Consider the following 55,422-nt stretch of genomic DNA (forward strand, 5'->3'; position numbering starts at 1 on the left):
CGATCACCGACGAGCGCGCGCCCGGTTGCGCCGCGACCGTCGGGACGCTGGCTCCCGGCGCCAAGCACACGGTCACCTGCACGATCACCGCGCCCCGCGACGGCTTCACCAACACCGCCACCGTGACCGGCGACGACCCGACCGGGCGGCCGGTCACCGCGACCGACGACGCGGCGTTCCGGGTGGTCCACCCGGCGGTCACGATCGCCAAGGACGTCATCGGCGGGCCGTTCCGCGAGGGCGACCAGGTGACGTTCCAGATCACCGTCACCAACACCGGCGACGTGCCGCTGACCGGCGTCGCTGTCGCCGACGAGCTGACCGCGAGCTGCGCGCAGACCTACGACGAGCCGCTGCAGCCGGGCGGTACCTGGGGCTTCGGCTGCTTCGGCACGGCACCGGCCGACGACTTCACCAACGTCGCGTCGGTCACCGGGACGCCACCGGTCGGCCCAGCCGTGTCCGCGACCGACGACGCGCCGGTCGACGTCATCCACCCCGGCATCGAGATCACCAAGACGGCCACGCCGACCGTCGTCCGGCCGGGCGGGGAGGTCACCTTCCGGATCACGGTGACCAACACCGGCGACAGCCCGCTGCGCGACGTGTTCGTCGCCGACCCGTCGGCGCCGTCCTGCGCGAAGCGGTTCCCCGGCCAGCTGGCCGCCGGTGCTACGCAGACCTACGAGTGCACGCACGTCGCGGGCGACGCGGACTTCACCAACACCGCCCGCGCGAACGGCACCGACGGCACCAACCGCGCGGTGACCGACAGCGCGGACGCCGCCGTCGACGTGATCCACCCGGCGATCGCGGTCACCAAGACCGCCGAACCGGCCGAGGTGCTGGAGGGCGACACCGTCCGCTTCACCATCCTGGTGACCAACACCGGCGACGTCCCGCTGACCGGCGTCACGGTCGCCGACGACCGGACCCCGGAGTGCACACGGCAGATCGGCACGCTGGAACCGCAGGCCGAGCAGAGCTACACCTGCACGACGACGGCAGGCCCGTCCGGGTTCACCAACACCGCCACCGCCAGCGGGGACGCGCCGGGCGGACCGCCGGTGACGGCGAGCGACAAGGCCACGTTCACCGTCCACCACCCGGACCTGGCGCTGGTCAAGAAGATCACCGGCGGGCCGTTCCGCGAGGGTGACCCGGTGCCGGTGGTGCTGACCGTCACCAACACCGGCGACGTCGTGCTGCGGCAGGTCACCGTCGCCGACGAGCTGGCCCCCGGGTGCGCGCGGGTCATCCCCGAGCTGGCGCCGGGTGCCTCGCAGACCGTCGAGTGCACGATGCCCGCGCCGAAGGACGACGTGATCAACAAGGCCACCGTGACCGGCACCCCGCCGGTCGGCCCGCCGATCACGACCGGGTCCGAGGCGCCCGTCGACGTCATCCACCCCGGCGTCCAGATCACCAAGACCGCCGTGCCCGACCGCGTGCGGGCGGGCGAGGAGATCACGTTCACGATCGTCGTCCGCAACACCGGTGACGTGCTGCTGCGGCAGGTCGCGGTGGCCGACCCGATCGCGCCGGACTGCGCTCGCACGGTCGAGGAACTCGCCGTGGGAGGCGTGCTGAGCTACACCTGCGTGCTGGTGGCCGGACCGGAGGACGTCACCAACACCGCGACGGTCACCGGCAACGACCCGACCGACCGGCCCGTCACCGCGACCGACGACGCGAAGGTCGACGTGATCGCGCCGCAGATCACGGTCACCAAGACCGGCCCGGCCGCCGCCGTGCGGCCCGGCCAGAAGGCGACGTTCACCGTGCGGGTGCAGAACGTCGGCGACGTGCCGCTGACCGGCGTGACGCTGAAGGACGACGTCGCGCCGGGCTGCTCGGTCACCATCGGCGACCTGGGTGTCGGCGCGGTGTCCGAGCCGGTCACCTGCGAGGTGACGATGGGCGACAAGGACATCACCAACACGGTGACCGCCACCGGGTACGACCCGAACGGCAAGCCGGTGACGGCGACCGCGGAGGCCGTGGCCAAGGTCCTGAAGGAGACCACGCCGCCGACCACCACGCCGCCGACGACGGGCCCGGGTCAGCCGGGAGGCGGGCACCGGACGACACCGCCGCTGGCGAAGACCGGTGTGGCGATCCTGCCCGGCGTCGCGCTCGGCGCGGGTCTGCTGATCGCCGGGGCCGGGCTGCTGCTGGGCTCTCGACGGGGGCGTGACTCACGGTAGTGCCGACGCGCGGCGGCTTCACGGCGTCACCCGTTGGTGGTAACTTGCCGCCTCGTGACCAAAACGAGACATCGCCGTAAGTCACTGCTTGTCGCGTTGAGTGTCCTCGTCGGCGTAACGCTGGCGGCAGGCGGAACCCTGTGGTTCCGCGAGCCGCAGGGCAGCGCGCCCGCCGAGCTGGCGGCGGCCCGCACCCCCGTCGAACCCGGCGGCGCCGAAGCCGGCGCGGGCATCCCACGCAGGCACACCCCCGCTCCACCGCCGGTGACCACGACGACGCAGCCTCCGGCCACGACGACCAGCGCCCCGCCGACCACCTCCAGCTCTGCCAAGCCACCCACGTCCAGCACACCCCCGAAGCACGGCAGCGCCGGTGAGCGTGGCGACCGCGTGCTTGAACTGGTCAACATCGAGCGCGGCAAGGCAGGCTGCGACCCGGTGCGGGCCGACGACCGGCTCGACACCTCGGCCCAGAAGCACAGCGAGGACATGTCCGCCAAGGACTACTTCTCGCACACCAGCCAGGACGGCACCACGTTCGACCAGCGCATCAAGGCGGCCGGCTATCCGAAACCGGGTGCGGAGAACATCGCCAAGGGCACCCCGGACGCCGACCAGGTCATGGAGCTGTGGATGAAGTCCGACGGCCACCGGCGCAACATCCTCAACTGCAAGCTGACCGCGCTCGGCGTCGGCGTGGCGACCGACGGCTGGTACTGGACCCAGAACTTCGGCTACTGAAAGGTCCCGTGCCGCCCCTCGCCGGACGCGAAGCGGGCGGCGCCGGCCGCGGCGTCGGCGCCCAGCGACACCTCGCCGTGCCGGGTCTCCACCGCCATCGCCTCGTCCTCGGGCAGGCCGTGCTGATCCAGCACCGACAGCCGGTCCCGGCGCAGGCAGGTCTGCGGGAACCGGGCCAGCTCGGCCGCCAGCCGCTCGGCCCCGGCCCGCGCCTGGCCGGGCTCGGTGATCCGGTTGACCAGGCCCATCGCGTGGGCCTCGGCGGCGTCGACCGGCCTGCCGGTCAGGATCATGTCCATCGCGCGGCTCGTCCCGATCAACCGCGGCAGCCGCACGGTGCCGCCGTCGATCAGCGGCACGCCCCACCGCCGGCAGAACACGCCGAACACCGCGTCCGGCTCGGCCACCCGCAGGTCACACCACAGCGCCAGTTCCAGCCCGCCCGCGACGGCGTGCCCGGACACGGCGGCGATCACCGGCTTGCCCAGCCGCAGCCTCGTCGGGCCCATCGGGCCGTCGCCGTCCCGGCCGAACCGGTTGCCCTCCGGGGTACCGACCGACTTCAGGTCGGCACCCGCGCAGAACGTGCCGCCCTCGCCCCACAGCACCGCGACGCTGGCCGCGTCGTCGGCGTCGAACTCCCGGAACGCCTCGGCCAGCGCGGCCGCGGTCGGCCCGTCGACGGCGTTGCGCCGCTCCGGCCGGGACAGCACCACGGTGGTGACCGGCCCGTCCCGCTCCACCCGCACGCTCATCGCGGCCTCGATCCGTAGTCGCCGAACGGGTCGTCGCGTTCGCGGACCGCCTGCCGGACGCCCGCGGTCCGCATCCGCTCGACGAAGTCCCTGCCTTCCTGGGTGTGCCGGGCGACGCCGTCGAACAACGTCCCGAGCGTGCGGGTGGACGCCATGCCCATGTTCTCCGCCTGCTGGTTGCACAGCAGCTTCAGCATCTCGAGCTGGTTGCCGGGCAGCCGTGCCATCCGCCTGGCCAGTGCCGTCGCGTGGTCGTGCAGATCGGCGGCCGGGACGCACTCCAGCGCCAGCCCGATCTCCGCGGCCTTCGGGCCGGGGATCTCGTCGCCGGTCAGCAGATACCGCTTGGCCTGCTGGAAGCCCAGCCGGTACACCCACATGGCCGTCGTCGGCGTGCCCCACACCCGCGCCGGTGGGTAGCCGAACACGGCGTCGTCGGCCGCCACCACCAGGTCGGCACACAACACCAGGTCCGTGCCGCCCGCGACGCACCAGCCGTGCACGGCCGCGATCGTGGGTTTCGCCGCGTACCACAGCTTCTGGTACACCCGCACGAACTGCGACATCAGCCGGTAGTCGGCGGCGGAGTCCCACACGCGGCCGCTCGCGTCCTCGGCCGCCTGGTACTCCGACGACCAGTCCAGTCCGTAGCCTGCGCAGAACGCGGGCCCCTCGGCACGCAGCAGCATCACCCGGACGTCCGGGTCGGCGTCCGCCTCGTCGATGGCGTCGGACAACGCGTCCCGCAGGGCCGGGGTGATCGTGTTGTACTCCTTCGCCCGGCACAGCACGATCGACCGGACCCCGTCCTCGGTCTCCGTGCGCAGTGGCGCGGTCATGCCACGCGGTCCAGGATCGCCCGGGTGTCCACACCGGACGGAAGCGTGCCGAACGCACCGCCGTGGTCACCGGCCAGCCGCGACGCGCAGAAGGCGTCGGCGACGGCCGCGGTGCCGTGCCGCACCAGCAGGCTGCCCTGCAGCACCAGCGCCAGCGTCTCGACGATCCGGCGGGCCCGGAACTCGATGCCGTCCACGTCGGCGAACTCCTTGCGCAGCCCGGCGACGGCGTCGTCCAGCCGGGCGTCGGCTCCGGCGGCCAGGTCCACCTCGGCGAAGTACGCCTCCACCGAGTCGGGCTGCTTCACCATCGCCCGCAGGGTGTCCAGCGCGGCGACGTTGCCCGAGCCCTCCCAGATCGACGACAGCGGCGCCTCCCGGTACAGCCGGGGCATGCCGGAGTCCTCGATGTAACCGTTGCCGCCCAGGCATTCCAGTGCCTCACCGGCGTGCACGGGTGCCCGCTTGCAGACCCAGTACTTGGTCGCGGCCAGTGCCAGCCTGCGCAGCGTCGCCTCGCGCTCGTCGCCGGCGGCGGCGCGGTCGGTGGCTCCCGCCAGCCGCATCGCCACGGTCGTCGCGGCCTCGGACTCGATCGCCAGATCGGCCAGCACGTTGGTCATCAATGGCTGGTCGATCAGCGCGGCGCCGAACGCGTGCCGGTGCCTGGCGTGGTGGACGGCCCTGACCAGGCCGTACCGCATGGCTGCCGCGCTACCGGTGACGCAGTCGAGCCGGGTCATGTTGACCATGTCGATGATCGTGCGGACCCCGCGGCCTTCCTCGCCGACCAGCCAGCCGACCGCGCCGTCGTACTCCAGTTCGGCCGAGGCGTTGGACTTGTTGCCCAGCTTGTCCTTCAGCCGCTGGATGTGCATGCGGTTGCGGCTGCCGTCGGGCAGGACCCTGGGCAGCAGGAAGCAGGACAGCCCGCCGGGTGCCTGCGCCAGCGTCAGGAACATGTCGCACATCGGCGCCGATGTGAACCACTTGTGCCCGGTGAGCAGGTACTCCGACCCGTGCGGGACGGCCGTGGTGGTGTTGGCCCGCACGTCGGAGCCGCCCTGTTTCTCGGTCATCGACATCCCGGCGAGCAGCCCGCGCTTGCCGCTCGGCTCGCGCAGGCCGGGGTCGTAGTCCGGCGAGGCCAGCAGCGGTTCGAACCGGGCGGCCAGCTCGGGACTGTGCCGCAGCGCGGGCACGGCGGCGTAGGTCATCGACACCGGGCAGCCGTGCCCGGCCTCGACCTGGCTCCACACCAGGAACTTCGCCGCCCGTGCGACGTGTGTGCCCGGCCGGTCGTCGGCCCACGGCGCGGCGTGCAGGCCGTTCGCGAGTGCCGTGCGCATCAGCTCGTGCCAGTGCGGGTGGAACTCGACCTCGTCGATCCGGTTGCCGACGGTGTCGTGGGTGCGCAGCACCGGCGGGTTCTCGTTGGCCAGCCGTCCCCACTCCTGGGCCTGCTCGCTTCCGGCGAGCCTGCCCAGCTCGCGCAGCTCCGGCTCGGCCCAACCCGCGCCCTCCCGGCGCAGGCCCTCCAGCAGTGCCGGGTCGTCGGACACGTCATGCCCGGTCAGTACCGGGACCTGGTTGGTGACCTCATGAGTCGCTGGCATCGGAGCCTCCCAGTGCACGCACGGTGAACGTGAACAGTTCGCTGATGGAGTCGGTGTCGCCCGCGGTCAGCGGGCCGATCAGGACCTCGGCCGCGGCGCCGACCAGCGCCGCGGCGGTGATCTCGGCGTCCTGCGGTGGCAGCAGGCCGGCCGCGACGCCGTCGGTGATCCGGCGGGCGATGACGTCGCGGAACGCCCTGCGGAATACCAGCCGCTGCTCCTCGACCGGTGCGTCGACCGGTTCGGCGAGCAACGCGTAGGCCAGCCGCGGGGCCTTCAGTGCCCGGCCGGCGAACGTCTCGAAGACGGCGACGACCTGCTCGGTGACGGTGCCCGTGCCGGTCGCCGCCTGCTCGACGGCGGCCACCTCACGGCTGACGACCTGCCGGAACACCTCGGCGACCAGATCGGCCTTGCCGGGGAAGTGCCGGTAGACGCTGCCGGTCGCCACCCCGGCCTTGGCGGCGACGGCTGCCATCGAGCAGCCGGCGTAGCCCTGCTCGGCGAGTTGCTCGATCGCGGCGTCGACGATCGCCACCCGCTGGTCGTCGAGCCGCGCCTGGACCCGGGGGGTGCGGCGGTACGGCATGAAAGAAGTGAAGCACTGATTCAGGGCTTCAGCAAGCGTCCGTACCGGCGCAGGACCTCCTCACGCAGTGCGGGATCGGTACGCGGGACGGGTTCCAGGAAGACCTCGCTGATGTCGGTGTCCCGTTCCCGCAACTCGTTCGCCAGCCGGACGCAGACGCGTTCCAGGTCACCGGCGGTCAGCTTGTCGTCGAAGTCGATGCGGGCGCAGACCAGCACCTGGTCGGTGCCCAGCAGCATGGTCTGCAGGTCGACCAGCGCGTCGACCTCGGGCGCGGCCAGCAGGTGCGACCGGACGCCGCCGATCAGGTCGGGATCGGCCTGCCGCCCGATCAGCAGATCGCGGTTGGTCCTGCCGAGCAGGTAGGCGACGCCTGCCAGCAGTACGCCGATGGCGACCGAGGCGAGGCCGTCCCACAGCGACGAGCCGGTGAGCTGGTGCAGGCCGAGGCCGGCGAACGCGAGCAGGATGCCGACCAGCGCGGCGGAATCCTCGAACAACACGGTCTTCGGCGCCGGATCGTCCAGCAGCCGCAGGTGCTCGCGGACCGTGCGGCCTTCCTCGCGGGCCTCACCGACGACCTGCCGGACGGCCTGCGCCCACGACACCGACTCCAGTGCGAACGCCACCACCAGCACGAGGTAGCCGACGAGCGGGTCGGTCTGCTCGGTCTCCTCACCGAAGATCGTGGTGAACCCCTGGTAGAACGCGAACATCGCGCCGGAGGCGAAGATGGAGACCGCGGCGAGCAGTGCCCAGAAGTACCGCTCCTTGCCGTAGCCGAACGGGTGAATCCGGTCGGCGGGCCGTCCCGACCTGCGTAGTGCGGTCAGCAGAAGGATCTCGGTGATGGTGTCGGCCACCGAGTGCGCGGCCTCGGACAACATGGCCGATGAGCCGGTCACCAGCCCGGCCACGGCCTTGCCGACGGCGATGACCAGGTTCACCCCGCCGGCCAGCAGAACGGTCAGCGTGCTCTCGCCGGATTCGCTCACCGGCCGATGGTAGGACCGAGGTCAGAGGCGGTGCAGCCCGGCGAGCACGCGCTCCATCAGCGCGACGTCCGGCCGTAGCTTGTCGGTGAGCGTGGTGACGTGGACGTCGACGAGGCCCTGTTCGGCCATGTCGCCGAGCAGCACCCTGGCCACGCCGAGGGGGACCCGCAGCCGCGCGGCGATCTCGGCGACCGAGCGCGGCTGGCTGCAGACGGCGCGGACCGAGTGGTACTCGGCGCCGAACCGGTGGGTGTGCCACTTCGGGCAGATGCGGGTGGAGATCAGTGTCTCGATCGCCAGGTGCCTGGCCGACTTCGTCCGACCTTTGGTCAGGACGTACGGTCTGACGAGCGAGCGGGAACCGGAAGGTTCCTCGGACATGGAGATCACCTCGGGCAAGCGCGGCGGCGGTAGCGACGGGTGCTGCTGTGCGTAGCGGGGACGCTGCCGGCCTGCATCCAGCGCTGCGGACCTGTTGTGGCGACGTGCTGGAAGAGCGCGTTCCCCCGGCAGGCCCGCGGCCGGGTCCGGCCGCGTGGCAGTACTGCCGTGTTCGTTCGGATCGTCCACGCTCATCGCCCTGTCTGTTCAGCACGCAACGGGATACCCCACAGGCAACGTCGACGGCGAGGAGTCTTCATGTTACTGCGCTTGTCTATCCGCCAAACGGTACCGAAATTAGTTCAGTGAATATGCTTAGCGCGGGCGAAACAATTCGCCGCGAGAAGTTGTCATCGCAGGTCAGTGTGGATCGCCGACGATCTTCCGACCGGTATCGTCACTCTTTCGACGCGTTAGTGCACATTCTGTAGAACTTCCGCGTCAGGGTGAATTTCGCGCGAATTCTGCCGGTTTCCTGCCTGTTTCGACCCTTGTTGGCATAGATCCAACCTCTGACCGGCAGTACCCGTTTGGCGCCTGGTGAGAGCCGTCACCTTTCGGTTATACATCGGATGACTGGAGGAGGTAGGTGCCATGCGCAGAGTCGCGCTGGTGTTCCTGGCGGCAGCCGCGTCGGCAACTCTGTACGTACCGGCGGCAGAAGCCGCCACCATCTGGGACGGCGACGCGTCCCGTGGCACGGGCATCTTCGGGCCCATCGGTTCGAACTGTTCCTCGCCGGGAAGCGTCACGGCAGTGACGGACGCCACACATGGCAGAGTCTGGCGCTACCACAAACCGAGCGGTTCGAACCGGTGTGAGACCCGGGGCGTGCGGGTCGGGTCGAATGTCTACCAGTTCCGGAACGGCTCGACCTACTACCTGGGCTGGCGCAGCAAGCTGTCCAGCACCGTGAACAACAACGCGACGTTCCAGTGGAAGTCGTTCGGCAACCACACCCAGAACTACCCGGTGGTGCTGAAGGTCATCGACGGGCACCTGTCGATGTTGCAGCGGCAGCCCGACGACTCCGGGAAGATCATCTGGCGCACACCGGTGTCCGCGGGCTCGTGGAACAGCATCGTCATCGGGCTGCACCTGTCCAGCGCGACCAGGGGCGGGTGGGTCGAACTCTGGTACAACGGTGTGCGGCAGACGTTCACCGACGGGTCGCAGCGCTACGCCTGCCGCACCTTCGACAGCGAGAACCATCCGAAGTGGGGCATCTACGGCGCGTCCGGCAGCACCGTCACCAACACCGTCGACGCGCTGAAGATCGGGACCGCCTACTCCGACGTGGCGCCCTGACGGCCCATCAGCGCCAGCGGCAGCAGGACGGCGACGCCGGCCACCACGGCGACCAGCACGATCCCGCCGAGCCCGAACAGCGGACCCGCGGTGAGCCCGGCGAGCGCTGACGTCGCCCACACCGCGGCGTCGACACCGCCCTGCACCCGCTGGTCGGCGCCGCTGAGCAGGCGGCTGCTGCCGACGAACACCAGGTTCCAGCCGTAGCCGAGCAGGAACAGCGCCGCCGGAACGCCGCTGGTGTGCGCGTCCGGCGTCGAGACGAGGACGACCGACGAGCACACCAGCGTGCCGATGCCGGCGAGGATCGTCGCCCGGCCGCCCCAGCGGTCGGCGATCCGGCCGGTGACCGGGGACAGGGCGAACATGCCCGCGATGTGCAGGCTGATCGTCCAGCCGACGACGTCGAGGCCGTGGCCGGCGAGGTGCAGGTGGGGCCCGGTCATCGTCATGACGGCGACCATCGCCACCTGCGCCGCGGTCATGGCCGCCAGCGGCACGCGGAGTTCCGGCGCCCGCAGCGCTGTCCACAGTGGAATCTCGGTGCGTGGCTCGGCGGACGGCAGCATGACCGGCAGGGTGAACGCCGTCGCCAGCGCGGCGGCGACGCCGAGCGCGGTCAGGCCGAGCGGGCCGGCCAGGCTGGGCACGTCGAGCCGGGTGGCGAGTTCGGACGCGGGTGCCATCAGCGTCGGCCCGACCAGGCCGCCGACCGTCCCGGCCCACACCACGACCGACAGCGCGAACCCGCGCCGCCCCTCCGGGTACAGCACCGACGCGGTGTAGCGGGACAGCGTCGCCCCGCCGTTGCCGACGCCGAGCAGCAGGATGCCCGCGATCAGCAGCGGCAGTGACTCCAGTGCGGCACCGGCGAACGCGACCGCGCCACCGGCCGCGCCGACGCCGTAGGTCGCCCGCAGTGAGAGGTGCCTGCCGAGCCGGGCGACCAGGCGTCCCGACCACAGGGCACCCAGCGCCGTCCCGAGCACCCCGGCCGTCGACGGCACGCCGCTCCAGCCCGAGCCGTAGCCGGCCGCGATCAGGCCGCCCGCGGTCGTCGCGGTGGCCATCGCGAGGTTCGTCGACGCGACACCGGCGAACAGGGCCGTCATGGTCCGCCGCCGGACGGCGGGCTGCAGCGTGATCGTCATGCGGATGAGGCTAGGCAGGTCAGAGTCGAATTCGAATGGCCTTCAAACGGTCCTGACCGGTTGCTACCGTCGATACGAACGGAATATCCGGGAGGTGACCTTTCGAATGGAAAGACCCCTGGACGAGGTCGACTGGCGCATCCTGGACGAGCTGCAGTCCGACGGCAGGCAGTCGCTCAAGGAGCTGGGCAGGCGGGTCAACCTGTCCGCGCCCGCGGTGGCCGAGCGGGTGCGGCGGCTGGAGGAGTCCGGCGTCATCACCGGCTACCGGGCCCAGGTCGACCCACGCCGGACCGGCTACCCGGTCACGGCGTTCGTCGAGATGCGGTGCCTGCCGCACAAGTGCCTGCTCAAGACCAGCCGCGCGGAGGACTACCCGGAGGTCGTCGAGGTGCACAAGGTCAGCGGCGCGCACTGCGCACTGGTGCGCGTGCGGGCGGCGTCCCTGGAGCACTTCGAGGGCATCCAGGAACGCCTCGGCCAGCACGGCGAGGTGCGCTCGACGGTGGTGCTGTCGACCCAGTACGAGGGCCGCCCCGTCTCGCCTCCCGACGACGACTTCCTCAGGGCCACCAACTCCGCGGGCTGGAGCGCCTGAACCTCACTTGTCCTGGTCGGGCAGTGCGGTTCCGGTGGGGACCTCGTCGGTGGGCAGGTCGGCCTTCTCGTCGGCCGCGCCGTTCTCCAGCGGGTCGGCGTCGGGAGCGGGCAGCGACGTCGACACCGCCGCCGGAGCGGGGGCAGGCTTGCGCTTCACCGCCGTCAGCAGCAGCTGCGCGACGTCGACGACCTCCACCTTCTCGCTCGCCACACCGTCGTTCTGCCGCGACGTCACGCCGTCGGTCAGCATCACGCGGCAGAACGGGCAGCCGGTGGCGATCTTCGACGGCGCAGTGCCCAGCGCCTCGTCGACCCGCTCGACGTTGATCCGCTTGCCGATCCGCTCCTCCATCCACATGCGGGCACCGCCGGCGCCGCAGCACATGGACCGGTCGCCGTGCCGCGGCATCTCCCGCAGCGCCGCACCGGACGCGCCGACCAGCTCACGCGGCGCGTCGTAGACCTTGTTGTGCCGCCCGAGGTAACACGGGTCGTGGTAGGTGACGTCCTCGGCGACCGGCGCGACCGGCACCAGCCGCTTCTCCCGCACCAGCCGGTTCAGCAGCTGCGTGTGGTGCACGACCTCGTACTGCCCGCCCAGCTCCGGGTACTCGTTGGCCAGCGTGTTGAAGCAGTGCGCACAGGTCACGACGACCTTGCGCTTGAGCGGCTCCACGTCCTCGAACACCGAGTTCAGCACCTCGACGTTCTGCTGGGCCAGCATCTGGAACACGAACTCGTTGCCTGCCCGCCGCGCGGGGTCACCGGTGCAGGTCTCCTCCGGGCCGAGCACGGTGTACTTGACGTCGGCCATGTGCAGCAGCTCGGCGACGGCCCGGGTGGTCTTCTTCGCGCGGTCCTCGAACGCACCGGCGCAGCCGACCCAGAACAGGTACTCGGCGTCGCCGAACTCCCCGTCGAACACCGGAACCTCGAAGTCCAGGCCCTCGGTCCAGGCCAGCCGGTCCTTGGCGTTCTGGCCCCACGGGTTGCCCTTGTTCTCCAGGTTCTTGAACATCGCGTTCAGCTCGGTCGGGAAGTTCGACTCGATCATCACCTGGTAGCGGCGCATGTCGACGATGTGGTCGACGTGCTCGATGTCGACCGGGCACTGCTCGACGCAGGCACCGCAGCTGGTGCACGACCACAGCATGTCCGGGTCGATCACGCCGCCGTCGTCACCGGTGCCGACCAGCGGCCGTTCCGACTCGGCGATGGCCAGCACGTCGATCCCGGCGTACATGTTGTCGCCGGAAAGGCCCACTTCCTCGCCGGTGACGTCGCGCTTGCCGCCTGCCAGCAGGTACGGCGCCTTGGCGTAGGCGTGGTCACGCAGCTGGGTGATCAGCAGCTTCGGCGACAGCGGCTTGCCGGTGTTCCACGCCGGGCACTGCGACTGGCAGCGGCCGCACTCGGTGCAGGTGGTGAAGTCCAGCCAGCCCTTCCAGCTGAAGTCCTCGACCTTCCCGGCGCCGAAGACGTCCTTCTCCGGGTCGGCTTCCTCGAAGTCGAGCGGCTTGCCGTCGCTCATCATCGGCTTGAGCTTGCCCAGCGCGACGCCACCGTCGGCCTCGCGCTTGAAGTAGATGTTGAAGAACGCGCTGAACCGGTGCCAGGCCACGCCCATCGTCATGTACTTGGCGACGACGACCACCCAGACCATCGCGCCCATGAGCTTGACGAAGGCGAACACCGAGACCAGGTCGGGGCTGGCAGGCAGCAGGTTGCCCAGCGGCTCGGACACGAACGCCGCCCACAGCGGCAGGTCGTGCGTGCCCATGGCGGACTTGGCCGCGCGCACGCCGAGGATGCCGATGCCCTCGAAGATCACCACGGCCTCGACGAAGTACGCCTGCCAGAAGTTCGACCCGGCGAACCGCGACTGCCGGTCGGCCCGGCGCGGGTGGTTGGCCTGGCGGACGATCACCAGCGCGACGCCACCGACGACGGTGCCGACGCCGAGCACCTCCATCAGCAGGTGCCACAGCGTCCAGTGGTCCAGGATCGGCCAGCCCCAGCTCGGCACGAACACCTCGCCGTAGGCCTCGAACAGGGCCGCGGACCCGATCAGGAAGCCCCACATCACCAGCCAGTGCCACGGGCCGACGTGACGGAGCTTGTTCATCCGCGTGTGTGCGGCGAACTCCTTGATCAGCGTGGTCAGTCGCGGCACGAACGGCCCGTTGCGGGTCCCGTCCGGCTGGCCGAGCCGGATGGTGCGCACCATCCGGGCGATCGTGAGCACGAACATGCTCCAGGCGACGACGCTGACCGCGACGGAGATTCCGCCGAGCGTGAGCTGCAGAGCACCCATGGATCGGGGCCTTTCGTCCGGCTTCGTGTGGTGGGGCAGGGGGAGCGTAGCGCTGCTTACTGATGAGTAACCGATAAGCGCGCCCTAAGTCCCACCGATGTGGTGCAGGACTCGCTGGCTATTGGGACGATCGTGCAGGTAGTTTCGTTCGTATGGGTGCCTATTTGCTCCTCGCCGTCGCCATCATGGGCGAGGTGACCGCGACCGTCTCGCTGAAGCTGTCCGAGGGGTTCAGCAAGCCGATCCCGTCGGTCCTGGTCGTGGTGGGCTACGGCGTCGCGTTCGCCGTGCTGGCTCAGGTGCTCAAGCTGGGCGTGCCGCTCGGTGTCGCGTACGCGATCTGGGCGGCGGCGGGCGTGGCGCTGGTCGCGATCATCGGCGTGGTGTTCCTGAAGGAGCAGTTCACCTGGACCATGGGCGCCGGCCTGCTGCTGGTCATCGGTGGCGTGGTGCTGCTGGAACTGGGGCGGGCGCACTGAGGCGGCAACCGGACGGCAGGAAGGCGCGCGGCGAGAAGCGGCGGGCCGAGCTCATCGACGCCACGCTGCGGGTGATCGAGCGCGACGGCGTCGCCGGGGTCACCCACCGCACGGTCGCCGCCGAGGCCGGGGTGCCGACGACGTCGACCACGTACCACTTCTCCAGCCTCGACGACCTGCTCATCGCCACCCTCATCTCCTGCGCGCGGGACATGGCCACCGAGGTCTACTGGATGATCGACCGCGCCCGGTCCCGGGGCAGCCGGGGTGCCGAGGAGGTGGCGGCGCTGCTGGCCGAGGCGCTCGGCCCGCGTCGTGGCCGGACGATGGCGGAATACGAGCTGTACCTGCTGGCCGCTCGCCGTCCCGAGCTGCGGCCAGCCGCCCGGCGCTGGCTGGATGTGCTGACGTCGATGGTGCGTCACGATGATGAGGTGGCGTTCCGGGTGTTCCTCGCCGGTATCGACGGGCTGCTGGTGCAGGGGCTGATCGACGACGAGCCGCCGACGGCCGAGGAACTCCGCCCCGTCGTCGACTACCTGCTGAAACCGAGGTGACATGACCGACGTCGACCGGCTCGCGGCCGAGACCGGGTTCTCCGGCGTGGTGCGTATCGACACCAACGGCACGGTCGCGCACGCCCGGGCGTACGGACTGGCCGATCGCGCCAACGGTGTGCCCAACACGCTCGACACCCGGTTCGGCATCGCCAGCGGGACCAAGGGACTCACCGCGCTGACCGTGGCCAGCCTGGTCGAGGACGGCACGCTGAGCCTGGACACCACGGCCCGCGCGCTGCTGGGCGACGACCTGCCGCTCATCGCGCCCGACGTGACCGTGTGGCACCTGCTCGCGCACCGGTCGGGCATCGGCGACTACGCCGACGAGGAGACCGAGCCGCCGCTGACGGTTCCGGTCGACCGGCTGGACGGCACCGAGGACTACCTGGCAGCCCTGGCCGGGCACGCGACGAAGTTCGCCGCGGGCGAGCGGTTCTCCTACTGCAACGGCGGGTACGTCGTGCTGGCGCTGCTGGCCGAACGGGCCGCTCGCACGCCGTTCCGGGACCTGGTGGCCCAACGGGTCTGTGAGCCCGCCGGGCTGACGGCCACCGGCTTCCCCCGGGCGGACGAACTGCCGGGCGGCTCCGCGTTCGGTTACCTCGAGGGGCACCCCGCCCGCACCAACGTCTACGAGCTGCCCGTTCGCGGCAGCGGCGACGGCGGCGCGTACTCCACCGCCGCCGACGTCCACCGGCTGTGGGCCGCGTTGTTCGCGGGCAGGATCGCCCGGCCCGAGCTGGTGACCACGCCGGTCAGCGACGTGCCGGCGGAGTCGATGCGGTACGGCCTCGGGTTCTGGCTGCACGAGTCCCGTGATCAGGTGATCCTGATCGGGTACGACAAGGGCGTGTCGTTCTACAGCAGGCACGACCCGGCCGCAGGCGACACGATCACCGTCATCGGCAACACCGCCGCCGGCGCCTGGCCGCTGGTGAAGGCGTTGAGCTGACGGCTTTGGACGCGCCCCGGGAACCTAGCCGCGGTTCTCGTGCGTGCCGATCAGCGTCGCGCGGGCGAGCGTGTTGCCGAACATGTTGAAGCCGAGGAACGCCGGGGTCGCGGTGGCCGGGACGTCCAGCGACTCCACCCCGAGGGCGTGCACCACGAAGAAGTAGCGGTGCGGGCCGTGTCCCGGCGGGGGCGCGGCGCCGAGGAACCGGGCGAGGCCACCATCGTTCTTCAGGGTCACCGAACCCGCCACCGGCGACTCGCTGCTGCCGGCGTCGCGCGGCAGCTCGGTCACCGAGGCGGGGATGTTGAACACGGCCCAGTGCCAGAACCCGCTCGCGGTCGGCGCGTCGGGGTCGTAGCAGGTCACCGCGAAGCTCTTGGTCCCGGCGGGGAAGCCCGACCAGGACAGCTGCGGTGACACGTCCTCGCCGCCCGCGCCGAAGATCCCGCTGAGCTGCGGCGTGCCGAGCGCGGCGCCGTCGGCCAGGTCGGTGCTGGTCACGGTGAACGCGGGAACGGACGGCAGGAAGTCGTACGGGTCGGGGGCCTGCGGCATGCTTCCTCCTCCAACTGGCGGACGGGATCGGGCCCAGGTTATCCACGATCCCCTCCGGCCAACCTCAGGGGTGAATGGGGGGCCAGCCCTGATGCCGTCGGGGGTCCGCAGGCCTTAGCGTCTGCCCACAGAGAAACCTGCGTGGGGAGGACTCATGGCAAGGCCCGCACTCGCAGTCGGGGGCGTCGTGCTGATCGCGGCGGGGGTCGCGCTCGGCCTGGGCTGGTGGTGGCCCTCGGATGAGGAACGCACCGGCGAGGTCGACGCGGTGAAGACCGTGCGCATCGACAACGACTCCGGCACGGTGTCCGTCCGGGCCGCCGACGTGCAGCGGACAACGGTCGTCCAGAAGATCGACTACCGCTGGGGCTCGCCGTCGGACAGCTACCGGGTCAACGGCGGCGAGCTGGTGCTCGCCGACTGCGGCTGGTGGTGCTCGGTGGACTACGAGGTGGTCGTCCCCCGCGGCACGACGGTGACCGGCGAGAATGACTCCGGCGACGTGTCGCTGGACGGTGTGGCCAGTGTCGACGTGAGCGTCGACTCGGGGAACCTCGACGTCCGCAACATCGCGGGGCCGGTGAAGGCGGACGCCAGCTCCGGCGACGTCACCCTCTCCGGCATCGGCGGCGACCTGGAGGCCAAGGCCAACTCGGGCGCGATCTCCGGCGACGGACTGCGCGGCAGGGTGAACGCCGAGGCGGACTCCGGCGACATCTCGCTCACCCTGGCCAACCCGCAGAACGTCCGGGCCCACGCCGACAGCGGCAACGTCGAGGTCGCCGTGCCCGCCGGCAGCTACCGGGTGATCGGCGACTCGGACAGCGGCGAACGCCAGATCGGCATCGCCACCGCCCCCAACGCGCAGTTCGAACTCGACCTGGGAACCGACAGCGGCGACGTGCTCGTCCGCACCGCCTGACGAACCGGAAGGAACGCAAGACATGAAGGCCACTTACCGGCGCCTACTGGGTGGGGTGCTGCTGGCGGTGACCGGGGCGCTCGCCCTGGCCGGGTGCCAGAGCATCAGCGTCGGCGGCGAGACGCTCAACGACGGCGAGCCGATCAACGAGCAGGTCAGCAAGGTCCAGCTGGACGTCCCGGCGGGCACGGTCAAGATCCGCGTGGAGGACAACGCGCCGCTGTCGCTGCGCAGGGAGGTCCGGTTCCACGACCAGCGACCAGGCAAGACACACCGGGTGGAGGGCAGCACGCTCGTCCTGGCCGGATGCGGGGACGAGTGCAGTGTCAACTACGACGTGGTGCTGCCGAAACCGCTGGAGGTCACCGGCAAGGCGTCGGCAGGAGACGTCGAGCTGACCCGGGTCGGAGCGGTGGACGTGCGGGCGTCCGCGGGCAGGGTGGCCGCGCTGGACGTGACCGGGCCGGTCAAGGTCGACGCCGCCGCCGGCGATGTCAACGTGCGCCTGGCGCGGCCGGACAACGTCACCGTGCGGGCGTCGGCTGGCAACGTCGAGGTCACCGTGCCGAAGGCCCGCTACAACACCAAGCTGGACGCGAGCGCGGGCAAGACCTACAACGACACCGTCCTCGACCCCGCCGCGCCGACCACGATCGACCTCAAGTCGTCCGCCGGTGACCTGAGCGTGCGGACCGCGGCATGAGGGCCGGCGCGGTTCTCGCCGCCGTCGCCGTCGCGTTACCGCTCGCCGCAGTTCCGGCAGCCGCCTCCCCAGCCATCGACTGGCGGCCGTGCCCGATCACCCAGGTGCCGGACAAGCAGTGCGGCAGCCTCGCGGTCGCCGACCCCGCCGGGACGGTCACCATCGAGCTGACCCGGCTGCCCGCCCGTGACAGGGCGAACCGGGTCGGGGTGCTGCTGACGAACCCCGGCGGCCCCGGTGGTTCCGGCGTGGACACCGTCGGGTTCGGCGGGCTCGGGATCGCCACCCCGGAGTTCGGCGTGGTGCGCGACCGCTTCGACATCATCGGCTGGGATCCCCGCGGGGTCGGGCACAGCAAGCCGGCGGTCACCTGCGACCCGGCGACGCTGTACCGGCCCGGCCGGAACTTCTTCCCCCGGACGAAGGCCGAGTACGACCGGCTCGCCATGCAGAACCGCGCGGCGGGAGAGGACTGTCTGGCCCGGACCGGGCCGCTGCTGGACCGGGTGGACACCGGCAACGCGGCCGACGACATCGAGGACATCCGGGTCGCGCTGGGCGAGGAGAAGATCAACTGGCTCGGCCTTTCCTACGGCACCGAGCTGGGCGCGGTCTACGCGTCGAAGTACCCGCAGCGGGTGCGGGCCATGGTGCTGGACGGGGCCGCCGACCACGGCCGACCGACGCGTCAGGTCATCCTGGAGGAGGCAGCAGCGGGCGAGCAGGCACTGAACCGGTTCGCCGCCTGGTGCGCGGGTGCCGCCGACTGCGCCCTGCGCGGGCGCGACGTGCTGGCCGACCACGACCGGCTGATGGCCCAGGCCGAAGCGGGCCGGTTGCCGTCGTCGGCACTCGACCGCCCGGTGACGGCGGAGGAGGCCAGTGCCGGCGTCTACGGGTTGCTCGGAATCAAGGGCGCGTGGCCGGTCCTGTCGCAGGCGCTGGCCAAGGCGACCGACGCCCAGCCGGATGCGAAGGACCTGACCGCGGCCACCGTCTTCGGGCATCCCAGCTACGCGGCCTACCGGGCGGTGGGCTGTCACGACTTCCCCGCGCCGTTCATCGGGGCCGCGGACATGCGGATCACCGGCGACCTGATGAAGGCCGTGGCACCGCGAACCTGGCGGTACGTCGAGTTCTGGGATTTCACCGCCGGGTGTGTGGGCTGGCCGGTGCGCCCGGGTAACCCTCCCCAGGATCACCCGATCAAGGGAACCGGTCCGATCCTCGTGGCGAGCACCACCCACGACCCCGCCACACCGCTGGCGTGGGCCCGTGGCCTGGCCGGGACGATCGAGAACTCCGCGTTGCTGATCGCCGAGGCCGACGGCCACACCGCCACCTACAACTCGGCATGCGCCCGGTCGAGGGAAGCAGAGTACCTGGTCAGCGGAAATGTCCCGGCTGATCTGCGCTGCCGGGAACAAGCCGGGCAGGTGGCTCGTTAGACTGGCAGGAAGGTTGAGTCGGGCTCGCTCAAGTCTGGTTGACTCGGGCGGCGGCTCCGACTAGAAACCCTGAGCGGCGTGCGCTCAACTGTGGCAGCACGCACCACGGCATCACACAGGAGGGAACACACCATGGCGCGAGCGGTCGGCATCGACCTCGGCACGACCAACTCGGTCGTCGCCGTCCTTGAGGGCGGCGAGCCGACGGTCATCGCCAACTCGGAGGGTTCTCGCACGACCCCGTCCGTCGTCGCCTTCGCCAAGAACGGCGAGGTGCTGACCGGGCAGCCGGCGAAGAACCAGGCGGTCACCAACGTGGACCGCACCATCCGGTCGGTCAAGCGGCACATCGGCACCGACTGGAAGCAGGAGATCGACGGCAAGGCCTACACCGCGCAGGAGATCAGCGCCCGCGTGCTGATGAAGCTCAAGCGCGACGCGGAGGCCTACCTCGGCGAGGAGATCACCGACGCGGTGATCACCGTCCCGGCGTACTTCGAGGACGCCCAGCGGCAGGCCACCAAGGAGGCAGGCCAGATCGCCGGCCTCAACGTCCTGCGCATCGTCAACGAGCCCACCGCCGCGGCGCTGGCCTACGGGCTGGACAAGGGCGAGAAGGAGCAGACCATCCTGGTCTTCGACCTCGGTGGCGGTACCTTCGACGTCTCGCTGCTGGAGATCGGTGAGGGTGTCGTCGAGGTGCGGGCCACCTCGGGTGACAACCACCTCGGTGGTGACGACTGGGACGAGCGCATCGTCACCTGGCTGGTCGACAAGTTCAAGGCCGCCAACGGCATCGACCTGACCAAGGACAAGATGGCGCTGCAGCGCATCCGCGAGGCAGCCGAGAAGGCGAAGATCGAGCTGTCCAGCTCGAACAGCGCCAGCATCAACCTGCCCTACATCACCGTCGACGCGGACAAGAACCCGCTGTTCCTTGACGAGACGCTGTCCAGGGCCGAGTTCCAGCGGATCACCTCCGACCTGCTCGACCGCACGAAGGCGCCGTTCAACAACGTCATCCGCGACGCGGGCATCTCGGTCAGCGACATCGACCACGTGGTCCTCGTCGGTGGCTCCACCCGCATGCCGGCCGTGGCCGAGCTGGTCAAGGAGCTGACCGGCGGCCGTGAGCCGAACAAGGGCGTGAACCCGGACGAGGTCGTCGCCGTCGGCGCGGCCCTGCAGGCCGGTGTGCTCAAGGGTGAGGTCAAGGACGTCCTGCTTCTGGACGTGACCCCGCTGTCGCTGGGCATCGAGACCAAGGGTGGCGTGTTCACCAAGCTCATCGAGCGCAACACGACGATCCCGACCAAGCGTTCGGAGATCTTTTCCACCGCGGACGACAACCAGCCGTCGGTGCAGATCCAGGTGTTCCAGGGTGAGCGGGAGATCGCCGCGCACAACAAGAAGCTCGGCATGTTCGAGCTGACCGGGCTGCCGCCCGCGCCGCGTGGCGTGCCGCAGATCGAGGTCACCTTCGACATCGACGCCAACGGCATCGTGCACGTGACCGCGAAGGACCTCGGCACCAACAAGGAACAGTCGATGACCATCACCGGTGGCTCCGCGCTGCCGAAGGAGGACATCGAGCGCATGGTCAAGGACGCCGAGGCGCACGCGGAGGAGGACAAGGCCCGCCGCGAGGAGGCCGAGACCCGCAACCAGGCCGAGACGCTGGTCTACCAGACCGAGAAGTTCGTCAAGGACAACGAGGACAAGCTGCCCGACGAGCTCAAGGGCAAGGTCAAGACCGCGATCGACGAGGCGAACGAGGCACTCAAGGGCACCGACTCCACCCGGATCCGGGAGTCCATCGAGAAGCTGAACAGCGCCTCGCAGGAGCTGGCCACCTCGCTGTACGCCAACGCGCAGGCCCAGGGCGGTGCCGAGGGTGCTGCCGCGGGTGGTGCGGGCGACGCCGGTGCGAACGCCGGTGGCGCGAAGGCCGACGACGTGGTCGACGCCGAGATCGTGGACGAGGACTCGAAGCCGGGTGAGGGCGGTAAGAAGTGACCGGTAACGCGGACCGCGAGAACGGCCCGAAGCACAGGGCCGAGGACCCGGAGGAGCCGCGAGTCGTGGTCAACGACCGTCGCAAGATCGACCCGGTGACGGGCGAACTGCGCGCGCCGGTCGAGGAGGAGGCCCAGGAGGTGCCCGCCGCGGAGGGCACCTCCGGCCCGTCCCTCGGCGAGTCCATTGTGGACGAGTCGGTGGCTCCGGTTTCCGATCTGGAGAAGCAGCTCGAGGAGCGCACGGCAGACCTGCAGCGGCTGCAGGCGGAGTACACCAACTACCGCCGCAGGGTCGACAGGGACCGCGAGGCCGTGGCGGCTTCCGCCAAGGCGTCCGTGGTCGGCGACCTGCTGCCGCTGCTGGACGACCTGGAGCGGGCCGAGCAGCACGGCGACCTCACCGGTGCGTTCAAGGCGGTGGCCGACAAGCTGGTCGCCAGCCTGGAGCGTGCCGGGCTCGAGCCGTTCGGCTCGGAGGGTGATCCCTTCGACCCGAGCGTGCACGAGGCCGTGCAGCACGACACCTCACCGAAGGTGGACGGGCCGACGGTCACACTCGTCATGCGCCGGGGCTACAAGTTCGGCGAGCGGGTGCTTCGGGCGGCGCTGGTGGGCGTCACCGACCACGAGCCGGAGCCCGAACAGCCGGATCCGCCGCTCGAGGCTTCGCAGTCCGGCGAGCTGCCGCTCGATGAGAACGCGCAGAAGTAGTAGGAGAGGTTCGGGAGGGAGGAGACATCCGGCATGAGTGCACGGGAGTGGATCGGTAAGGACTTCTACCGCGAGTTGGGTGTCTCCTCCGACGCCACGTCGGACGAGATCAAGCGCGCCTACCGCAAGCTGGCCAAGGAGAATCACCCGGACGCCAACGCGGGCAACGACAAGGCCGAACAGAAGTTCAAGGCCGTGTCCGAGGCGTACGGCGTGCTGTCCGACCCCGGCAAGCGCAAGGAGTACGACGAGGCCCGCAGGCTGTTCGGTTCGGGCGGAGCGGGTGGCTTCGGGTTCCCCGGTGCCGGTGGCGCCGGTGGTCCGGACCTGAGCGACCTGTTCGGTCAGGCGTCGGCCGGCTCCGGCGGGTTCGGCGGCCTCGGCGACATCCTGGGCGGCCTGTTCGGCCGCCGGGGTGGTGCCGCGGGTGCGACGGCGAACCGTCCGCAGCGCGGTGCTGACGTCGAGACCGACGTGCGGATCGACTTCGTCGAAGCCGTCAAGGGCGCGACGCTGCCGCTGCGGCTGTCCAGCCCGGCGACGTGTGCCACCTGTGGTGGCAGCGGGGCCAAGCCCGGCACCAGCCCGCGGACCTGTGCCACCTGCGGTGGCAACGGTCTGGTCAGCCGCAGCCAGGGGGCGTTCGCGTTCTCCGAGCCGTGCCGCGACTGCCGTGGCCGGGGCAAGATCATCGACGACCCGTGCCCGGAGTGCGCGGGTGAGGGCATCAGCACCCGGACCAGGACGCTGACCGTCCGGATCCCGCCGGGTGTCGACGACGACCAGCGAATCCGGCTGGCCGGTCAGGGTGAGCCCGGTCGCGCGGGTGCGCCGGCCGGTGACCTCTACGTGCGGGTGCACGTCAGCCCGCACCCGGTGTTCGGCAGGTCCGGCAACGACCTGACCATCGCGGTTCCGGTGACGTTCACCGAGCTGGCACTCGGCGGCACCATCGCCGTGCCGACACTGGACGGCAAGGTGTCGGTGAAGGTGCCGCAGGGCACGTCCAGCGGACGGACGCTGCGGGTGCGGGGCAAGGGCATCACCAAACGCGACGGCACGCAGGGCGACCTGCTGGTCACCCTCCAGGTCGCGGTGCCCGCGAAGCTCGACGACGAGGCGCGGGCGGCGCTCGAGGCGTATGCCGAGGCGTCGAAGCAGCACGACCCGCGTCCTGAGATCACCAAAATGCTGGCTGAGCGGAGCTGAAGGGGCTGAGCGATGTTCGGGTCCGGTGTGCCGGGAGGAATGCCGCAGGGGGCCGACGAGGACACCCCGGTTTTCGTCATTTCCGTTGCGGCGCAACTGTCCGGGCTACACGCGCAGACGCTGCGTTCCTACGACCGGCTCGGGCTGGTCTCCCCCGGCCGCACGGCCGGGGGCGGCCGGCGGTACTCGCTGCGCGACATCGCGCTGCTGCGCGAGGTGCAGAAGCTGTCCCAGGAGGAGGGCGTCAACCTCGCCGGGATCAAGCGGATCATCGACCTGGAAAACCAGGTCGACGCGTTGCGCTCCCGGGTGGCCGAGCTGACCGAGGAACTGGCAGGCGCCTACGCCGCCGCCGAGCAGGCGGCCGCGGCCGTGCACGCCTCCTACCGCAAGGACCTGGTCCCCATGCGCCAGCAGACGGCGCTCGTCGTCTGGAAGCCCCGCCCCCGCCGCTGACCCCGCGTGCGAGTCCGCCCCTCGCCCCGCGCGAGTTGCACGTTCCACACCCGCGAGTCCCACCGTCGTGCACGCGAGTTCCACGCTCCGGCACGCGAACTTCACGCTCCCGCACCACGACTCCCGACTTTGCCGGGGCTCGCGTCTCACGTAATGAAGGTGGCCTTCACGAGCTTTCGCCCGGTGGTCAGTCGATCGTGAACGGGTCGTACTTGATCTGGTCCAGCGCGGTGCCCGCGACGAGCATGCGCGACACGGTCGCCCGGATCATCGCCGGCGAGCCGGACACCAGCACGTCGTGCTTGGGCCAGGCGCCGTGCCGGGTGACCGCCTCGGCGAGGGTGCCTTCCTCGCCGCCGGAGAGGGCGGGGCCCTTCTCCACCACCGGAACCACGCTCAACCACGGGTTGACCGCCGCCAGCGAGCGCAGCTCCTCCAGGTCGTACAGGTCCTCGCGGGTCTGGCCGCCGTAGAACAGGTGGACCTTCGGGTTCTCGCCCCACTGCGCGAGGTCGTCGATCAACGCACGCAACGGGGCGACGCCGGTGCCGCCCGCGACCATCAGCACGTCCCTGCCCGCTTCCCGGTCGACCGAGAGCCTGCCCAGTGGCGGGCCCAGCCGCCACACGTCGCCGGGCTGGGTGTGGCTGACGACGGCCCGCGAGACCCAGCCGCCCTCGACGGCCCGCACGTGGAACTCGATGGACCCGTCGGGCCGGGGCGCGTTGGCCGGGGACAGGTAGCGCCACAGCCGCGGCCGCTGCGGCACCTCGACGCTCAGGTACTGCCCGGCCTGGTACGGCACCTGGCCTTCCGGCTCGACCCGGACCAGCGCGAGGTCCCAGGTGAGCCTGCGGTGGTCGGTGACGGTGGCGGTCCACGACGCCGGGTACTCGTCCTTGGCTGCGGCGTCCTGCATGAACCGGGCGATGATGGTGAAGGCCTCGGCCCACGCCCGCTCGACGGCGGGCGTCCAGTCCGGGCCGAGCTGGGTCTTCAGCGAGGCCAGCAACGCCGTGCCGACAGCCTCGTAGTGGTCGGGGATGACGCCGAACTTGCGGTGGTCACGGCCGAGCTGCCGCAGGAACGGCAGCAGGTCGTCGGGCCGGTCGACCATCTGGACGATGTGCACCAGCGCCCGCACCAGGCGGCCGCGCTGGACCTCCATGTTGATCGGGAAGAAGTCGCGGGTGGCCGGGGCGAGCGTGAACAGCATCCCGTAGAAGAACTGCGAGATCTCCGGGGTGTACGGCTCGGCCTTCGCCCAGCTGTCACGGATCAGCCGCACCATCGCCGTGACGGCGGGCGGCGCCTCCCTGCGCGGGGTGGTCCTCGGGACGGGGCTGACCGGTTCTGCTGTCATCGCTGTCGGGTCACAAACTCCATGTGGTTGCTCGGCGTGTTCACCAGGCCGCGCGGGTCGGGGGCGGCATGATTGTGGCCTGGATTATTCAGTAGTGCCCGGCCGTACGGCTTCCGCCGACTGGGGCAGGCCAGCGGTCTGCCAGCTCTGTCGCGACCTGGCGAATAATCTTCGGCCTGCGTTAGTTCATTTGGCCCAGGCGGGGTCGGCGCCCCTCTCGGAGGGTAACCGCGCTCGGGGCTAATGCACCCAGAGTTGCTCCGGACGGGTGGTCATGACCCGCCGGTAGTGCGATGTATCACCTGGTCAGAGCCCTTTTCACCAATGGTGATCATGTGGGTGCCCACCGTCAAAGTCAGGGTTGAGCGGAACAGGCTCAACTTTCCTGACGTTGTGCATGGTGGAACCACTTACGGGACTCTGGAACCCACAGGCACACACCTAGACGAGGTAGGGGATGGACGCTTTCAACCCGACAACCAAGACCCAGCAGGCGATCTCGTCCGCCGCGCAGGCGGCGACGGTCGCCGGCAACCCGGACATCGCGCCGCCGCACCTGCTCGGCGCGCTGCTGGCGCAGGGCGACGGCCTGGCCGGCCCCCTGCTGACGGCGGTCGGAGCCGACCCCGAGCAGGTACGCAAGGAGCTGGAGCCGCTCACCCAGGCGCTCCCCTCGGCCACCGGCGCGACCGTGTCCACGCCCCAGTTCGACCGGCACGCGCTGAAGTCGCTGACGCACGCCCAGAAGCTGGCCACCGAGCTCGGTGACGAGTACGTCTCCACCGAGCACCTGCTGGTCGGGCTCGCCGCCGAGGGCGGCAACGTGCGCGACCTGCTGCAGCGCCACGGCGCCACCCCGGAGGCCCTGCGCGAGGCGTTCACGAAGGTCCGCGGTTCGGCCCGGATCACCAGCCCGGACCCGGAGGGCACGTTCAAAGCGCTGGAGAAGTACGGCGTCGACCTGACCGCGCGCGCCCGCGCGGGCGAGCTGGACCCGGTCATCGGCAGGGACGCCGAGATCCGCCGCGTCGTCCAGGTGCTGTCGCGGCGCACGAAGAACAACCCGGTGCTGATCGGCGAGCCCGGCGTCGGCAAGACGGCCATCGTCGAGGGCCTGGCCCAGCGCATCGTCGCGGGTGACGTGCCGGAGTCGCTGCGCGGCAAGCGGGTCGTCGCACTGGACCTGGGGTCGATGGTGGCCGGCGCGAAGTACCGCGGTGAGTTCGAGGAGCGGCTGAAGGCCGTGCTGAAGGAGATCACCGACTCGGCGGGCCAGGTCATCACGTTCATCGACGAGCTGCACACGATCGTCGGCGCCGGCGCGACCGGCGAGGGCGCCATGGACGCGGGCAACATGATCAAGCCGATGCTGGCCCGCGGCGAGCTGCGCATGGTCGGCGCCACCACGCTGGACGAATACCGCCAGCACATCGAGAAGGACGCCGCACTGGAGCGCCGCTTCCAGCAGGTCCTGGTCGGCGAACCGTCGACGGAGGACACCATCGGCATCCTGCGTGGGCTGAAGGAGCGCTACGAGGTCCACCACGGTGTGCGCATCACCGACGCCGCGCTGGTCGCGGCGGCCACGCTGTCCGACCGCTACATCACCGCGCGCTTCCTGCCGGACAAGGCCATCGACCTGGTCGACGAGGCCGCGTCCCGGCTGCGCATGGAGATCGACTCCCGGCCGGTCGAGATCGACGAGGTCGAGCGGGCCGTGCGCCGCATGGAGATCGAGGAGATGGCCCTCGACAAGGAGGACGACGCCGCGTCGCGGGAACGGCTGGTGGCCCTGCGGGCCGAGCTGGCCGAGAAGCGGGAGGAGCTGTCCGCGCTGACCGCGCGCTGGCAGAACGAGAAGGGCTCGATCGAGAAGGTCCGCGAGCTGAAGGAGCAGCTGGAGCAGCTGCGGGGCGAGGCCGACCGCGCCGAGCGCGACGCCGACCTCGGCAGGGCAGCCGAGCTGCGCTACGGCCGGATCCCGGCGCTGGAGAAGGAACTGGAGGCCGCGACGGCCGCCAGCGAGGACGCCGTCAAGGCCGACGTCATGCTCAAGGAGGAGGTCGGCGCGGACGACGTCGCCGACGTGGTCAGCGCGTGGACCGGCATCCCGGCAGGCCGCCTGCTGGAGGGCGAGACCGGCAAGCTGCTGCGCATGGAGGAGGAGATCGGCAGGCGGGTGATCGGCCAGGCCGACGCCGTCAAGGTCGTCTCCGACGCGGTGCGCCGCACCAGGGCGGGCGTCGCCGACCCGGACCGGCCGACCGGCTCGTTCCTGTTCCTCGGCCCCACCGGTGTCGGCAAGACCGAGCTGGCCAAGGCGCTCGCGGCGTTCCTGTTCGACGACGAGCGCGCGATGACCCGCATCGACATGAGCGAGTACAGCGAGAAGCACAGCGTGGCCCGGCTGGTCGGCGCGCCGCCCGGGTACGTCGGCTACGACCAGGGCGGCCAGCTCACCGAGTCGGTGCGCAGGCGGCCGTACAGCGTCGTGCTGCTCGACGAGGTGGAGAAGGCGCACCCCGACGTGTTCGACGTGCTGCTGCAGGTGCTCGACGACGGCAGGCTCACCGACGGTCAGGGCCGCACGGTGGACTTCCGCAACACCATCCTGGTGCTGACGTCCAACCTCGGCTCGCAGGCCATCGCCGACGCCGCGCTCGACGAGCGGCAGCGCAGCGACGCCGTCATGGCGGTGGTCCAGCGGCACTTCAAGCCGGAGTTCCTGAACCGCCTCGACGACATCGTCGTGTTCCACTCGCTCGACACCGAGCAGCTGACCTCGATCGTCGACATCCAGATCGAGCGGCTCGCGCAGCGGCTGGCCCAGCGCAGGCTGACGCTGGACGTCACCGACAGCGCGAAGGAGTGGCTGGCGCTGAACGGATTCGACCCGATCTACGGCGCCCGTCCGCTGCGGCGGCTGGTGCAGTCGGCGATCGGCGACCAGCTGGCCAAGCTGCTGCTCTCCGGCGAGATCCGGGACGGTGACACGGTCCGGGTCGACATGCTGGACAGCGCCGGCAACGCCCTCGAAGTAAGCCGTTCCACTAACGGATGACGCGACACGGCGCGGGCGATCTTGGTCGCCCGCGCCGGGGGGATACGCTGGTTGCGTGGGTATTCCGGCGTGGATCTGGTTCGTCGTCGCCGCCGTCGCCTTGGTGGCGGGGCTAGGCCTGCTCGCTGCCGACCGGGCCAGAGAGGGCTCCCGCAACCGGGAGCGAATGCGCTGGGCCGACCTGCGCGGGTGGGAGTTCGCCGAGGAGGACGACCGGCTGGCCCGGCAGTGGTCCGGCGGCGCCATCGGGTACTTCGGCGCCGAGGTGGCGGTCAACGTCGTCGCCGGCTCCACGTTCACCTCCGACGGCCGTCGCCCGGTGTTCGTCTTCGACATCGAGGCCGACGGCCAGATCCCGGCGGTGGTCGTCGCCGTCCGGTGCAACCGGGTGCACGAGGCGCTGGTCGAGCTGTGGCTGGCCAGCGTGCCGTTCCAGCGGGCCGAGATGCCCGAGCTGCTGGGCCCGGTCGGGCAGCGCTACGCGTTCGCCGACGACTCCGAGGCGGCTCGCAGGGTGATCACCCAGGACCTCGTCGACGCGGCCGACGCGCTCGGCGGCGACGTCGGCGTCTGCTGGCTGGAGAGCGAGTGGGTGCTGGCCAGTGTGGCCGCCAACGCCGGCCCGTCGCGGCTGGAGCGGCTGCTGCGTGACCTCGGTGAGATCGCCGACATCGTCGACCCGTTCGACGAGGAGTACACCGGCACCGCGGGCGGCGGCAGGCACTGGCAGCCGCCGCAGGAGAGCGCACCACCGCAGCAGAACCACTAACCTGCGCTCATGCCTACCGCCCTGATCACCGGAGCCACCGCGGGCATCGGTGCCGAGTTCGCCCGCCAGCTCGCCGCGAAGGGTTACGACCTCGTGCTGGTCTCCCGCGACGAGGCGCGCCTGCGGGAAACGGCAGGCCGGCTGCCGGTCGACGTCGAGGTCCTGCCCGCCGACCTGTCCACAGTGGACGGCCGGGCGGTGGTGGAGTCCCGGCTCACCGAACGGCCGGTGGACCTGCTGGTCAACAACGCGGGCATCGGCCTGCCCGGCGAGTTCCCGGACACCCCGCTGGAGGACATGCAGCGGCAGCTGGAGATCAACGTGGTCGCCGTGCTGCGGCTGACCAAGGTCGCGGCGGACACCATGGTCGCGCGGGGACGCGGCGACATCATCAACGTCGCCAGCGTCGCCGGGTTCATGTCCGGCCACGAGGCCACCTACACCGCGAGCAAGAACTGGGTGATCGCCTTTTCCGAGGGCGTCGCGGGCAAGCTGCGTGGCACCGGCGTCCGGGTGCAGGCGCTGTGCCCCGGCTTCACCCACACCGAGTTCCACGAGCGGGCCGGGGTCAAGAAGGTCGGGCCCGGATTCCTCTGGCTGGACGTCGAGCAGGTCGTCGCAGGGTCGCTGGCCGACCTGCGCCGCGGCAAGGTCGTCTCGGTCCCCAGCCCGCAGTACAAGGCGGTGGTCGCCCTGCTCGGCCTGATCCCGCGTGGCCTGATGCGGGCCGTCGGGTCGCGCGTCAACACCCGCGAACCGGGCGTGTGAGAATGACGGCCGTGGCGAACCCCGTTGTTGATCCCGCGGCGAAGCTCGAGCTCGCCAGGCTGGTCACCGAGTTGTCCGTGGTGCACGGGAAGGTGACCCTCTCGTCAGGCAAGCAGGCCGACTACTACGTCGACCTGCGCCGTTCGACGCTGCACCACGCTGCCGCGCCGCTGATCGGCAAGCTGCTGCGTCAGCTCACCGCGGACTGGGACTACGTCTCGGTCGGCGGGCTCACCCTCGGTGCCGACCCAGTGGCCGCCGCCATGCTGCACTCGGCGTCCGGCGACGGGATGGTGCTGGACGCGTTCGTGGTCCGCAAGGAGGCGAAGGCTCACGGTATGCAGCGCCGGATCGAGGGCGTCGAGGTCACCGGCCAGCGGGTGCTGGCCGTCGAGGACACCTCGACCACCGGCGGCAGCGTGCTGACCGCCGTGCAGGCGCTGGAGGAGGCCGGGGCCACCGTGGTCGGCGTTGCCACCGTGGTGGACCGCGACACGGGCGCCAGGGAGGCCATCGAGAAGGAGGGCCTGCCCTACCGCTACCTCCTCGGCCTGAGTGACCTGGGTCTCACCTGAGCCGGAGAGCGTGAGCTGTGGCCGCCGACGGTGTCCGAACAGGTGCGATGACGGGAACGACCGCGCCACCACTGGACGACGTCACCCTCGTGAGCAGGGCTCGCGAGGGCGATACGGCTGCCTACGAACAGCTGGTCCGCCGCTACCAGGGCCCGATCTACCGGCTGGCCGTGCGCATGCTGGCCAGCACCGGCGACGCCGAGGACGTCGTGCAGGAGGTGTTCCTCGCCGCCTGGCGGGCACTGCCCCGGCTGCGGGAGGACGCCGCGTTCGTCGGCTGGCTCTACCGCACGGCGACCAACCGGTGCCTGAACCTCATCCGCGGTCGCAAGCCGACGGCCGAGGTCGAGCTGGACGAGGCGCCCTCGCCACGTACCGACATCCGCCCGGAGGACGCCGCGCAGGTCAGCGCTCAGCTGTCCGCGCTCGCCGACGCCTTGCAACGGCTCACGCCGGAACAGCGGGCATGCTGGTTGCTGAGAGAAGTGCACGGCCGGTCGTACCAGGAGATCGCCGAGGTCGTCGGCTCCGGTGAGACCGCCGTGCGCGGCCGGATCTCGCGGGCACGAGCGCAACTGGCGGAGGTGATGAAGCCATGGCGCTGAACTACGAACTGCCCTGCGACAGGGACCTCGACCAGGTGTGGGAGCGGCTGGACGAGATCGAGTCCGGGCACGCCGACGCACACGAGCTGGACTGCCCGCACTGCCGGACCGCGAGCGAGAGCCTGCTGGCCCTGCGGTCGGCCACCAGGGAAATGGCCGCCGAAGTGGAGCAGCCACCCCCGGATCTTCTCGGCAAGATCATGAATGCCGTACGGGCCGAGGCCCGCCGGGGTCATCTGGTCCGGCTGCCGACGCCCGAGCCGGGCCAGGTCGACGTCAGCGAGGCCGCGGTGGCCGTGGTCCTGCGGTTCGCCGCCGACCAGGTCGACGGCGTGCGGGCGCGGCGCTGCCGGGTCCGGGTGCTGGGCAGCGGCGATTCGGGTGAGCACCTCGTGCGCGTGGAACTCACCCTCGCGGTGGACGTTCGCATCGTCGACGGCGGTGCGGCGTTGGACCAGGTGCGGGAGCGGGTATCCGCCGCGGCGACGGCACGGGTGGGGCTGCGGATCACGGAACTCGACCTCGTTCTGGACGACATCTACGACGGGGGATCCGACGGTTCATGACAGCCGTGGCACACACCGAATACGTGATCGGTGAGGCGGTGGTGGCGAGCGTCGCCGCGCGTGCGGCCGCCGCCGTTTCCGGGGTGGTCCGGTTGGAGCCGGGCCTGGTGGGGCTGGTGGCCGACTGGGGCCGCACGATCCGGCAGCGCTGGCAGGGCATGACACCCGCGCCGGCCGACGGCGTGCGGGTGCGGATCGGCGAGGACGCGGTCACCATCCAGATCGACCTGGTGACCAGTGGGTTCGACCAGGCGGCTGCCGTCGGGCAGGCCGTGCAGCGTGCGGTGACGCGAGCCGTCGCCACCCAGACCGGGCTGGCCGTCGACGCCGTTTCGGTGTCCATCATGGACATCGAGGTGTCCCGATGACGTCCACCGAGGCCGCCGAGCGGCTGCTGCGGGCGCTCGCGGAGGTGCCGGGACTGCGCCCGGCCGTGCCGTTGCTGGGTGGTGAGACGGCGGCCGTCGAGATCGACCCGGACCGGGTGCGGGTCAGGCTGGTGGCCATGGCACTTCCGCTGCCGCCGCTGCTGGACCAGGCCACCGGCCTGTTGCGTGGCGCGCTCGCGGGGACGGCGTGGGAACACCTGCCGCTGACCCTGCTTGTCACGGATATTGACGGAACCGCTTTCGAATGAGGCAGCGACGCGGAGCGTCACCGTTGAGGTGGTGGTGGGGCTGGCGGAGGTGAGGCAGGGGTCACAGTGAGCCCCGTCCCGCCGGCGGGTCCTTCCAGTACCAACCGAAACACTGGAGGACCACATGGCTGCCACCACCGAGCAGAAGTCCGTCACCACCAAGACCGGCGAGCTGGTCACCGACCAGGGCGCCACCACGGTCGCCGACACCGTCGTGCAGAAGATCGCCGGCCTCGCCGCCAGGGAGGTCAGTGGGGTGCACGACCTGGGCGGTGGTGCCGCCCGCGCGTTCGGCGCGCTGCGTGAGCGCATTCCGGGTGCCAGCGCCAGCGTCGGCCAGGGCGTTTCCGTCGAGGTCGGCGAGAAGCAGGCCGCGATCGACCTGCAGCTGCTGGTCGAGTACGGCGTCGCCATCGCCGATGTGGCCCGTTCGGTGCGACGCAACGTGATCGGCGCCGTCGAGACGATGACCGGGCTGGAGGTCGTCGAGGTGAACATCGCGGTCAGTGACGTGCACATCGCCGACGATGACGACAACGACCAGTCCAGCGATCGCGTTCAGTAACGATTGGGTTCCCGCCGCCTCCCGACCGGGCGGCGGCGGGATTTCTTGTCGACAAACGGGTATCCGGTACAGGTACGTTGGAGATGTAAGGGGGACGTGAAGGGACGAGGGGGGCGTTGGAACATGGCCGCATTGCTCGCCAAGGCGACCGTCGCGCTGCACATCCTCGCTCTGCTGTACATCGGGCTGGGCGGGTTCCTGGCGTGGCGCTGGCCCAAGACGGTGTTCGTGCACGTCTTCTTCGCCGCGTGGGGCGTCGCGGTGAACGTCTTCCCGATCCCGTGCCCACTGACCGCGCTGGAGGACTACTTCCGCGGCCTGCAGGGACTGGGGCCGCTGCCCGGCGGATTCAACGAGTACTACCTCTACGACACGATCTTCCCCAAGGACATGCTCCCGGTCGTCGCGGGTGTGGCCGCGGCGGTGCTGGTGTTGTCCTACATCGGGGCCTACGTGCACTGGCGGCACCGCCACGAGCAGGACTCCGACGAGGGCCCGGCCCGCCGGGTCCGCCCGGCGGGGTGACTTCAGGATCGCTCAAGATCCGACGGGATAGTGTCCACCCGTGGGAATCGTCATCCTGGTGGTCGCGCTCGTCGTCATCGTCGTCGTCGCCGTGGTCTACGTGATCATCCAGCGGCCCAGGCACCAGGCCGGGGCAGCCAGGCACGTCGACATCGTGCAGACGATGGCCGCCACCTACGGCTGGCAGATCGACCGGCAGGCCATCGACATCCACGCCCGCCTGCCGAGGGTGAACGACACCTTCGGCTCCGGCAACGGGTACGGCATCCACGTCGGCACCCAGCTGTCCGGCGCCTGGCGTGGCGTGCCGATCCAGATCGTTCAGATCAGCTTCCGCAACGTCCAGCGGATGGTGGAGGTCCGGCAGGTCATGACCGTGCTGCTGATGCCGCGGCCGGTCCCCGGACCGCACGTCGTGCTGACCGCGCAGGGCATGTCCTGGACCAACTTCCTGGCGAGCGACCGGCAGGTCGGTCACCCGGGTTTCGACACCCGCTTCCACATTCACGCCCGCGACGACCAGTCCGCGCGGGCCACCATCAACCCGGCGCTGGCCGACCTGCTGGCCGTCGACCCCCGGGTGCAGGAGCGGATCTTCTTCTTCGGTGACCGGGACATCGCCGTGGCTTTCCCCGGGCACGTCACCCAGCAGCAGGTGCTCCTGGCCACCGCCGACCTGCTGCTGGAGGTCGGGCAGCGGATGGCGGTCAGGTGACCGGTCCGAGCGAGTGGGGCACGTCGCCCGAGGTGGGGGTCGGGCCGTGGCAGGGCGAGTGGCCCGGTGACGAGCGCTACGACCCCGACCTGCTCGCCGAGGGCGACCGCCGCAACGTCGTCGACGCCTACCGGTACTGGCGCCGCGAAGCCATTGTGTCCGATGTGGACACCCGGCGACACGCTTTCCACGTCGCCATCGAGAACTTCCAGCACGACCACAACATCGGCACGGTGGTCCGGACGGCGAACGCGTTCGCGGCGGCGGCCGTGCACATCGTCGGCAGGCGGCGGTGGAACCGCCGTGGCGCCATGGTGACCGACCGCTACCAGCACCTGCACCACCACGACACGATGGCAGGCCTGGTGGAGTTCGCCGCCGCCGCGGACCTCGCGCTGGTCGCCGTCGACAACACGCCGGGTGCCCAGCGGCTGGAAACGGCGGAACTGCCGCGAAACTGTGTCCTGGTGTTCGGCCAGGAGGGCCCGGGCCTCTCGCCGGAGGCGAGCGCGGCGGCGTCGCTGGTGGTGTCCATCGCCCAGTTCGGCACGACGCGGTCGATCAACGTCGGGGTCGCCGCCGGCATCGTGATGCACACCTGGGTCCGGCAGCACGCCGATCTCACGAAGAGCTGGTGACCAGGAGCGCGCTGAATCACCCGGCCCTGCTGCGCGGCGCCCAGGCGGCGCCTCGCTGCGTTGTCGGATCGCCCGAGTACGTCCAGTACGAGGGCGATCCTCCGCCTTGCGAGGCGGCGCCTGGATCGCCGCTCGCTACGGGCCGGGTGATTCAGCACGCTCCTGCCGCTCCAGCCCGTCGAGCAGGAACCCCAGTCCCCTGGTGAAGCCACCGTCCCAGTCGTCGTCGTGGAAGTAACCGCTGGCGGCCAGCGTGGGGAAGCCGTCGGTACGTAGCTTCTCCTGCGCGATCCGGCGTTCCTCGGCCGAGATGGTCAACGCCGTCTGCGCGGCCGCCGAGCCGAACACGTGGTTGTACAGCGCCCAGGTCGCGGCGGCCAGATCGGGACCGGTGAACCCGGCCGCGGCCAGCGCCGACTGGAGCCGTTCCATCCAGGACAGGAAGTTCGGGCCGATCGCCGGCCTGCGCCTCGCGGGAACGCTCGCCGCCCACGGGTGCCGCAGCAGGATCGTCCGCCAGGCCGTGATCACCTCGGTGACGTTCGCGCGCCAGCCGTCGTCGCGCGGGGCCGGAGTCAGCTCGCCGAAGATCGCGTCGACGGCCAGGTCCAGCACGTCGTCCTTGGTGTCGACGTGCCAGTACAGCGACGGCGCCGAGATGGCCAGCCGCTCGGCGAGCCTGCGCATGGTGAGCCGGTCGATGCCTTCCGCGTCGAGCAGCTCCACCGCCGCCTCGGCAATGCGCGGCAGCGTCAGTGGCGGCTCTCCTCGCCGCGCCTTGCGCGGCCGCAGCCACAGGCTCCGAACGTTATCCACCCGGGCGAGTGTAGTAGCGTCTAACAGTGTTAGGTAAGCCAACCGACGTTAGGGGGGACGATGCGGCTTACATTGCTCGTCGTCAGTACGGCCCAGCTACTGGTGGTCCTCGACGGCACGATCGTCAACATCGCCCTGCCGTCGGCGCAGGCCGCGCTCGGCATGACCGACGCGACCAGGCAGTGGGCGATCACCGCGTACGCGCTGGCGTTCGGCGGGCTGCTGCTGATCGGCGGCCGGATCAGCTCGGCGCTGGGCCACCGGCGGACGTTCATGGCCGGGCTGGCCGGATTCGCCGCCGCGTCCGCACTGGGCGGCGCCGCCGTCACGCCGGAGATGCTGTTCGCCGCGCGGGCACTGCAGGGCGTGTTCGCCGCGGCGCTGGCGCCGGCCGGGCTGTCACTGCTCACCACCACGTTCACCGAACCGCGAGAGCGCGGCAGGGCGTTCGGCGTGTTCGCCGCCGTCGGTGCCGCCGGGTCGGCGGTCGGGCTCGTCGCGGGCGGCTTGCTGACCGAGTTCCTCAGCTGGCGCTGGTGTCTCTACATCAACGTCCCGGTCGTGCTGCTGGCGTTGCTGCTGTCGACGTTCGTGCCACGTGACGAGCCCGTTCGCGGCGGACGGCTGGACGTCGCCGGCGCGTTGCTGTCCACGGCGGGCTTCGGCGCGCTCGTCTACGGCTTCGCCGAGGCGGAGTCGCTGGGCTGGACGGCGCCGCCGGTGCTCGGTCTGCTCGTGCTCGGCGTCCTGCTGCTGGTGGCGTTCGTCGCGGTCGAGCTACGGGTCACGAATCCCATGCTGCCCATGCGAATCCTGGCCGATCGCGCCCGCGGTGCCGCGTTCACGTCGATCACCCTGCTGTTCGTCTCGATGATGGGCTACTACCTGTTCCTGAGCTACTACGCGCAGACCGTGCTCGGGTACTCGCCGGTCGCCGCCGGGATGACGTTGATCATCCACGCGACGGCCGCGTTGCTGGCCGCGACGCTGCTCGCCGGACGGTTGCAGCACCGCGTCCCCGCCGTGGCGCTGGTCCTGCCGGGCCTGCTGGCCGCCGCGATCGGGACGTTCGTGCTCACCTTCGTCGGTCAGCAGACCGACGGTGTGTTCTGGCCGTACCTGGTGCCCTCGCTCCTGCTCACCGGCCTGGGGATGGGTTGCGTGCTGCCGCCGACGGCCAGCCTCGCCACGTCCGGAATGGAGCCGCGTGACATCGGTGCCGCTTCGGCCGCGTTCAACGCCGCACAGCAGCTCGGCGGCGCGCTCGGGGTCGCGTTGCTGAACACCGTCGCGGTGTCGACGGGCACCTACGGCGCGGCGCTGACCGTCGGCACCGTGGTCATCGTGCTGGCGGCGGCCGCCCAGGTGCCCCGGCGCCTAGTCAGGCGGGCGTGACCTCGACCGGGATGCCGTTGAGCACGGCAGTGCCGGACAGGGCGTCGAGCAGCGTCTCGTCGGTGACGAGGTTCGAGTTCACCCCCGGGTGCGCCGCCGCGATCCTGGTCGTGACGCCCTCGACCGCGTGTCCCCAGCCGTGCGGGATGCTCACCACGCCGGGCCGGATGGCGTCGGTGACCTCCACCGGCACCTCGATCTTGCCCACCCGCGAGCGGACCGTCGCCACTCCGCCCTCGGTGAGGCCGAGCCTGCAGGCGTCGGCCGGGTGCACCTGGACCGTGCACCGGTTCTTGCCGCGTACCAGCGCTTCCACGTTGTGCATCCACGAGTTGTTCGACGACAGCTGGCGCCGCCCGATCAGCACCAGCTGGTCGGACGGCCCGGTCAGCTCGGCGGCGAGCCGGGGGACGTCGGCGACGACGGCTTCGGGGGCCAGCTCGATCTTCCCGCTCGCCGTGCACAGCACGTCGGGGATGCGCGGGGTCAGCGGCCCCAGGTCGACGCCGTGCGGGGCGGCTTCCAGGTCGGCCAGGGTCAGGTCGTACGGCCCGGCCCGCAGCATCAGGTCGAGCAGCCGTTCCGGCCCGGTGCGCCCGGCCGCGACCGAGACGTCCAGGCCCGCCCGGCCCGCGATCCCGGCGGCGACGAAGTCGTCCAGCGCGGCGATGTCGGCGCCCGCGCCCTGGCCGGTGACGATCGCGGTGAGCCGCAGCAGCGTCTCCCACTCCTGCGGAAGGTCCGTCGGCAGCGCGGCAGGCGTCCAGTTCGCCACGTTGCGTACCGCGTTCTGGTACAGCGCCAGGTCGTAGTGCGGACGCTCCAGCGGCCCCGGCCCGGGCAGGATGACGTCGGCGTGGCGGGTGGTCTCGTTGCGGTAGACGTCCAGCGACACCATGAAGTCCAGCTCGCCGATGGCCGCGGTGAGCCGGTCGGAGTTCGGCGTGCTCAGGCACGGGTTGCCGGCGACGGTCACCAGCGCCCGCACCCGGCCCTCGCCCGGCGTGGTGATCTCCTCGGCCAGCGTCGCGGCGGGCAGTTCGCCGAACGCCTCGGGAAAGCCGCGCACCCGGCTGTGCCAGCGGCCCGTCCGGAACGGCTTGCGCCGTCCACCCGGTCCGGCCGCGGCGCGGGGGAACATCGCGCCACCGGGGGTGTCGAGGTTGCCGGTCAGGACGTTCAGCACGTCGACGAGCCAGCTCGCCACCGTGCCGAACGCCTGGGTGGTGGTGCCGATCCGGCCGTAGACGACGGCCTGCCCGGCGTCGGCGAGTTCCACCGCCATCCGGCGGATCTCGGCGGCGTCGATGCCGGTCACCGGCGCGACGGCCGCGGGACTGAACGGCCGGGCCAGCTCGCGGACCTCGTCGACCCCGGCGACGTGGCCGTCCAGCCTGCCCAGGCTCACCCGGTTCTCCGCGAACAACACGTGGACCAGCGCGAACAGCAGCAACGCGTCGGTGCCCGGACGGATGCTGTGGTGCTCGTCGGCGAACTCCGCGGTGCGGGTGCGCTTCGGGTCGACGACGACGAGCTTGCCGCCGCGGGCCCGTAGCGCACGCAGCCTGCCACGCATGTCCGGCGCGGTCATCAGGCTGCCGTTGGACACCAGCGGGTTCGCGCCGAGCATGAGCAGGTGCCCGGTGCGGTCAATGTCCGGCACCGGAATGGCCAGCGGATCACCGAAGAGGTACCCGACCGACACGTGCTTGGGCATCTGGTCGACGGTGCTGGCGGTGTAGAAGTTCTTGGTGCCCAACGCTTTGAAGAACACCCGGCCGTACAGCGTGGTGGCCAGGTTGTGCACGCTGGGGTTGCCCGCGTAGACGGCCACCGCGTCGCTGCCGTGTTCGGCGAGGATCGGGCGGAGGCCGGCCTCGACGGCGGCGAACGCCCCGTCCCAGGTCGCCTCGGCCAGTTCGCCGTCGCGGCGGACCAGTGGTGTGCGGAGCCGGTCGGGGTCGTGGTGCAGTCCGCCGATCGAGGCGCCCTTGGGGCAGATGAACCCGGCGGAGAACACGTCGGCGGCGTCGCCGCGCACACCGGTCACCCGGCCGCCGTCGATGCTGACGTCCAGGCCGCAGGTCGCTTCGCACAGGGGGCAGGTGACGTGGTGGGTGGTGGTCATCGGGCACCTCCGGCCCTGAACATACCGAGCGGTATGTCCAGGGGCAAGGCACGATGGTCGGGTGGACAGCGCACAGCGGGCGGACGCCGCGGAACGGGCGATCACCGAACGGCACCTGCGACGGTTGTGGGGAATTCCGGGCACGGTGCTCGGGCGCAGCGCGTGGCCGCCCCGCGCCGGCGACCGGGTGCACTGGCACTGGAACTACTGGTGGCAGGCACACCTGCTGGACTGCCTCGTCGACGCACAACTGCGCAGGCCCGATCCCGCGCGGGCACGGACGATCGAGCGGTTCGCGCGGACCATCCGGCTGCGTAACTTCGGCCGGTGGACCAACGACTTCTACGACGACATGGCCTGGCTGGGGCTGGCGTTGCACCGGGCGGGCCTGGAACCCGACGCGGTCGGCACGCTCGTCGACGACCTGCGGGGCGGCTGGACCGACGACGCGGGCGGCGGAATCTGGTGGCGAAAGGGCGACCGGTTCAAGAACGTGCCCGCCAACGGTCCGGCCGCGATCCTGCACGCACGCGTCGGTGAACGTGAGCATGCGGCCCGGCTGCTGGTCTGGATGGAGGAGCGGCTGGTCGATCCGGACAGCGGCATCGTCTGGGACGGCCTGCGGGTGGACACCGGCGAACTGGTGGCACTGGTCTACACCTACTGCCAGGGCGTCTTCCTCGGCGCCTGCCTCGAACTGTCCGAAGTGGACGCGGCGGTGCGGACCGTGCACGCGGTGGCCGACCGGTGCACCGTCGACGGCGTGCTGCGGGGTCAGGGCGGTGGCGACGGCGGGCTGTTCGCGGGGATCCTCGCGCGGTACCTGGCGCTGGCGGCCGTCGAGCTGCCTGGTGACGCCGCCGGCGTCGCCAGGCAGCTGGTGCTCGACAGCGCCGACGCGTGCTGGGAGGGCGCGTCGGAGGGGCCGCTGTTCAGTCCGGAGTGGACGGAGCCGTCGCCGGGGACACCGCCGCCCCCCGGCCACGTCGCCAGGGACCTCTCGGTCCAGCTCGGCGGCTGGATGCTCCTGGAGGCGGCGGCCTCGCTCAGCCGCGAGGATTGAACGGGATGCCCTCCGGCTTGGCCTTGGCGAGGTTGTCCTCGAAGGCGCCGTCCTTGATCGCGAGGCTGGCCTTGCCGTAGTCGGCGCCGGTCAGCCTGTCCCTGATGCCGTCCGGGAAGTTGTTCCAGCTCACCAGGGCCGGCCGCTGCCAGGTGCCGTGGTGGTTCTCCGGCTGCTCGTCCGCGCCGGCCAGCCGGAAGCAGTGGGTGCTCGCGCCGTCCTTGTGGTAGACGATCTTGGCGTGCGTGCCGTCCCAGGCCACCCTGTCCCGCGGATAGGTCGAGTACCCGCCGTGGCAGGAGACGGAGACGTGCCTGGCCTCGTCGTTGTTGACCCACACCACGACGTGCTCGATGTCGTGCCGGTGGCCGAACGCGTCGATGCCGGGGACGGCCTGGTCCTTCTCGAAGTACAGGTCGTAGAGATAGGCACACCAGCCGTTGTCGCACTTGGCGCGGGCGTAGGAGTTGGTGTTGCGTAGATCCGGCTCGTCCCGGCACTGCCCGTTGAGGGCGCCGGAGTTCTTGAGTCCCTCGGCGATCTTCCCGTCCCGGCCGATGGCCGGGGTCGGGTAACAGCCGTCGGTGTCGTAGTCGAACGACGGCTGCCACTTGCCGTCGGGTTCGGAAAAGCTGGCGTCGAGGGCAGCCGGGGGTTCCGCCCAGGCCACCGCGGGGACGAAGGCGGTCAGCAGCAGCGAGCTGAGCACCGCCCCCAGTACGACCTTGCTTCGCGCCCTGTCGACCACGGCAGGACACTATCAGCGAACTGCCCGGCGGCGGGCCAGCAGCCGGCGGGTGACCAGGCCGTGCCGTGGTCCGAACAGGTAAGCCAGCACGAAACCGCAGCCCTGCACGAGCACGATCATGCCGCCGGACGCGGTGTCCAGGTGGTAGCTCAGGTACAGGCCGGTCACCGCGGCGACCGCCGAGAAGGCCGGTGCGATCAGGAGCATGCGGCCGAACCGGTCGGTCAGCAGGTAGGCAGTCGCGCCGGGGATGATCAGCATCGCCACCACCAGGATGACCCCGACCACCTGCAGCGCCACGACCGACGTCAGCGCGAGCAGTCCCAGCAGCGCGGCGCCGAGCAGCCGGGGATTCAGTCCGATGGCGTGAGCGTGCGTGGGGTCGAAGGCGTAGAGCGTGAAGTCGCGCCGCTTGAGCACCAGCACGGCGAGGGTGAGCACGCCGAGCGTCACGATCTGGATCAGATCGGAGCCGTCGACGCCGAGCAGGTTGCCGAAGATGATGTGGTTGAGGTCGGTCTGGCTCGGTGTCACCGAGATCAGCACCAGGCCGAGCGCGAACAACGTGGTGAACACGATGCCGATCGCGGCGTCCTCCTTGACGCGGCTGGTGTCGCGGACGACGCCGATGAGCGCCACCGCGAGGAACCCGAACACGATGGCCCCCACCGCGAACGGGGCGCCGACGATGTAGGCGAGCACGACGCCGGGCAGCACGGCGTGGGAAACCGCGTCCCCCATGAGCGACCAGCCGATCAGCACCAGCCAGCAGGACAGCACCGCGCACACCACCGCGGCGACGAGCGTGGACGCCAGCGCCCTGAGCATGAAGTCGTAGCTGAGCGGCTCCAGCAGGAGTTCGTAGAGGCTCACGCGGACTCCTCGACGCGGCCCAGTACGTCCAGGCCGAAGGCGAGCGCGAGGTTCTCCGGCCGGAGCACGTCGTCGGGTGTGCCGTGGGCCAGGACCGTCCGCATCAGCAGGACCGCCTCGTCGGCGAGACCGGGCAGCGCGTGCAGGTCGTGCGTGGAGATCAGCACCGCGGCCCCGGCACCGGCGAGTTCCCGCAGCAGGCGGGTGATCGTGGCCTCGGAACGCTTGTCGACGCCGGCGAACGGCTCGTCCAGCAGCAGGATGTCCGCCTCCTGCGCGATCCCCCTGGCGACGAAGGCCCGTTTGCGCTGCCCGCCGGACAGCGCCCCGATCTGGCGGCCGGCGAGTTCGGTGAGCTCCACGCGTTCCAGCGCGTGGTCGACCGCCTCGTGGTCGGCGCGACGCGGGCGGCGGGTGAACCCGAGGTGCCCGTACCGCCCGGTCATCACCACGTCGCGTACGGACAGCGGGAACGCCCAGTCGACGGCCTCGCTCTGCGGGACGTAACCCAGCACGCCTGCCCGGCGGGCGCGGGCCGGACTTCCGCCGCGGATCCGCACGGTGCCGTGGTCCGGCCGGATCATGCCGGTGATGGTCTTGAACAGCGTGGACTTCCCCGAGCCGTTCATCCCGACCAGCCCGCACACCCGGCCGGCTTCCAAGGCCAGCGAGACGCTGTCGAGGGCGAGGACCTCGCCGTAGTGGACGGTCACGCCGGTGACCTGGATCGCGGGTTCGGTCATCGCGCCGCTCCGGTGAGCCCGGCGACGATGGTCCTCGCGTCGTGCCGGATCAGGTCGAGGTAGGTCGGCACGGGACCCTCCGGGCCGGACAGCGAGTCGACGTAGAGCACGCCGCCGAACGCCGCGCCGGTGGCGGAGACGACCTGCCGCATCGGCGCGTCGGACACGGTGGATTCACAGAACACGGCGGGAACCTTGTTCTGGTTGACGAACTCGATGGCACGGGTGATCTGCTGGGGTGTCGCCTGCTGCTCGGCGTTGACCGGCCAGATGTAGCGCTCGGCGAGACCGGCGTCGCGTGCCAGGTAGGAGAACGCGCCCTCGCAGGTGACCAGGGCACGCTCGTTCGACGGCAGCCGGTGCAGCGAGCCGGTCAGCTCGTCCTGCACCTGCTGGAGCTGCCGCTTGTAGTTCTCGCCGTTGGCGTGGAAGTCGGCCGCGTGGGCCTGGTCGAGCGAGCTGAACGCCCGGACCATGTTGTCGACGTAGATCCGCACGTTCATCGGGGACATCCAGGCGTGCGGGTTGGGCTTTCCGCGGTAGGCGTCCTCGGCGATGTCGATGGGCGCGACACCGTCGCTGACCACGACGTGTGGCGCGTCGACCTCGGAGACGAACTGGGCGAACCACGCCTCCAGGTTCAGCCCGTTGTCCAGGATCAGGTCCGCCTTGGTGGCCTTCTTGATGTCGTCGGGCGTCGGCTCGTAGCCGTGGATCTCGGCGCCGGCCTTGGTGATCGACTCCACCTGGAGCTTGTCGCCCGCGACGTTCGCGGCGATGTCGGCCAGGACGGTGAACGTCGTCAGCACCAGGGGCCGCTTCGCGCCCTCGGTGGCGGCACCGCCACCGCACGCGGTCAGCAGCGCCACGCAGGCGAGGGCGCAGACCGTCCTGATCGTTTTCGCCATGCCGAAAGTCTAGAGTTCGGTGCACCGAACTTCAAAGTCACCTGTGCCGTATCTGACAGCCGCAGGAGGCGCCGCGGACCAGTCGAGGCGGCAGGCGGACGGCCTCGGGGCGCCGGTCGGGCTCGGCGAGGCGGGTCAGCAGGGTGTGCACGGCGCGGGTGCCGATCTCCGCGAGCGGTTGCGCCATCGTGGTCACCGGCGGATCGACCGACCGTGCCCAGTCCGGGGCGCCGTAGCCGGCCAGCGCCACGTCGGCGCCGGGGCGCAGGCCGCGGCGGTGCAGCTCGAAGTGCGTGCCGATGAGCAGCGTCTCGTCGGCCACGACCAGGGCCGTCGCCGCCGCCTGGTCCAGTAGCCGTGCCGTCGCCTCGGCCGCGCCGGGATCGCCGCACGCCACCAGGTCCGGGTTCCACGCCAGTCCGGCGCGTCCCAGCCCGAGCCGGTAGCCCAGCGTCCGCTCGTCGTTGGTCGCCGAGCCCGGCGCGCCCGCCACCAGGCCGATGCGCTGGTGGCCGTGGTCGGCGAGGTGACGCACCAGCGCGCACATGGCCTGGATGCACTCGGTGCTGACCTGGTCGACGTCGTTGCGGCTGGCGGTCCGGTCCACCAGCACGGTCGGCACGCCGAGGCGGACCAGCCCGCTGATCACCGCGTCGTCCCCGGCCGACGGCGTCAGCAGCAACCCGTCCATCCCGCTGGCACGCAGCGAACGGACCACTCGCGTCTCCGTGGCCACCACGTTCTCGGTGTCGGCGAGCGTCACGGTGCAGCCCGCCTCGTCCGCGGCGGCCTCGATCGCCGCGATCAACGCCGTGGTGCGCGGACCGTCATGCAACGCCATCGCCACGCCCAACCGGTGGGTGAACGGGGCGCGAAGCAGGGGAAGATCTGACGACAGAGCGGTCATTTCTCGACTTTCGGGCGGTTCCAGCGGGAGGAACCTAACCCGGATGGTGTGTCATCCGGTCGTGCTCGGCCGAGGTCAGCCGCACAATCATCACTGTGGGTGAATACATCCACAGGACTCGCGGTGCCGCAGCGTCGGCGGCAGCCGCAACTGCTCCGGAGCACGTTCCGGCTCCCTGATCCGCGCGAGCAGCATCCGCACCGCGTGCGTGCCGATTTCCTCGATGGGCTGCGCCATCGTTGTCAGCGGCGGGTCGACGAGGTCGGCCCACTCCACGTCGTCGTAGACGACGACCGGAAGGTCGTGGCCGATCCGGATGCCGCGGGCCCGGGCCTCGTGCAGCACGCCGACCATCATGCTGTCGTTGGCGACGACCAGTGCCGTCGGCGGTTCGGGCAGCGACAGCAGTGCGCTCAGCGCCTCGGCCCCCTCGCGGCGCGCCGAGTGTCCACATGCGACAAGCCGGGGATTCCACGGGATTCCCGCCCTGCCGAGTCCCAGCCGGTAGCCCAGCGTCCGCTCGTCACTGGTGCTCAGCCCGGGCGCCCCGCTGATGAACCCGATGCGCCGGTGCCCGGCCGCGGCGAGGTGCTCGGTCAGCGCGGACGTCGACTGGATGTTCTCCGCGCCCACCTGGTCGACGTCGGTGCGGGTGGCCAGCCGGTCGACCAGCACGGTCGGCACGCCGACCGACACCAGCTCGCTCACCAGCGCGGCGTCACCTGGCGACGGGGTCAGCAGCATGCCCTCGACCCGGCGTGACCGCAGCGTCCGGATGGTCGCGCGTTCGGTGTCCACGTTGTCGTGGGTGTCCGCGAGCAGCACGGTGTACCCGGCCAGCGCGGCCTCCCGCTCGATGGCCTGGATGAGCATGGCGAAGTACGGGTTGGCCACCAGCGAGATCGCCACGCCGATCGACCGGGTGCCGCCGGTGACGAGCGAACGGGCGATGGCGTCGCCGGTGTACCCGGTGGTCTCGATGGCCTTGAGGACCGCCGCCCTGGTGTCGTCGGCGACCGCCCTGGTGCCGTTGACCACGTGCGACACGGTCGTGATCGAGACGCCTGCCAGCTCGGCGATGTCCCGCTGGGTGGGGCGGGCACGGCGAACGGACATTGTGCGACTCCCTGAACGACGCTGGCAAGCGTTTGCGCAAACGCTTGCGACGCAGCATAGCGCTGCCTACGGTGCCGGGCATCCATCCGATCCTCAGCGCGGAGGACGCCATGATCACATCCCGGGCGAGGACAGTGTCCCGCGTCGGAAATCCGCTGTGCGATTCGACGGGTCCAGCTTCCCGCTGGCGGCGTCGCCGGTCCGCCCAAGTACGGTCCAGTACGAGGACGAACCGGCGCCTTGCCAGCGGAAACCTGGACTCGCCGACTCGCGCACCGGACTTCCGACGCAGGACACTAGCGGGCCTCGCCACGCTGACCGCCGCGGCACTCGCGGTGAGCGGTTGCACGGTAGAACGCCATTGGGGCGGCAGCACGAACGCGGGCTCGGGCGGCAAGGCCAAGGTAGGCCTGGTCACCAAGACCGACACCAACCCGTACTTCGTCGAGCTGCGGGCCGCCGCCGCGGCCGCGGCGCAGGCCCAGGGCGTCGAGTTCAGTGCGCTCGCCGGGCAGTTCGACGGCGACAACGACGGCCAGGTCCGGGCCATCGAGAACCTCATGCAGCAGGGCGCGACGACCATCCTGATCACGCCGAGCTCGTCGACCGGCGTGCTGGACGCGATCGCCAGGGCCCGCCAGTCGGGGGTGCTGGTCATCGCACTGGACACGGCGACCGAACCCGCCGAGGCCGTCGACGCCACGTTCGCCACCGACAACTTCGCCGCGGGCAAGCAGCAGGGCGCCTACGTCAAGGCCGCGCTCGCCGGAGCCGCGCCGAAGCTGTTCATGGTCGACGGAACGGCGGGCAGCACGGTCGACACCCAGCGGCACACCGGTTTCCTCGCCGGCATCGGCCTCGCCGACGGCGCACCGGAGATCCGCGGCCGCACCCCGGCCGACGGCGACCAGAGCAAGGCCCAGCAGGGCGTCGAGAACCTGCTGCAGCGCACCACCGACATCAACGCCGTCTACACGATGAACGAGCCGATGGGCCGCGGCACCTACGCGGCACTCAACGGCCGCGGGCTCGCCGACCGGGCGGTCATCGGGTCGATCGACGGCGGCTGCGAGGGCGTGCGCAACGTGCGTGACGGCCAGTTCGACGTGACCGTCATGCAGTTCCCGCGCAAGATGGCCGAGCAGGGCGTGCAGGCGGCCGTCGAACACGCCCGCAGCGGCGCCAAGCCCAGCGGGTTCGTCAACACCGGCTCGGTCGTCATCACCGACAAGCCGATGCCGGGCATCGAGAGTCAGAACACCCAATGGGGCCTGCAGAACTGCTGGGGGACCAAATGAGCACGGCGACCCTGAACAACGACCGGCCGACCGTCGGCGAGTTCTTCCTGCGTGCCCCCGCCGTCGGCCCCGCGCTCGCGCTGGTGGTCGCCGTCGCGGTGTTCTCGCTGTCCACCGACACGTTCCTCAACCTGGACAACATGTCGCTGGTCGTCCAGCAGTCCCTGGTGATCGGCACGCTCGCGCTCGGGCAGACACTGATCATCCTCACCGCGGGCATCGACCTCGCCAACGCCGCGGCCATGGTGCTCGCGACGTTGATCATGGCGAAGCTGGTCGCCGGCGGGGTGGACGGGATCTTCGCGCTGCTGCTGGGAATCGCGGCGACCGTCGTGATCGGCGTGGTGGTCGGGTCGCTGGTGACGAAGGTGAAGCTGCCGCCGTTCATCGTGACGCTCGGCATGCTCACCATGCTGACCGCCGCGGGCAGGCTGTTCGCCGATGGTCAGGCCGTCCCGGTGGCCGACGAGCTGCTGAGCTGGCTGGGCACCCGGCGGTACCTGTTCGGTGGCATCGAGATCACCTACGGCATGACGCTGGCGCTGCTGATGTACCTCGGCATGTGGTACGCGCTGACCCGCACCGCGTGGGGCAAGCACGTCTACGCCGTCGGCAACGCGCCGGAGTCCGCGCGGCTGTCCGGGATCAAGGTCAACCGCACGGTGATCTCGGTGTACATCGTGGCCGGGGTGATCTTCGGGATCGCCGCGTGGCAGGCGCTGGGCCGGGTGCCCAACGCCGACCCGAACGCCTACCAGCTCGGCAACCTCGACTCGATCACCGCCGTGGTGCTCGGCGGGACCAGCCTGTTCGGTGGCCGCGGTTCGGTGCTGGGCACGATGATGGGCGCGTTGATCGTGGCCGTGCTGCGATCCGGGCTGACGCAGCTCGGCGTGGACGCGCTGTACCAGGACGTGGCGACCGGTGCGCTGGTGATCGCCGCGGTTGCCGTCGACCGGTTCGCGAGGAGGCAGCGATGACCGAGACAACACTCGCGGCCAGGGGACTGGTCAAGCGCTACGGCAGGGTCACCGCCATCGACGGGGCCGACTTCGACCTCTATCCCGGTGAGGTGCTCGCCGTCGTCGGCGACAACGGTGCCGGCAAGTCCAGCCTGATCAAGGCCCTGTCCGGCGCACTGGTGCCGGAGGCGGGCGAGATCACGGTGGACGGCAAGCCGGTGCACTTCCGCACGCCACTGGACGCGCGGCACTACGGCATCGAGACCGTCTACCAGGACCTCGCGCTGGCGCCCGCGCAGGACATCGCGTCGAACATGTTCCTGGGCAGGGAGAAGCGGCGCGGCGGTCTGCTCGGGCTGTTCCGCAAGCTCGACACCGCGACCATGCGCAGCGAGGCGCAGCGGGTGCTCGACGAGCTGGGCATCTCGGTCAAGTCGATCACGCAACCGGTGGAGACGCTGTCCGGTGGCCAGCGGCAGGGTGTCGCCGTGGCGAGGGCCGCCGCGTTCGGCACGAAGGCCGTCATCATGGACGAGCCGACGGCCGCGCTCGGTGTCGCCGAGTCCGGCAAGGTGCTGGCGCTCATCGACCGCATCCGCGAACGCGGGCTGCCGGTCGTGCTGATCAGCCACAACATGCCGCACGTCTTCGACATCGCCGACCGCATCCACGTGCACCGGCTCGGCAAGCGGGTCGCGGTGGTCTCGCCGAAGACGCACACGATGAACCAGGTGGTCGGCCTGATCACCGGCGCGCTGCGGATCGGCGAGAACGGTGCGGTCGAGGAGGTGGAGTCGGCGGTGCACACCGGGTTGTCGACGTGACCGTCCTGCTCGCCGGTCTGTCCACTGTGGACGTCGTGCAGCGGGTCGGGGAACTGCCGGAGCCGGGGCGGAAGGTCCAGTCGGCGACGGTGGCCGTGGCGGCGGGCGGGCCCGCCGCCAACGCGGCCGTCACCGTCGCCGCGCTCGGCGGCGACCCGCTGCTGCTCACCGTCCTCGGCAGGCACCCGCTGGCCGGGCTGGCCAGGGCCGACCTGGAGGCACACGGCGTGCGGGTGACCGACCTGCTGCCCGAGCACGAGGCGGCGCCCGCGTTGAGCGCCGTCGCCGTGCGCGAACGGGACGGTGAGCGCACGGTCGTGTCCCACAATGCCGCCGGCGTACCCCCGATCACCGCGCGGCTGCCGTCGCTGGAGGGCGTGCGGGTGGTGCTGCTCGACGGGCACCACCCCGAGCTGGCGATGGCCGTCGCCACGGCCGCGCGGGACCGCGGGATTCCGGTGATCCTGGACGCGGGCAGCTGGAAGCCGGTGTTCGACGACCTGCTGCCGCTGGTCGACGTCGCGGCGTGCTCCGCGCAGTTCCGGGTGCCCGGGCCGGGCCTTGCCGAACGTGGCGTGCCGGTGGTGGTCACCACGGCGGGGCCGGAACCGGTGCGCTGGCAGGAGGGCGGACGGTCGGGTGCCGTGGCCGTCCCGGCCGTCGAGGCAAGGGACACGCTCGGCGCGGGTGACGTGTGGCACGGCGCCTTCGCGTACGGCTACGGCAGGCCGCTGCCCGAGCTGATCGGGTTCGCCAACGAGGTGGCCGCCGAGCGCGTGCGGCACGCCGGACCGAGGACGTGGGTCGCGCGGGTGCGGGCCCGATGGGAGGAGTGAGATGACCACCTTTGAGGACCTGCTGGCGAGGGCGCAGGCCCTTGCGGTGCCGGGGAAACGTTCGGTGCTGGGCATCATCGGCGCGCCCGCCGCCGGCAAGACGACGCTGGCCTGGAACATCGCCAAGGCGCTCGGCGACCGCGCGGCGGTCGTCGGGATGGACGGGTTCCACCTGGCGCAGGTCGAGCTGCGGCGGCTCGGCCGGACCGACCGCAAGGGTGCGCCGGACACCTTCGACGCCGCGGGTTACGTGCACCTGGTGCGCAGGCTCGCCGAGGGGACCGAGACGGTCTACGCGCCGGAGTTCCGCAGGGAGATCGAGGAGCCGATCGCCGGCGCCGTGCCGGTGCCGCCGGAAGTGCAGCTGGTCATCACCGAGGGGAACTACCTGCTGCTCGACACCGAGCCGTGGTCCGGCGTCCGGCCGCTGCTGACCGAGGCGTGGTTCCTGCGCCCCGACGAGCCGGAACGGCTGGAGCGGCTGGTCACCAGGCACCGGCACTACGGCCGTTCGCTGGCGGAGGCGCAGCAGCGGGCGCGTGGTTCGGACCAGCGAAACGCCGACCTGATCGCGACGACCGAGGCCCGCGCGGATCTTGTGGTCGAGGACATGTCGCTGGTGAACTTCCCGCTGTGAGCGGAGTGGTGATCGTGACCGGCGGCAGTCGCGGCGTCGGTGCCGAGGTGTGTGCGCTGGCGGCGGCCGACGGGTTCGACGTGGTGGTCAACTACGCCAGCGACGGCGAGGCCGCCGAGGCCGTCGCCGAGCGGGTGCGAGCGCAGGGCAGGCAGGCGCTGACCGTGCGGGCCGACGTGTCGTCGGAGGAGGACGTGACGGCCATGTTCGCCGCGGCTGCGTCCCTCGGCCCGCTGACCGGCCTGGTCAACAACGCGGGTGTCGTGGGCAGCGCGGCGCGGCTGGACGAGCACGACGCCGAGACCGTGCGCCGGGTCATGGACGTGAACGTGACGGGCGTGTTCCTGTGCCTGCGGGCGGCGGTGCGGCGGATGTCCAGCCGCTACGGCGGCGACGGCGGGTCGATCGTGAACATCACGTCGGTGGCCGCCCGCCTCGGTGCGCCGGGCGAGTGGGTGCACTACGCGGCGAGCAAGGCCGCGGTGGAGACGATGACGTTCGGGCTGGCCAAGGAGGTCGCGGCCGAGGGCGTGCGGGTCAACGCGGTGTCGCCCGGTCTGGTGGACACGGACTTCCACGCCACGGCCGGGGTACCGGACCGGGTCGCCCGCCTCGGTCCGTCGCTGCCGATGGGCCGCGCGGCGACGCCGGGCGAGGTCGCGGAGGCCGTCGTCTGGCTGCTCTCACCCCGCGCGTCCTACACCTCCGGGGCGATCCTCCCCGTGGCCGGCGCCCGCTGACGGCTTTAGCTCAGGTGGGAGGCCGGGGTTGTGGTTTGCGACGGGTACGGATCGCGCCAGGGAACTCTCGTTGAGCCCGTTTGTTCATGGCGGCGCCGTTGGCGAGTGAGTGTTCGATGCCTTTGCCGACCAGATCCCACAACTTCTGGTTTGAGGTGATCTTGGAGAAATCTTCCTCGACTTTTGCGCCATGTCGATCCTTCAGCTCCAGACTTGGTGTTCCGTAGGAGCCCATGCGATAGTTAACCTCGGTCAGCTCGTAGGTTCGGACAATCGTGCCTCGTATGTTGAGCCAGTCCGTGCCGGCGGACATTCTGTGCCCACGTGGGACGAGGAAGGCCAGCCCGGAAACCGCCACGACACCGACCCAGACTCCCCAGTTTCCTATCCAGCCAAAGCCGTGCGCGAGAATCGCGATGATTACGCACAGGACGAATGTCCCGCCTCCAAATCCCCACTGCCACCGGCGGTCGCCGTATTCCCACGCCAATGGCGGCCCAGCGCCCTGCGGTCCGGGAAGCACTCTCTTCCTGTGGTAGGGCTGTTGGGAGTCCGGCGTACTGGAACTCGTGACCGGCTCGTCGTCATCCGCCATATCCGCTCGTCCAGGTCTCAGTGCTACCCAAGTTCGGGGTTGGGGTTGCCGTCGTGATGGTTCTTGCGCCGATGGCGACCTCCGGGGGGCAAGGGTTGGTAGGTCCGCGGGATGCGGTCACCGATCGGGAATTCGCGTTGGGCGCGCTTGTTCATAGTGGCGCCGTTGGCAAGTGAATGCAGGATGCCGTTGTAGACCAGGTCCCACAGCTCCCGGTTGGACTCCATGAAGGTCATCTGCGCATCGGCTTCCCCGCCGTGCTTGTCCTTCAGTTGCAGGACGGGTGTGCCGTAGGGTCCGGTGTCGAAATTGACCTCGGTCAGTTCATAGGTCCGGACGATTCCGCCCCGTGTGTTGAGCCAGTCCGCCCCGGCGGAAATCTTGTGCCCGCGCAAAAGTAACGAGAACAGTCCACTTATTACTACAAGTCCCAGCCAGATGCTCCAATTGTCCAGCCAATCGAAGCCCTCCTTGAAAAAGGCGAGCGCGATCCCTAGAACGAGCATCGTAGCCGCTGCCCACAGCTGCAGTCGACGGTCGCCGTAGTCCCATTCCAGCGGCGGCCCGGCGTCGCTCGGACCGGGGAGCACCTTCTTGTCGTGGTAGGGCTGCTTCGGGCCGGGTTTCTTGGAGCTGCGTACGGGGGCCCTAGGAGGTCGGGGATCGCCGGTCATCCGGTCCGGCATGGGTGGTAGCGCGGCTTGTTCCTCGCTCAACGGTCCTCACCTGCCGTATGCGCCACCTGGCGGCCCGTATTTTTCCACCATCCCGGGTAGTTTGCCCATGGCTTCGGCGACATCGGGACCCCACTCCTCGACCGCGAACCCGACTCCGGTGGAGATGATAAACCCGGCGACAGCGCCTACCGGGCCGCCGAACGCGGAGCCGACGGCCGCGCCGCCGAGCCCACCTGCCAGCAGACCAGCGCCATTAGAAGCTACGCTCAAGGCTGGGTCCTTCCCGCTTTCGATGTCGATCCAGACGCTTACGCCGGTGAGGCCTGTACCGACGCCCGGGATGTGTTTCAGGACGGCGGTGGATCTCGCGAGGTAGGGCGCGTTCTTTGGGATGGCCTGGGAAAGCTTGTACGTGACTACCTTCTTAGCGGGGTCAGGAAGTTTGTCCAACCACTGGCCGACTCTGCTGGCCGCCGCCTTGTGCGCTTCGGCGTTGGCGCGGACCTGCGCGATCATCCCCGTCACCAGGCTCTGGGCGCGAGTGCTCGAGTCCAGCGCGACGTTCTTCGCGGCACCCAGCGCCTCGTCGGCCATGGCACCGAACTTGGCCGCGCTGGCCTTCCACGTCGACTGCTGTGCGATATAGCCGGCAGCCAGCCCGGTGAGGAGGTCGGCTCCGTTGATATGCCACTTCTCGGCGACGTTGCCCAGGTAGGCGAGCAGGACGTTCTGCGAGTCGGTCTCGATCTGCCGCGCCTCGATGACCACGGCGGACGCCTCGGCGTAGGCCTGTGCCTTCTTGACCCACTCCTGCCAGGCCGCCTCGGCCCGCGCACGTGAACCCGCGGCGGCCGGTGTCTCTGGCTCGTCGGTCGAGATGGGTTGCGGCTGCGGTGGCGGTGGGCCGGGTTCGAGAATCTCCCGATCGGTGACCACCAAGCCGGCCGCCCTGGCGATGTCCGCGGCCTGCCGCATGCGGGCACGGACCGTTTCGATGTCGTCGGTATGCAGGGCCAGAGCCACCGCCGTGCCTTGCCAGCCGTCGGAAAGCCCGTCGGCCTGTGGGCGCAGGTCTCCCATCGCGCTGTGGAAACCACTCGAACCGCTGCCGGTCCAGCCGTCGTAGGCCCGGGTGCTTGCACTCGAGGTCGCCTGCGAGCCACTGTCGGCCAGGACCGCGGCCGCCTTCATGCCCTCCGCGCAGGCACGCATACTCGCCGGATCGGCCTCCACATGGATATTCAGAGTCATGACGTGCCCCCGGACTTCACGAGGGCCTCGGGCCAGGCTTGGGCAGGGTGGATTCCGCTTCCTGCTCCGCCCGTTCGTAGGCGCCACGGCCGGTGGCCACCGCGTCGGCCGCGCCCTGCAGCTTTCCGGAGAACAGGTTCATCTGGGAAGCCAGGTGCGCCATCACACCCACGATGGCGCCGGTGACCGCTCCGGCGACCGGAGTCGGTGGTTCGGTGCCGCCGTTGATCTCCGCCGCCGCCCCGCGCAGGATTCCGGACACGTCATTCAGCGTGACCGGATCCGTCCGGTATCCCCCGCTCATCGCTCCTCCCCGTCGTACTCCCCGTACTGCCGGATCTCCGGCGCCAGTACCGGGTCCCACAGCACGGTGTCGGCTTCGGCCAGGTGCTGGAACTCGTGCACGGCCTGGCTGCGGAACGCCGTCCAGGGCTGGTCGTCACCACAGCCCCTGACCAGGTTCTCCAGCGAACTGAACACCAGAAGCGCCCGGCTGCCGTTGTCGAGTGTTCGCAGGACGAACGTGACCCCGTCATCCCGCATCGGGGCGGCGGTCGGGGTATGGAGCGTGTCCGGTAGATCGTCGGCCTCGATCATTTCGGGGCCCAGCACGGCGGGCGCTACCTCGACGGTACGGCCCTGGTCACGGATGTTGCCAGCTTCCATGATCCCTCCCTGCAACCGAGGGTAGTCAGCCGGAAGCTAGCTGATATCAGGTTCGCGCTATCTGCAAACATTTCACCCGAATAGCGCAAACCGGTCAGGAGGACTGCGTGGCCTCGGTGTCCTCGTCGATCGGGCGGCGCATCTCCTGGCGGTAGCGCCACACGCCGTAGGCGGTGCCGAGCACGAAGAACGCGATGCTGATCCACACCACGGCCGTCTTGACCCACGGAATCTGGTCCAGCAGCCCGGCGCCGTAGTAGCCGAGCAGCACCAGCGTCGGCACCCAGAGGATGCCGCCGGCCGTGGTGGCCAGCATGAACCGCTTCGGGTCCATCCGCACCGCGCCGGCGATGAGCGGCGCCAGCGTGCGGATCCACGGAATCCACCGCGCCGCCACGATGGCGAAGAACCCCTTGCGGTCCAGGAACGACCGGGCCCGGTCCAGGTTGCGGCGGTTGAGCACCCGCCCACCACGCCGGGCGATGAACTTCGTGCCCGTCCCGCGGCCGATGTAGTAGCCGACCTGGTTGCCGACGACCGCGACGATCAGCGCCGCACCGGACAGCAGCCAGGCGTTCAGCTCCTCGTGGTGCTGCGCGAGCACCACGCCCGCGGCGAACAGCAGGGAGTCGCCCGGTAGGAACAGGCCGAAGATCAGCGCGCACTCGATGAAGATGAAGCTGAGCACGATCACCCAGACGAGCACCGGGCCCGCGGTCTCCAGCCAGTCCAGGCCGAAGCCACCCCCGCCCTGTGCCTGCACCGCTGCCTGCGGAAACCCGATCAAGTCGACTCACCTACGTCCGTACCCCGGAATCCCCCGTACGCCCGCAGCCTACGTCGAGGCTGCGGGCGCCACCCAGCCGAACCGGGTAATTCGGGCAGTTGACTACCGACGGTGATCGCTGGTCAGCTCGTCGATGGTCTGGTCGTAGCCGAGCCGGACGTCGTGCACCGCGTCGCCGCCGGACAGGTCCAGCCGGCTGGTCGCCGGCGGATAACCGCTGGCCACCACGGTGTAGACGCCCTCGGGCAGGTCGCTGACGACGTACCGTCCGGTGTCGTCCGTGCGGGCCACCGCGGCGACCCTGCCCTGCTCGTCGAGGACCGTGATCCGGGCGTCGGGCACCACCCGGTCGCTCTCCGTGCGGGCCGTCCCGCTCAGCAGCACCGACCGGTCCAGCTCGACGTCCCGCTGGGCGCTGCCGCTGTCCGGCACGTCGACCGGCACCGCGACCGGGCGGAACCGCTCGGACCCGGCCACCAGCGTGTAGCTGCCTGCCTGCACCCCGGTGAACGCGTAGGCGCCGTCGCCGCCGGTGGTGCAGCTGTCGATCACCTCACCGCGGCTGTCGGTCAGCGTCACCGTCGCGCCGGGCAGCGGGCCCGCACCGGCGATGCGGACGGTGCCCGCCAGCTCGCCGGCCCCGGTGAGCGTCACGTCCAGCGTGGCCGGACCGCCTGCCACCACCACGCTCGACGCCTGCGGCTGGTGACCCGGCGCCGAGATGATCAGCACGTAGGTGCCCGCGCCCGGCGCGCCGACCTGGTAGCCGCCGTCGCCACCGGTGGTGGCGCGGCCGACCTGGTGACCGTTGCGGTCGATCAACGTCAGCGTCGCCGCCGGAACGGGTGAGCTGTCCTGCCGCCGCACGTGCCCGCCAACCGGAGTCAGACCGTCCATTTCGGACAGTGTAAGCACCGCGTTGGTGATCGGCTCGGTCTGATGCCCGTTCGTGTGAGCCTTGCCGTTCGAGCGCGGGTCGGCCTCGCCGCCCTCGTCGAGCAGTGCCTCGCCACCCTCCAGCGTGGCCGCGGCGGCACTCGGGCCACCGCCGGACAGCGGGATCTCCTTCATGAACATCAGCACGATCATGGCCACCACCGCGGCACCCGCGCCGAGGTAGAACACCGTGCTCAGCGACTCGGTGAAGCCGATG

59 protein-coding genes (2 of these 59 running past the window's edge) are annotated in these 55,422 nt (G+C 70.6%); 34 read left to right on the plus strand and 25 right to left on the minus strand.

Annotated elements, in window-relative coordinates; translation table 11 throughout:
* Both EWH70_RS04550 and EWH70_RS04555 read left to right on the plus strand, forming a co-directional pair.
* Positions 1-2,207, plus strand: the end of a protein-coding gene (locus EWH70_RS04550; protein ID WP_130473950.1) for a DUF7507 domain-containing protein. The gene continues 2,437 nt to the left of window position 1, outside the view; only the last 2,207 of its 4,644 coding nucleotides appear in the window; its start codon lies beyond the left edge, outside the window; the stop codon is at positions 2,205-2,207.
* 54 nt (positions 2,208-2,261) lie between these two features.
* On the plus strand, positions 2,262-2,948 hold the full coding sequence (locus EWH70_RS04555) for a CAP domain-containing protein (protein ID WP_240686792.1): 687 nt from the start codon (positions 2,262-2,264) through the stop codon (positions 2,946-2,948).
* Here the strand turns inward: EWH70_RS04555 and EWH70_RS04560 are convergent.
* From EWH70_RS04560 to EWH70_RS04585, 6 genes are read right to left on the minus strand one after another with little or no spacing between them, the layout of a single operon-like run.
* The gene (locus tag EWH70_RS04560) at positions 2,942-3,703 is read right to left on the minus strand and encodes a crotonase/enoyl-CoA hydratase family protein (protein ID WP_130473952.1); all 762 of its coding nucleotides are present in this window, start codon (positions 3,701-3,703) and stop codon (positions 2,942-2,944) included. The two genes, EWH70_RS04555 and EWH70_RS04560, sit on opposite strands and share 7 nt — an antisense overlap.
* Positions 3,700-4,542 (minus strand): crotonase/enoyl-CoA hydratase family protein, encoded by an 843-nt coding sequence (locus tag EWH70_RS04565; protein WP_130473953.1) that lies wholly within the window; start codon positions 4,540-4,542, stop codon positions 3,700-3,702. Before EWH70_RS04565 ends, EWH70_RS04560 begins: the two co-directional genes overlap by 4 nt.
* Positions 4,539-6,158, minus strand: coding sequence for an acyl-CoA dehydrogenase family protein (locus tag EWH70_RS04570; protein ID WP_130473954.1), 1,620 nt, complete (start codon positions 6,156-6,158; stop codon positions 4,539-4,541). The genes EWH70_RS04565 and EWH70_RS04570 overlap by 4 nt, the downstream gene beginning before the upstream one ends.
* Positions 6,142-6,747: a TetR/AcrR family transcriptional regulator gene (locus tag EWH70_RS04575; protein WP_130473955.1), complete on the minus strand. Its 606-nt coding sequence runs from the start codon at positions 6,745-6,747 to the stop codon at positions 6,142-6,144. Before EWH70_RS04575 ends, EWH70_RS04570 begins: the two co-directional genes overlap by 17 nt.
* A 20-nt stretch (positions 6,748-6,767) precedes the next feature.
* Entirely contained in the window at positions 6,768-7,742 is a 975-nt protein-coding gene (locus EWH70_RS04580) for a cation diffusion facilitator family transporter (protein WP_130473956.1), read from the minus strand.
* A gap of 21 nt (positions 7,743-7,763) precedes the next feature.
* A complete protein-coding gene (locus tag EWH70_RS04585; protein WP_130473957.1) occupies positions 7,764-8,123 on the minus strand; it encodes a DUF742 domain-containing protein in 360 nt (119 codons plus the stop codon).
* An 831-nt stretch (positions 8,124-8,954) separates the two neighbouring features.
* On the opposite strand from EWH70_RS04585, the gene EWH70_RS04590 reads away from it, so the two are divergent.
* Positions 8,955-9,431, plus strand: coding sequence for a heparin lyase I family protein (locus EWH70_RS04590; RefSeq protein ID WP_240686793.1), 477 nt, complete (start codon positions 8,955-8,957; stop codon positions 9,429-9,431).
* On the opposite strand, the gene EWH70_RS04595 is transcribed toward EWH70_RS04590, so the two are convergent.
* Entirely contained in the window at positions 9,410-10,582 is a 1,173-nt protein-coding gene (locus EWH70_RS04595) for an MFS transporter (protein ID WP_130473959.1), read from the minus strand. The genes EWH70_RS04590 and EWH70_RS04595 overlap by 22 nt on opposite strands.
* A gap of 106 nt (positions 10,583-10,688) precedes the next feature.
* Here EWH70_RS04595 and EWH70_RS04600 point away from each other — a divergent pair, with 106 nt between their 5' ends.
* The gene (locus EWH70_RS04600) at positions 10,689-11,180 is read left to right on the plus strand and encodes an Lrp/AsnC family transcriptional regulator (protein ID WP_240686794.1); all 492 of its coding nucleotides are present in this window, start codon (positions 10,689-10,691) and stop codon (positions 11,178-11,180) included.
* 3 nt (positions 11,181-11,183) lie between these two features.
* On the opposite strand, the gene EWH70_RS04605 is transcribed toward EWH70_RS04600, so the two are convergent.
* Entirely contained in the window at positions 11,184-13,496 is a 2,313-nt protein-coding gene (locus EWH70_RS04605; protein ID WP_130473961.1) for a (Fe-S)-binding protein, read from the minus strand.
* 152 nt (positions 13,497-13,648) lie between these two features.
* Here EWH70_RS04605 and EWH70_RS04610 point away from each other — a divergent pair, with 152 nt between their 5' ends.
* Genes EWH70_RS04610 through EWH70_RS04620 form a run of 3 tightly spaced genes read left to right on the plus strand, consistent with a single transcriptional unit; the run spans position 13,649 to position 15,487 of the window.
* Positions 13,649-13,975 (plus strand): DMT family transporter, encoded by a 327-nt coding sequence (locus EWH70_RS04610; RefSeq protein WP_130473962.1) that lies wholly within the window; start codon positions 13,649-13,651, stop codon positions 13,973-13,975.
* Entirely contained in the window at positions 13,972-14,532 is a 561-nt protein-coding gene (locus tag EWH70_RS04615) for a TetR/AcrR family transcriptional regulator (protein ID WP_130473963.1), read from the plus strand. The genes EWH70_RS04610 and EWH70_RS04615 overlap by 4 nt, the downstream gene beginning before the upstream one ends.
* Before the next feature lies 1 nt (position 14,533).
* Positions 14,534-15,487 carry a serine hydrolase domain-containing protein gene (locus EWH70_RS04620; RefSeq protein WP_130473964.1) on the plus strand — a complete coding sequence of 318 codons (954 nt, stop codon included), beginning with the start codon at positions 14,534-14,536 and terminating at the stop codon, positions 15,485-15,487.
* 24 nt (positions 15,488-15,511) lie between these two features.
* Here EWH70_RS04620 and EWH70_RS04625 read toward each other — a convergent pair whose 3' ends face one another.
* Positions 15,512-16,045 carry a YbhB/YbcL family Raf kinase inhibitor-like protein gene (locus EWH70_RS04625; RefSeq protein WP_130473965.1) on the minus strand — a complete coding sequence of 178 codons (534 nt, stop codon included), beginning with the start codon at positions 16,043-16,045 and terminating at the stop codon, positions 15,512-15,514.
* A gap of 154 nt (positions 16,046-16,199) precedes the next feature.
* Between EWH70_RS04625 and EWH70_RS04630 the strand changes: the two genes are divergently transcribed.
* From EWH70_RS04630 to EWH70_RS04660, 7 genes are all read left to right on the plus strand, one after another.
* Positions 16,200-16,967: a DUF4097 family beta strand repeat-containing protein gene (locus EWH70_RS04630; protein ID WP_130473966.1), complete on the plus strand. Its 768-nt coding sequence runs from the start codon at positions 16,200-16,202 to the stop codon at positions 16,965-16,967.
* 22 nt (positions 16,968-16,989) lie between these two features.
* Positions 16,990-17,670, plus strand: coding sequence for a DUF4097 family beta strand repeat-containing protein (locus EWH70_RS04635; RefSeq protein ID WP_130473967.1), 681 nt, complete (start codon positions 16,990-16,992; stop codon positions 17,668-17,670).
* On the plus strand, positions 17,667-19,118 hold the full coding sequence (locus EWH70_RS04640) for an alpha/beta hydrolase (RefSeq protein WP_130473968.1): 1,452 nt from the start codon (positions 17,667-17,669) through the stop codon (positions 19,116-19,118). Before EWH70_RS04635 ends, EWH70_RS04640 begins: the two co-directional genes overlap by 4 nt.
* Before the next feature lie 132 nt (positions 19,119-19,250).
* Positions 19,251-21,134, plus strand: coding sequence for a molecular chaperone DnaK (gene dnaK, locus EWH70_RS04645; protein WP_130473969.1), 1,884 nt, complete (start codon positions 19,251-19,253; stop codon positions 21,132-21,134).
* Complete coding sequence (gene grpE / locus EWH70_RS04650) at positions 21,131-21,847, plus strand: nucleotide exchange factor GrpE (RefSeq protein ID WP_130473970.1); 717 nt, start codon at positions 21,131-21,133, stop codon at positions 21,845-21,847. Before dnaK ends, grpE begins: the two co-directional genes overlap by 4 nt.
* Before the next feature lie 33 nt (positions 21,848-21,880).
* Positions 21,881-23,056, plus strand: coding sequence for a molecular chaperone DnaJ (gene dnaJ / locus EWH70_RS04655; RefSeq protein WP_130473971.1), 1,176 nt, complete (start codon positions 21,881-21,883; stop codon positions 23,054-23,056).
* 12 nt (positions 23,057-23,068) lie between these two features.
* Positions 23,069-23,512, plus strand: coding sequence for a heat shock protein transcriptional repressor HspR (locus EWH70_RS04660; RefSeq protein WP_130473972.1), 444 nt, complete (start codon positions 23,069-23,071; stop codon positions 23,510-23,512).
* A gap of 187 nt (positions 23,513-23,699) precedes the next feature.
* Here the strand turns inward: EWH70_RS04660 and EWH70_RS04665 are convergent, their stop codons facing one another.
* Entirely contained in the window at positions 23,700-24,875 is a 1,176-nt protein-coding gene (locus EWH70_RS04665; protein ID WP_205669026.1) for a globin domain-containing protein, read from the minus strand.
* Positions 24,876-25,332: 457 nt separating this feature from the next.
* Between EWH70_RS04665 and clpB the strand changes: the two genes are divergently transcribed.
* From clpB to EWH70_RS04725, 12 genes are all read left to right on the plus strand, one after another.
* The gene (gene clpB / locus EWH70_RS04670; protein WP_130473973.1) at positions 25,333-27,936 is read left to right on the plus strand and encodes an ATP-dependent chaperone ClpB; all 2,604 of its coding nucleotides are present in this window, start codon (positions 25,333-25,335) and stop codon (positions 27,934-27,936) included.
* Between the two features lie 55 nt (positions 27,937-27,991).
* A complete protein-coding gene (locus EWH70_RS04675; protein WP_130473974.1) occupies positions 27,992-28,705 on the plus strand; it encodes a type III secretion system chaperone family protein in 714 nt (237 codons plus the stop codon).
* Positions 28,706-28,714: 9 nt separating this feature from the next.
* Positions 28,715-29,473, plus strand: coding sequence for an SDR family NAD(P)-dependent oxidoreductase (locus EWH70_RS04680; protein WP_130473975.1), 759 nt, complete (start codon positions 28,715-28,717; stop codon positions 29,471-29,473).
* Positions 29,474-29,484: 11 nt separating this feature from the next.
* Positions 29,485-30,048, plus strand: a complete 564-nt coding sequence (pyrE, locus tag EWH70_RS04685; RefSeq protein WP_130473976.1) for an orotate phosphoribosyltransferase — start codon at positions 29,485-29,487, stop codon at positions 30,046-30,048.
* Between the two features lie 47 nt (positions 30,049-30,095).
* The gene (locus EWH70_RS04690) at positions 30,096-30,653 is read left to right on the plus strand and encodes an RNA polymerase sigma factor (protein ID WP_130473977.1); all 558 of its coding nucleotides are present in this window, start codon (positions 30,096-30,098) and stop codon (positions 30,651-30,653) included.
* Positions 30,644-31,219 carry an Asp23/Gls24 family envelope stress response protein gene (locus EWH70_RS04695; RefSeq protein ID WP_130473978.1) on the plus strand — a complete coding sequence of 192 codons (576 nt, stop codon included), beginning with the start codon at positions 30,644-30,646 and terminating at the stop codon, positions 31,217-31,219. Before EWH70_RS04690 ends, EWH70_RS04695 begins: the two co-directional genes overlap by 10 nt.
* Complete coding sequence (locus EWH70_RS04700; protein WP_130473979.1) at positions 31,216-31,587, plus strand: Asp23/Gls24 family envelope stress response protein; 372 nt, start codon at positions 31,216-31,218, stop codon at positions 31,585-31,587. Before EWH70_RS04695 ends, EWH70_RS04700 begins: the two co-directional genes overlap by 4 nt.
* A complete protein-coding gene (locus EWH70_RS04705; RefSeq protein WP_130473980.1) occupies positions 31,584-31,856 on the plus strand; it encodes a hypothetical protein in 273 nt (90 codons plus the stop codon). The genes EWH70_RS04700 and EWH70_RS04705 overlap by 4 nt, the downstream gene beginning before the upstream one ends.
* A 124-nt stretch (positions 31,857-31,980) precedes the next feature.
* Positions 31,981-32,421 (plus strand): Asp23/Gls24 family envelope stress response protein, encoded by a 441-nt coding sequence (locus EWH70_RS04710; protein ID WP_130473981.1) that lies wholly within the window; start codon positions 31,981-31,983, stop codon positions 32,419-32,421.
* 123 nt (positions 32,422-32,544) lie between these two features.
* Complete coding sequence (locus EWH70_RS04715) at positions 32,545-32,946, plus strand: DUF2784 domain-containing protein (protein ID WP_130473982.1); 402 nt, start codon at positions 32,545-32,547, stop codon at positions 32,944-32,946.
* A gap of 40 nt (positions 32,947-32,986) precedes the next feature.
* Positions 32,987-33,661, plus strand: coding sequence for a hypothetical protein (locus tag EWH70_RS04720; RefSeq protein ID WP_130473983.1), 675 nt, complete (start codon positions 32,987-32,989; stop codon positions 33,659-33,661).
* Complete coding sequence (locus EWH70_RS04725; protein WP_130473984.1) at positions 33,658-34,299, plus strand: TrmH family RNA methyltransferase; 642 nt, start codon at positions 33,658-33,660, stop codon at positions 34,297-34,299. Before EWH70_RS04720 ends, EWH70_RS04725 begins: the two co-directional genes overlap by 4 nt.
* Before the next feature lie 135 nt (positions 34,300-34,434).
* Here EWH70_RS04725 and EWH70_RS04730 read toward each other — a convergent pair whose 3' ends face one another.
* A complete protein-coding gene (locus tag EWH70_RS04730; protein ID WP_240686795.1) occupies positions 34,435-35,115 on the minus strand; it encodes a TetR/AcrR family transcriptional regulator C-terminal domain-containing protein in 681 nt (226 codons plus the stop codon).
* Between the two features lie 60 nt (positions 35,116-35,175).
* On the opposite strand from EWH70_RS04730, the gene EWH70_RS04735 reads away from it, so the two are divergent.
* Positions 35,176-36,510: a DHA2 family efflux MFS transporter permease subunit gene (locus EWH70_RS04735; RefSeq protein WP_130473985.1), complete on the plus strand. Its 1,335-nt coding sequence runs from the start codon at positions 35,176-35,178 to the stop codon at positions 36,508-36,510.
* Here EWH70_RS04735 and EWH70_RS04740 read toward each other — a convergent pair.
* On the minus strand, positions 36,497-38,638 hold the full coding sequence (locus EWH70_RS04740) for a molybdopterin-dependent oxidoreductase (RefSeq protein ID WP_130473986.1): 2,142 nt from the start codon (positions 38,636-38,638) through the stop codon (positions 36,497-36,499). The two genes, EWH70_RS04735 and EWH70_RS04740, sit on opposite strands and share 14 nt — an antisense overlap.
* A 61-nt stretch (positions 38,639-38,699) precedes the next feature.
* Here EWH70_RS04740 and EWH70_RS04745 point away from each other — a divergent pair, with 61 nt between their 5' ends.
* Positions 38,700-39,701 (plus strand): glycoside hydrolase family 76 protein, encoded by a 1,002-nt coding sequence (locus EWH70_RS04745; RefSeq protein ID WP_130473987.1) that lies wholly within the window; start codon positions 38,700-38,702, stop codon positions 39,699-39,701.
* Here the strand turns inward: EWH70_RS04745 and EWH70_RS04750 are convergent.
* The 6 genes from EWH70_RS04750 to EWH70_RS04775 all read right to left on the minus strand — a co-directional run bounded on the left by EWH70_RS04750 (position 39,685) and on the right by EWH70_RS04775 (position 44,996).
* On the minus strand, positions 39,685-40,449 hold the full coding sequence (locus EWH70_RS04750; RefSeq protein ID WP_130473988.1) for an NPP1 family protein: 765 nt from the start codon (positions 40,447-40,449) through the stop codon (positions 39,685-39,687). The genes EWH70_RS04745 and EWH70_RS04750 overlap by 17 nt on opposite strands.
* 12 nt (positions 40,450-40,461) lie before the next feature.
* Positions 40,462-41,322 (minus strand): metal ABC transporter permease, encoded by an 861-nt coding sequence (locus tag EWH70_RS04755; RefSeq protein WP_130473989.1) that lies wholly within the window; start codon positions 41,320-41,322, stop codon positions 40,462-40,464.
* Positions 41,319-42,065 (minus strand): metal ABC transporter ATP-binding protein, encoded by a 747-nt coding sequence (locus tag EWH70_RS04760; RefSeq protein WP_130473990.1) that lies wholly within the window; start codon positions 42,063-42,065, stop codon positions 41,319-41,321. The genes EWH70_RS04755 and EWH70_RS04760 overlap by 4 nt, the downstream gene beginning before the upstream one ends.
* Complete coding sequence (locus EWH70_RS04765) at positions 42,062-42,973, minus strand: metal ABC transporter substrate-binding protein (RefSeq protein WP_130473991.1); 912 nt, start codon at positions 42,971-42,973, stop codon at positions 42,062-42,064. Before EWH70_RS04765 ends, EWH70_RS04760 begins: the two co-directional genes overlap by 4 nt.
* A gap of 37 nt (positions 42,974-43,010) precedes the next feature.
* On the minus strand, positions 43,011-43,880 hold the full coding sequence (locus EWH70_RS04770) for a substrate-binding domain-containing protein (protein WP_130473992.1): 870 nt from the start codon (positions 43,878-43,880) through the stop codon (positions 43,011-43,013).
* Positions 43,881-43,970: 90 nt separating this feature from the next.
* The gene (locus tag EWH70_RS04775; RefSeq protein ID WP_130473993.1) at positions 43,971-44,996 is read right to left on the minus strand and encodes a LacI family DNA-binding transcriptional regulator; all 1,026 of its coding nucleotides are present in this window, start codon (positions 44,994-44,996) and stop codon (positions 43,971-43,973) included.
* Positions 44,997-45,331: 335 nt separating this feature from the next.
* On the opposite strand from EWH70_RS04775, the gene EWH70_RS04780 reads away from it, so the two are divergent.
* From EWH70_RS04780 to EWH70_RS04805, 6 genes are read left to right on the plus strand one after another with little or no spacing between them, the layout of a single operon-like run.
* Positions 45,332-46,294, plus strand: a complete 963-nt coding sequence (locus tag EWH70_RS04780; RefSeq protein WP_240686796.1) for a substrate-binding domain-containing protein — start codon at positions 45,332-45,334, stop codon at positions 46,292-46,294.
* The gene (locus tag EWH70_RS04785; protein WP_130473995.1) at positions 46,291-47,274 is read left to right on the plus strand and encodes an ABC transporter permease; all 984 of its coding nucleotides are present in this window, start codon (positions 46,291-46,293) and stop codon (positions 47,272-47,274) included. The genes EWH70_RS04780 and EWH70_RS04785 overlap by 4 nt, the downstream gene beginning before the upstream one ends.
* A complete protein-coding gene (locus EWH70_RS04790; protein ID WP_130473996.1) occupies positions 47,271-48,080 on the plus strand; it encodes an ATP-binding cassette domain-containing protein in 810 nt (269 codons plus the stop codon). Before EWH70_RS04785 ends, EWH70_RS04790 begins: the two co-directional genes overlap by 4 nt.
* A complete protein-coding gene (locus EWH70_RS04795) occupies positions 48,077-48,916 on the plus strand; it encodes a PfkB family carbohydrate kinase (RefSeq protein ID WP_130473997.1) in 840 nt (279 codons plus the stop codon). Before EWH70_RS04790 ends, EWH70_RS04795 begins: the two co-directional genes overlap by 4 nt.
* Before the next feature lies 1 nt (position 48,917).
* Positions 48,918-49,553: a nucleoside/nucleotide kinase family protein gene (locus tag EWH70_RS04800; protein ID WP_130473998.1), complete on the plus strand. Its 636-nt coding sequence runs from the start codon at positions 48,918-48,920 to the stop codon at positions 49,551-49,553.
* On the plus strand, positions 49,550-50,293 hold the full coding sequence (locus EWH70_RS04805) for an SDR family oxidoreductase (protein ID WP_130473999.1): 744 nt from the start codon (positions 49,550-49,552) through the stop codon (positions 50,291-50,293). Before EWH70_RS04800 ends, EWH70_RS04805 begins: the two co-directional genes overlap by 4 nt.
* 10 nt (positions 50,294-50,303) lie before the next feature.
* Here EWH70_RS04805 and EWH70_RS04810 read toward each other — a convergent pair whose 3' ends face one another.
* The 7 genes from EWH70_RS04810 to EWH70_RS04840 all read right to left on the minus strand — a co-directional run.
* Positions 50,304-50,888 (minus strand): hypothetical protein, encoded by a 585-nt coding sequence (locus EWH70_RS04810; protein WP_130474000.1) that lies wholly within the window; start codon positions 50,886-50,888, stop codon positions 50,304-50,306.
* A gap of 23 nt (positions 50,889-50,911) precedes the next feature.
* Positions 50,912-51,604 carry a hypothetical protein gene (locus tag EWH70_RS35760; RefSeq protein ID WP_205669027.1) on the minus strand — a complete coding sequence of 231 codons (693 nt, stop codon included), beginning with the start codon at positions 51,602-51,604 and terminating at the stop codon, positions 50,912-50,914.
* Positions 51,605-51,610: 6 nt separating this feature from the next.
* Entirely contained in the window at positions 51,611-52,816 is a 1,206-nt protein-coding gene (locus tag EWH70_RS04820) for a WXG100 family type VII secretion target (protein WP_130474001.1), read from the minus strand.
* A gap of 16 nt (positions 52,817-52,832) precedes the next feature.
* The gene (locus tag EWH70_RS04825; protein ID WP_130474002.1) at positions 52,833-53,120 is read right to left on the minus strand and encodes a hypothetical protein; all 288 of its coding nucleotides are present in this window, start codon (positions 53,118-53,120) and stop codon (positions 52,833-52,835) included.
* The gene (locus EWH70_RS04830) at positions 53,117-53,482 is read right to left on the minus strand and encodes an SAV_915 family protein (protein ID WP_130474003.1); all 366 of its coding nucleotides are present in this window, start codon (positions 53,480-53,482) and stop codon (positions 53,117-53,119) included. Before EWH70_RS04830 ends, EWH70_RS04825 begins: the two co-directional genes overlap by 4 nt.
* A 94-nt stretch (positions 53,483-53,576) precedes the next feature.
* Positions 53,577-54,266, minus strand: a complete 690-nt coding sequence (locus tag EWH70_RS04835; RefSeq protein ID WP_420809034.1) for a DedA family protein — start codon at positions 54,264-54,266, stop codon at positions 53,577-53,579.
* Positions 54,267-54,371: 105 nt separating this feature from the next.
* Positions 54,372-55,422 carry the 3' portion of an MFS transporter gene (locus EWH70_RS04840; RefSeq protein WP_130474004.1) on the minus strand. 1,442 nt of this gene lie beyond the right edge of the window, so 1,051 of the gene's 2,493 nt are visible here — the last part of the coding sequence; its start codon lies beyond the right edge, outside the window — the gene reads right to left on this strand; the stop codon is at positions 54,372-54,374.

The organism is Amycolatopsis suaedae (assembly GCF_004214935.1).
GTDB classification, from domain to species: domain Bacteria; phylum Actinomycetota; class Actinomycetes; order Mycobacteriales; family Pseudonocardiaceae; genus Amycolatopsis; species Amycolatopsis suaedae.

Coding starts and splice junctions, on each gene's coding strand:
- EWH70_RS04705 (WP_130473980.1), top strand. CDS start 31,584: ATGACGTCCACCGAGGCCGCCGAGCGGCTGCTGCGGGCGCTCGCGGAG.
- EWH70_RS04610 (WP_130473962.1), top strand. CDS start 13,649: ATGGGTGCCTATTTGCTCCTCGCCGTCGCCATCATGGGCGAGGTGACC.
- EWH70_RS04740 (WP_130473986.1), bottom strand. CDS start 38,638: ATGACCACCACCCACCACGTCACCTGCCCCCTGTGCGAAGCGACCTGC.
- EWH70_RS04600 (WP_240686794.1), top strand. CDS start 10,689: ATGGAAAGACCCCTGGACGAGGTCGACTGGCGCATCCTGGACGAGCTG.
- EWH70_RS04605 (WP_130473961.1), bottom strand. CDS start 13,496: ATGGGTGCTCTGCAGCTCACGCTCGGCGGAATCTCCGTCGCGGTCAGC.
- clpB (WP_130473973.1), top strand. CDS start 25,333: ATGGACGCTTTCAACCCGACAACCAAGACCCAGCAGGCGATCTCGTCC.
- EWH70_RS04560 (WP_130473952.1), bottom strand. CDS start 3,703: ATGAGCGTGCGGGTGGAGCGGGACGGGCCGGTCACCACCGTGGTGCTG.
- EWH70_RS04565 (WP_130473953.1), bottom strand. CDS start 4,542: ATGACCGCGCCACTGCGCACGGAGACCGAGGACGGGGTCCGGTCGATC.
- dnaK (WP_130473969.1), top strand. CDS start 19,251: ATGGCGCGAGCGGTCGGCATCGACCTCGGCACGACCAACTCGGTCGTC.
- EWH70_RS04735 (WP_130473985.1), top strand. CDS start 35,176: ATGCGGCTTACATTGCTCGTCGTCAGTACGGCCCAGCTACTGGTGGTC.
- EWH70_RS04570 (WP_130473954.1), bottom strand. CDS start 6,158: ATGCCAGCGACTCATGAGGTCACCAACCAGGTCCCGGTACTGACCGGG.
- EWH70_RS04700 (WP_130473979.1), top strand. CDS start 31,216: ATGACAGCCGTGGCACACACCGAATACGTGATCGGTGAGGCGGTGGTG.
- EWH70_RS04680 (WP_130473975.1), top strand. CDS start 28,715: ATGCCTACCGCCCTGATCACCGGAGCCACCGCGGGCATCGGTGCCGAG.
- EWH70_RS04760 (WP_130473990.1), bottom strand. CDS start 42,065: ATGACCGAACCCGCGATCCAGGTCACCGGCGTGACCGTCCACTACGGC.
- EWH70_RS04715 (WP_130473982.1), top strand. CDS start 32,545: ATGGCCGCATTGCTCGCCAAGGCGACCGTCGCGCTGCACATCCTCGCT.
- EWH70_RS04635 (WP_130473967.1), top strand. CDS start 16,990: ATGAAGGCCACTTACCGGCGCCTACTGGGTGGGGTGCTGCTGGCGGTG.
- EWH70_RS04595 (WP_130473959.1), bottom strand. CDS start 10,582: ATGACGATCACGCTGCAGCCCGCCGTCCGGCGGCGGACCATGACGGCC.
- EWH70_RS04620 (WP_130473964.1), top strand. CDS start 14,534: ATGACCGACGTCGACCGGCTCGCGGCCGAGACCGGGTTCTCCGGCGTG.
- EWH70_RS04660 (WP_130473972.1), top strand. CDS start 23,069: ATGTTCGGGTCCGGTGTGCCGGGAGGAATGCCGCAGGGGGCCGACGAG.
- EWH70_RS04695 (WP_130473978.1), top strand. CDS start 30,644: ATGGCGCTGAACTACGAACTGCCCTGCGACAGGGACCTCGACCAGGTG.
- EWH70_RS04785 (WP_130473995.1), top strand. CDS start 46,291: ATGAGCACGGCGACCCTGAACAACGACCGGCCGACCGTCGGCGAGTTC.
- EWH70_RS04830 (WP_130474003.1), bottom strand. CDS start 53,482: ATGGAAGCTGGCAACATCCGTGACCAGGGCCGTACCGTCGAGGTAGCG.
- EWH70_RS04800 (WP_130473998.1), top strand. CDS start 48,918: ATGACCACCTTTGAGGACCTGCTGGCGAGGGCGCAGGCCCTTGCGGTG.
- EWH70_RS04770 (WP_130473992.1), bottom strand. CDS start 43,880: ATGACCGCTCTGTCGTCAGATCTTCCCCTGCTTCGCGCCCCGTTCACC.
- EWH70_RS04775 (WP_130473993.1), bottom strand. CDS start 44,996: ATGTCCGTTCGCCGTGCCCGCCCCACCCAGCGGGACATCGCCGAGCTG.
- EWH70_RS04575 (WP_130473955.1), bottom strand. CDS start 6,747: ATGCCGTACCGCCGCACCCCCCGGGTCCAGGCGCGGCTCGACGACCAG.
- dnaJ (WP_130473971.1), top strand. CDS start 21,881: ATGAGTGCACGGGAGTGGATCGGTAAGGACTTCTACCGCGAGTTGGGT.
- EWH70_RS04690 (WP_130473977.1), top strand. CDS start 30,096: ATGACGGGAACGACCGCGCCACCACTGGACGACGTCACCCTCGTGAGC.
- EWH70_RS04825 (WP_130474002.1), bottom strand. CDS start 53,120: ATGAGCGGGGGATACCGGACGGATCCGGTCACGCTGAATGACGTGTCC.
- EWH70_RS04640 (WP_130473968.1), top strand. CDS start 17,667: ATGAGGGCCGGCGCGGTTCTCGCCGCCGTCGCCGTCGCGTTACCGCTC.
- EWH70_RS04665 (WP_205669026.1), bottom strand. CDS start 24,875: ATGACAGCAGAACCGGTCAGCCCCGTCCCGAGGACCACCCCGCGCAGG.
- EWH70_RS04820 (WP_130474001.1), bottom strand. CDS start 52,816: ATGACTCTGAATATCCATGTGGAGGCCGATCCGGCGAGTATGCGTGCC.
- EWH70_RS04765 (WP_130473991.1), bottom strand. CDS start 42,973: ATGGCGAAAACGATCAGGACGGTCTGCGCCCTCGCCTGCGTGGCGCTG.
- EWH70_RS04630 (WP_130473966.1), top strand. CDS start 16,200: ATGGCAAGGCCCGCACTCGCAGTCGGGGGCGTCGTGCTGATCGCGGCG.
- EWH70_RS04585 (WP_130473957.1), bottom strand. CDS start 8,123: ATGTCCGAGGAACCTTCCGGTTCCCGCTCGCTCGTCAGACCGTACGTC.
- EWH70_RS04790 (WP_130473996.1), top strand. CDS start 47,271: ATGACCGAGACAACACTCGCGGCCAGGGGACTGGTCAAGCGCTACGGC.
- EWH70_RS04810 (WP_130474000.1), bottom strand. CDS start 50,888: ATGGCGGATGACGACGAGCCGGTCACGAGTTCCAGTACGCCGGACTCC.
- EWH70_RS04625 (WP_130473965.1), bottom strand. CDS start 16,045: ATGCCGCAGGCCCCCGACCCGTACGACTTCCTGCCGTCCGTTCCCGCG.
- EWH70_RS04710 (WP_130473981.1), top strand. CDS start 31,981: ATGGCTGCCACCACCGAGCAGAAGTCCGTCACCACCAAGACCGGCGAG.